57 protein-coding genes, 1 tRNA gene and 1 riboswitch (1 of these 59 cut by a window edge) are annotated in these 57472 nt (G+C 60.9%); of the genes, 25 read left to right on the forward strand and 33 right to left on the reverse strand.

The genetic code is table 11. From position 1 onward, the window contains the following. The first annotated feature begins 308 nt into the window (after positions 1–308). Positions 309–803, forward strand: a complete 495-nt coding sequence (gene azu, locus JF545_RS15350) for an azurin (protein WP_224907462.1) — start codon at positions 309–311, stop codon at positions 801–803. 214 nt (positions 804–1017) lie between these two features. On the opposite strand, the gene JF545_RS15355 is transcribed toward azu, so the two are convergent. Further along, positions 1018–1629, reverse strand: a complete 612-nt coding sequence (locus JF545_RS15355; protein ID WP_206943492.1) for a hypothetical protein — start codon at positions 1627–1629, stop codon at positions 1018–1020. A gap of 290 nt (positions 1630–1919) precedes the next feature. On the opposite strand from JF545_RS15355, the gene JF545_RS15360 reads away from it, so the two are divergent. The 3 genes from JF545_RS15360 to JF545_RS15370 all read left to right on the forward strand — a co-directional run bounded on the left by JF545_RS15360 (position 1920) and on the right by JF545_RS15370 (position 4348). Then, positions 1920–2684, forward strand: a complete 765-nt coding sequence (locus tag JF545_RS15360; RefSeq protein ID WP_206943493.1) for a glycerophosphodiester phosphodiesterase family protein — start codon at positions 1920–1922, stop codon at positions 2682–2684. A gap of 169 nt (positions 2685–2853) precedes the next feature. Beyond that, a complete protein-coding gene (locus JF545_RS15365) occupies positions 2854–3702 on the forward strand; it encodes an alpha/beta fold hydrolase (protein WP_206943494.1) in 849 nt (282 codons plus the stop codon). Positions 3703–3904: 202 nt separating this feature from the next. Next, on the forward strand, positions 3905–4348 hold the full coding sequence (locus tag JF545_RS15370; protein WP_206943495.1) for a hypothetical protein: 444 nt from the start codon (positions 3905–3907) through the stop codon (positions 4346–4348). 16 nt (positions 4349–4364) lie between these two features. On the opposite strand, the gene JF545_RS15375 is transcribed toward JF545_RS15370, so the two are convergent. The 13 genes from JF545_RS15375 to cobT form a co-directional block, all read right to left on the reverse strand. Then, positions 4365–5828 carry a cobyric acid synthase gene (locus JF545_RS15375; protein ID WP_206943496.1) on the reverse strand — a complete coding sequence of 488 codons (1464 nt, stop codon included), beginning with the start codon at positions 5826–5828 and terminating at the stop codon, positions 4365–4367. 111 nt (positions 5829–5939) lie between these two features. After that, on the reverse strand, positions 5940–6566 hold the full coding sequence (cobO, locus tag JF545_RS15380) for a cob(I)yrinic acid a,c-diamide adenosyltransferase (protein ID WP_206943497.1): 627 nt from the start codon (positions 6564–6566) through the stop codon (positions 5940–5942). Next, entirely contained in the window at positions 6532–7455 is a 924-nt protein-coding gene (locus tag JF545_RS15385) for an ABC transporter ATP-binding protein (protein ID WP_206943498.1), read from the reverse strand. The genes cobO and JF545_RS15385 overlap by 35 nt, the downstream gene beginning before the upstream one ends. Positions 7456–7464: 9 nt before the next feature. Next, a complete protein-coding gene (locus JF545_RS15390) occupies positions 7465–8463 on the reverse strand; it encodes an iron chelate uptake ABC transporter family permease subunit (protein WP_206943500.1) in 999 nt (332 codons plus the stop codon). Next, the gene (locus JF545_RS15395) at positions 8450–9292 is read right to left on the reverse strand and encodes a cobalamin-binding protein (protein WP_206943501.1); all 843 of its coding nucleotides are present in this window, start codon (positions 9290–9292) and stop codon (positions 8450–8452) included. The genes JF545_RS15390 and JF545_RS15395 overlap by 14 nt, the downstream gene beginning before the upstream one ends. A gap of 107 nt (positions 9293–9399) precedes the next feature. Next, positions 9400–11352, reverse strand: a complete 1953-nt coding sequence (locus JF545_RS15400) for a TonB-dependent receptor domain-containing protein (RefSeq protein ID WP_242520895.1) — start codon at positions 11350–11352, stop codon at positions 9400–9402. 207 nt (positions 11353–11559) lie between these two features. Next, positions 11560–11776, reverse strand: a riboswitch (cobalamin riboswitch). Positions 11777–11893: 117 nt separating this feature from the next. Then, positions 11894–12313 (reverse strand): bifunctional adenosylcobinamide kinase/adenosylcobinamide-phosphate guanylyltransferase, encoded by a 420-nt coding sequence (locus tag JF545_RS15405; protein ID WP_206943503.1) that lies wholly within the window; start codon positions 12311–12313, stop codon positions 11894–11896. Beyond that, a complete protein-coding gene (locus tag JF545_RS15410; protein WP_206943505.1) occupies positions 12265–12903 on the reverse strand; it encodes a histidine phosphatase family protein in 639 nt (212 codons plus the stop codon). Before JF545_RS15410 ends, JF545_RS15405 begins: the two co-directional genes overlap by 49 nt. Further along, a complete protein-coding gene (locus JF545_RS15415; protein WP_242520909.1) occupies positions 12855–13628 on the reverse strand; it encodes an adenosylcobinamide-GDP ribazoletransferase in 774 nt (257 codons plus the stop codon). Before JF545_RS15415 ends, JF545_RS15410 begins: the two co-directional genes overlap by 49 nt. Before the next feature lie 103 nt (positions 13629–13731). Then, the gene (locus JF545_RS15420; RefSeq protein WP_206943507.1) at positions 13732–14301 is read right to left on the reverse strand and encodes a bifunctional adenosylcobinamide kinase/adenosylcobinamide-phosphate guanylyltransferase; all 570 of its coding nucleotides are present in this window, start codon (positions 14299–14301) and stop codon (positions 13732–13734) included. Next, positions 14298–15443 (reverse strand): threonine-phosphate decarboxylase CobD, encoded by a 1146-nt coding sequence (gene cobD, locus JF545_RS15425; RefSeq protein WP_206943509.1) that lies wholly within the window; start codon positions 15441–15443, stop codon positions 14298–14300. Before cobD ends, JF545_RS15420 begins: the two co-directional genes overlap by 4 nt. After that, complete coding sequence (cbiB, locus tag JF545_RS15430) at positions 15440–16543, reverse strand: adenosylcobinamide-phosphate synthase CbiB (RefSeq protein ID WP_206943511.1); 1104 nt, start codon at positions 16541–16543, stop codon at positions 15440–15442. Before cbiB ends, cobD begins: the two co-directional genes overlap by 4 nt. A gap of 35 nt (positions 16544–16578) precedes the next feature. Next, a complete protein-coding gene (cobT, locus tag JF545_RS15435) occupies positions 16579–17646 on the reverse strand; it encodes a nicotinate-nucleotide--dimethylbenzimidazole phosphoribosyltransferase (protein ID WP_431606266.1) in 1068 nt (355 codons plus the stop codon). Positions 17647–18337: 691 nt separating this feature from the next. Here cobT and JF545_RS15440 point away from each other — a divergent pair. The 4 genes from JF545_RS15440 to JF545_RS15455 all read left to right on the forward strand — a co-directional run bounded on the left by JF545_RS15440 (position 18338) and on the right by JF545_RS15455 (position 23129). Next, positions 18338–19894, forward strand: a complete 1557-nt coding sequence (locus tag JF545_RS15440; protein WP_206943514.1) for an arylsulfatase — start codon at positions 18338–18340, stop codon at positions 19892–19894. Positions 19895–20039: 145 nt separating this feature from the next. After that, a complete protein-coding gene (locus tag JF545_RS15445) occupies positions 20040–21092 on the forward strand; it encodes a PA0069 family radical SAM protein (RefSeq protein WP_206943516.1) in 1053 nt (350 codons plus the stop codon). Positions 21093–21333: 241 nt separating this feature from the next. Then, entirely contained in the window at positions 21334–22650 is a 1317-nt protein-coding gene (locus JF545_RS15450) for a sulfite oxidase (RefSeq protein WP_206943518.1), read from the forward strand. Between the two features lie 14 nt (positions 22651–22664). Beyond that, a complete protein-coding gene (locus tag JF545_RS15455; RefSeq protein ID WP_206943520.1) occupies positions 22665–23129 on the forward strand; it encodes a hypothetical protein in 465 nt (154 codons plus the stop codon). Between the two features lie 80 nt (positions 23130–23209). Here the strand turns inward: JF545_RS15455 and JF545_RS15460 are convergent, their stop codons facing one another. From JF545_RS15460 to JF545_RS15495, 8 genes are all read right to left on the reverse strand, one after another. After that, positions 23210–23890 carry a glutathione S-transferase family protein gene (locus JF545_RS15460; protein WP_206943522.1) on the reverse strand — a complete coding sequence of 227 codons (681 nt, stop codon included), beginning with the start codon at positions 23888–23890 and terminating at the stop codon, positions 23210–23212. A 73-nt stretch (positions 23891–23963) separates the two neighbouring features. After that, a complete protein-coding gene (locus tag JF545_RS15465) occupies positions 23964–24800 on the reverse strand; it encodes a DUF2797 domain-containing protein (RefSeq protein ID WP_409995519.1) in 837 nt (278 codons plus the stop codon). Next, entirely contained in the window at positions 24784–25068 is a 285-nt protein-coding gene (locus tag JF545_RS15470; protein ID WP_206943524.1) for a YeaC family protein, read from the reverse strand. The genes JF545_RS15465 and JF545_RS15470 overlap by 17 nt, the downstream gene beginning before the upstream one ends. Before the next feature lie 9 nt (positions 25069–25077). After that, positions 25078–25923: a rhomboid family intramembrane serine protease gene (locus JF545_RS15475; protein ID WP_206943533.1), complete on the reverse strand. Its 846-nt coding sequence runs from the start codon at positions 25921–25923 to the stop codon at positions 25078–25080. Between the two features lie 201 nt (positions 25924–26124). Next, a complete protein-coding gene (locus JF545_RS15480) occupies positions 26125–27111 on the reverse strand; it encodes a metallophosphoesterase (protein ID WP_206943638.1) in 987 nt (328 codons plus the stop codon). 10 nt (positions 27112–27121) lie between these two features. Next, positions 27122–28003: an NAD(+) kinase gene (locus JF545_RS15485; RefSeq protein WP_206943535.1), complete on the reverse strand. Its 882-nt coding sequence runs from the start codon at positions 28001–28003 to the stop codon at positions 27122–27124. Positions 28004–28074: 71 nt separating this feature from the next. Beyond that, positions 28075–28944: a DMT family transporter gene (locus JF545_RS15490; protein WP_206943538.1), complete on the reverse strand. Its 870-nt coding sequence runs from the start codon at positions 28942–28944 to the stop codon at positions 28075–28077. Between the two features lie 184 nt (positions 28945–29128). Beyond that, positions 29129–29770, reverse strand: a complete 642-nt coding sequence (locus JF545_RS15495) for a YqaE/Pmp3 family membrane protein (protein WP_206943540.1) — start codon at positions 29768–29770, stop codon at positions 29129–29131. Between the two features lie 277 nt (positions 29771–30047). Here JF545_RS15495 and JF545_RS15500 point away from each other — a divergent pair, with 277 nt between their 5' ends. The 8 genes from JF545_RS15500 to JF545_RS15535 all read left to right on the forward strand — a co-directional run bounded on the left by JF545_RS15500 (position 30048) and on the right by JF545_RS15535 (position 37286). Then, the gene (locus JF545_RS15500; RefSeq protein ID WP_206943541.1) at positions 30048–31514 is read left to right on the forward strand and encodes a dihydrolipoyl dehydrogenase; all 1467 of its coding nucleotides are present in this window, start codon (positions 30048–30050) and stop codon (positions 31512–31514) included. Between the two features lie 25 nt (positions 31515–31539). Further along, positions 31540–31962 carry a CBS domain-containing protein gene (locus JF545_RS15505; protein ID WP_206943543.1) on the forward strand — a complete coding sequence of 141 codons (423 nt, stop codon included), beginning with the start codon at positions 31540–31542 and terminating at the stop codon, positions 31960–31962. Positions 31963–32953: 991 nt separating this feature from the next. After that, a complete protein-coding gene (locus tag JF545_RS15510; RefSeq protein ID WP_242520896.1) occupies positions 32954–33520 on the forward strand; it encodes a helix-turn-helix domain-containing protein in 567 nt (188 codons plus the stop codon). Further along, entirely contained in the window at positions 33517–34242 is a 726-nt protein-coding gene (locus JF545_RS15515) for an AzlC family ABC transporter permease (protein ID WP_206943544.1), read from the forward strand. The genes JF545_RS15510 and JF545_RS15515 overlap by 4 nt, the downstream gene beginning before the upstream one ends. Further along, complete coding sequence (locus tag JF545_RS15520; protein ID WP_206943545.1) at positions 34239–34580, forward strand: AzlD domain-containing protein; 342 nt, start codon at positions 34239–34241, stop codon at positions 34578–34580. Before JF545_RS15515 ends, JF545_RS15520 begins: the two co-directional genes overlap by 4 nt. 279 nt (positions 34581–34859) lie before the next feature. Further along, positions 34860–36113 (forward strand): methyl-accepting chemotaxis protein, encoded by a 1254-nt coding sequence (locus JF545_RS20090; RefSeq protein WP_206943546.1) that lies wholly within the window; start codon positions 34860–34862, stop codon positions 36111–36113. A 269-nt stretch (positions 36114–36382) separates the two neighbouring features. Continuing rightward, a tRNA-Gly gene (locus JF545_RS15530) sits at positions 36383–36456 on the forward strand. 434 nt (positions 36457–36890) lie between these two features. Next, the gene (locus JF545_RS15535) at positions 36891–37286 is read left to right on the forward strand and encodes a helix-turn-helix domain-containing protein (protein WP_206943547.1); all 396 of its coding nucleotides are present in this window, start codon (positions 36891–36893) and stop codon (positions 37284–37286) included. A gap of 34 nt (positions 37287–37320) precedes the next feature. On the opposite strand, the gene JF545_RS15540 is transcribed toward JF545_RS15535, so the two are convergent. From JF545_RS15540 to JF545_RS15560, 5 genes are all read right to left on the reverse strand, one after another. Beyond that, positions 37321–37830, reverse strand: coding sequence for a M15 family metallopeptidase (locus JF545_RS15540; RefSeq protein ID WP_224907448.1), 510 nt, complete (start codon positions 37828–37830; stop codon positions 37321–37323). Positions 37831–37999: 169 nt separating this feature from the next. Then, on the reverse strand, positions 38000–38299 hold the full coding sequence (locus JF545_RS15545) for a hypothetical protein (protein WP_206943548.1): 300 nt from the start codon (positions 38297–38299) through the stop codon (positions 38000–38002). Between the two features lie 92 nt (positions 38300–38391). Next, a complete protein-coding gene (locus tag JF545_RS15550) occupies positions 38392–40083 on the reverse strand; it encodes a glycosyl hydrolase family 28-related protein (protein WP_206943549.1) in 1692 nt (563 codons plus the stop codon). A 1057-nt stretch (positions 40084–41140) separates the two neighbouring features. Next, complete coding sequence (locus tag JF545_RS15555; RefSeq protein WP_206943550.1) at positions 41141–41638, reverse strand: phosphate-starvation-inducible PsiE family protein; 498 nt, start codon at positions 41636–41638, stop codon at positions 41141–41143. Between the two features lie 231 nt (positions 41639–41869). Continuing rightward, on the reverse strand, positions 41870–42787 hold the full coding sequence (locus JF545_RS15560; RefSeq protein ID WP_206943551.1) for a YeeE/YedE thiosulfate transporter family protein: 918 nt from the start codon (positions 42785–42787) through the stop codon (positions 41870–41872). A gap of 277 nt (positions 42788–43064) precedes the next feature. Between JF545_RS15560 and JF545_RS15565 the strand changes: the two genes are divergently transcribed. The 4 genes from JF545_RS15565 to putP all read left to right on the forward strand — a co-directional run bounded on the left by JF545_RS15565 (position 43065) and on the right by putP (position 49383). Further along, entirely contained in the window at positions 43065–43436 is a 372-nt protein-coding gene (locus JF545_RS15565; protein WP_206943644.1) for a hypothetical protein, read from the forward strand. Positions 43437–43528: 92 nt separating this feature from the next. Continuing rightward, positions 43529–44377, forward strand: coding sequence for an AraC family transcriptional regulator (locus JF545_RS15570; RefSeq protein ID WP_206943552.1), 849 nt, complete (start codon positions 43529–43531; stop codon positions 44375–44377). A 159-nt stretch (positions 44378–44536) separates the two neighbouring features. Then, the gene (gene putA, locus JF545_RS15575; RefSeq protein ID WP_206943554.1) at positions 44537–47728 is read left to right on the forward strand and encodes a bifunctional proline dehydrogenase/L-glutamate gamma-semialdehyde dehydrogenase PutA; all 3192 of its coding nucleotides are present in this window, start codon (positions 44537–44539) and stop codon (positions 47726–47728) included. Positions 47729–47904: 176 nt separating this feature from the next. Continuing rightward, complete coding sequence (gene putP / locus JF545_RS15580) at positions 47905–49383, forward strand: sodium/proline symporter PutP (protein ID WP_206943556.1); 1479 nt, start codon at positions 47905–47907, stop codon at positions 49381–49383. Positions 49384–49533: 150 nt separating this feature from the next. On the opposite strand, the gene JF545_RS15585 is transcribed toward putP, so the two are convergent. Then, positions 49534–49881 carry a hypothetical protein gene (locus tag JF545_RS15585; protein WP_206943558.1) on the reverse strand — a complete coding sequence of 116 codons (348 nt, stop codon included), beginning with the start codon at positions 49879–49881 and terminating at the stop codon, positions 49534–49536. A 500-nt stretch (positions 49882–50381) separates the two neighbouring features. On the opposite strand from JF545_RS15585, the gene JF545_RS15590 reads away from it, so the two are divergent. Continuing rightward, the gene (locus JF545_RS15590; protein ID WP_206943560.1) at positions 50382–50990 is read left to right on the forward strand and encodes an OmpW/AlkL family protein; all 609 of its coding nucleotides are present in this window, start codon (positions 50382–50384) and stop codon (positions 50988–50990) included. 202 nt (positions 50991–51192) lie between these two features. Beyond that, entirely contained in the window at positions 51193–51834 is a 642-nt protein-coding gene (locus tag JF545_RS15595) for an OmpW/AlkL family protein (protein ID WP_206943562.1), read from the forward strand. 111 nt (positions 51835–51945) lie between these two features. Here the strand turns inward: JF545_RS15595 and JF545_RS15600 are convergent, their stop codons facing one another. The 5 genes from JF545_RS15600 to JF545_RS15620 form a co-directional block, all read right to left on the reverse strand. After that, complete coding sequence (locus tag JF545_RS15600; protein ID WP_206943563.1) at positions 51946–52446, reverse strand: gamma-glutamylcyclotransferase; 501 nt, start codon at positions 52444–52446, stop codon at positions 51946–51948. Between the two features lie 189 nt (positions 52447–52635). Continuing rightward, complete coding sequence (locus JF545_RS15605) at positions 52636–52980, reverse strand: YqcC family protein (protein ID WP_206943564.1); 345 nt, start codon at positions 52978–52980, stop codon at positions 52636–52638. A gap of 63 nt (positions 52981–53043) precedes the next feature. Then, entirely contained in the window at positions 53044–53802 is a 759-nt protein-coding gene (locus tag JF545_RS15610) for an amino acid ABC transporter ATP-binding protein (protein WP_206943565.1), read from the reverse strand. Next, complete coding sequence (locus JF545_RS15615; RefSeq protein WP_206943566.1) at positions 53799–54473, reverse strand: amino acid ABC transporter permease; 675 nt, start codon at positions 54471–54473, stop codon at positions 53799–53801. Before JF545_RS15615 ends, JF545_RS15610 begins: the two co-directional genes overlap by 4 nt. 17 nt (positions 54474–54490) lie before the next feature. Then, positions 54491–55237 carry an amino acid ABC transporter substrate-binding protein gene (locus JF545_RS15620; RefSeq protein WP_206943567.1) on the reverse strand — a complete coding sequence of 249 codons (747 nt, stop codon included), beginning with the start codon at positions 55235–55237 and terminating at the stop codon, positions 54491–54493. Between the two features lie 600 nt (positions 55238–55837). Here JF545_RS15620 and JF545_RS15625 point away from each other — a divergent pair. The 3 genes in view from JF545_RS15625 to rimK are tightly spaced (at most 43 nt apart) and all read left to right on the forward strand, a layout consistent with a single transcriptional unit that may run on beyond the window. Next, positions 55838–56875 carry a DUF3549 family protein gene (locus JF545_RS15625; RefSeq protein ID WP_206943568.1) on the forward strand — a complete coding sequence of 346 codons (1038 nt, stop codon included), beginning with the start codon at positions 55838–55840 and terminating at the stop codon, positions 56873–56875. Between the two features lie 43 nt (positions 56876–56918). Next, positions 56919–57356, forward strand: a complete 438-nt coding sequence (locus JF545_RS15630) for an ATP-dependent zinc protease family protein (RefSeq protein WP_206943569.1) — start codon at positions 56919–56921, stop codon at positions 57354–57356. A gap of 33 nt (positions 57357–57389) precedes the next feature. Then, positions 57390–57472, forward strand: the 5' end (the start) of a protein-coding gene (rimK, locus tag JF545_RS15635) for a 30S ribosomal protein S6--L-glutamate ligase (RefSeq protein WP_206943570.1). The gene runs 832 nt beyond the window's last position; only the first 83 of its 915 coding nucleotides appear in the window; the start codon lies at positions 57390–57392; the stop codon falls past the right edge of the window.

The following is a 57472-nucleotide window of genomic DNA, read 5'->3' on the forward strand; positions in this document are numbered from 1 at the left end:
GTCAAGCCCAATGTCTTCCATCTTCCTCTGCCGGGCGGCATTTGAGGGTACACCCCACACCAGGTTGTGTGGGCAAAGCGAAGCGCCGCTCTCACTTCGCCTTGACAAGACAATAGATGTTATCGACACTCATCAAACTGTATACATTATCGACATTATAATGCATACATGAATAACGCGCTGCACAGAGGCAGAACCACCGCGATGGATCGCCGTTCATGGACCTTAACCTCATGCGACGACCGCCAGGCCCTGTTCAGTCCACTGAGAAAGGCGCACTGACGTCTCCCACTGACGAGATTGCTAACATGAAGAAGAGCCTGATTTCTGCTGCTGCCCTGCTGTCCTGCTCTGCCGCGCTAATGACGGTCGCGGGTGGAGCCTGGGCTGACGACGCCGCCCAGTCGGAGGTGGCCGAGGAGTGCCAGCTGACGATCGACAGTACCGACCAGATGCAGTACGACAAGAGCGAGATGAGCGTACCGGCGAGTTGCGAGACCGTCAGCCTGACGCTGACGCACTCCGGAACCATGGCCAAGAATGTCATGGGCCACAACTGGGTGCTGGCACCTAGCGATGCCTATCAGGAGATTGCCTCCGCGGGGATGCAGGCGGGGCTCGACAACAACTACCTGCCTGACGATGACCGCATTGTGGCTGCCACCGATGTCATCGGCGGCGGAGAGTCCACGCAAATCACCTTCAGCACCGAAGGGCTGGACGACAAGGACCTGACCTTCTTCTGCTCCTTCCCCGGTCACTCTTCGATCATGAAGGGCAGCTTCAGCCTGAGCGAAGGCTAAGCCCGCGCGCCTGCGACATAACGTCGACAGCGGCCTGCCTCCGGCTCCAGGGCCACCCTGGAGCCTCTGCCGGCGCGACCCGGGCTTCCTCCGTTCATGGTGCCAGTGAGCGGATCAACAACCACCTTGCCCGGTGAGCGCCGACCCGCCCGTCAGAGGGTGCAGGACATGATTCCCGCTACAGCGTTCGCTTTAGGGTGAACCGACAAGTTGGCTACAGGGTCTGCGGAAAGCTCTCAAGCCCCCGCACAAAGCGATTCTTGTAGTCTTCGAACAAGGCCTTGTCCTGCTTGAAGTTCGCCACCACAGAAGCGTCGTCCACACTCAAGGTCCGCGGCAGATTATCCAGACTGGTCGCCGGATGCTTCGGTCCCAGTCCGATCTGCAGCTCACCCGGGCCCTGCAACCAACGCTGGATCCCCGCAGCGGTAAATTCCGCCTTCTGTGCGTCGCTGACCACATCCACCCGCAGGGGTGCACGTAGCGCAAGCTCGGCAACCAGGCGCAGCGCCGGATTCAGGGTTTTCTTCTTGGGCGCATCGCCCTTGTCTCCCGCGGTATCTGCGTCCGGGTCCAGCGAGGTCAGCTGTGCCACGTTCATGCTGGTGCCCGCTTCGTCACTGACCAGCAATGCCAGCGCAACCGGGCGAGATTGATCGTCGACCAGCGCGATCAGCCGGGCCGCTTCCTGCTTGAACAAGACCCCGATCACGCCAGCGAAGGTCACCAGCGGTGCGATGCCCGCCTGGTGCCCGTAGGCTTCTGCGCACAGGCGAGCCAGGCAGGCCTCTCGTTGCTGGGGCTGGTTGATTTTGACGACCTTCATCACTGACCTCTGATTGCTGATACCTTGGGCGCCACAACCGTGCAAGACTGGACGGCTGGAGCCTACATCGAAAGCCGCGAGACTAGCATATTCTTGACGCTCTCGCTGGAGTCCTGACCGCGTTCGAGGATCATGGCCGGTGGCTTCCTCAATCGGTCATCTTTATGTGTCACGATGACCTGGCACCAAGCCGACGACGCCGGATGGCAACGCCGTCAGCGGATCATCGGCCCATTGCGTGGCGCTGCCTTTTGCGATGGTCTTGCCGCCACGCCAGACAAGGAGAGCCCATGACTCACCGTAGCTTGCCGCCTCTGGCGCTGCCCCGCCAGATGGCCCACCGTGGACTATCGGCCCACGCTCCGGAGAACACCTTGAGTGCCGTGCAGCTGGCATGGGAGGCTGGCATTACTTGGGTGGAGCTCGACGTGCAGTTGCTCGGCGACGGAACCCCGGTGATCTGGCATGACCCGGGAATGCGTCGCTGCTCGAACGGTCGCGGCAAGCTGGCCAAGCTGAGACTGGAGCAGGCACAGGAGTACGATGTGGGCGCCTGGTACGCAGAGCGCTTTCGCGGTGAACGCATGGCGACACTCGACGACATGCTCAATCTGCTGGATCGCCGTGACATGGCGGTCAACCTGGAGCTCAAGATCACTCGCGGCCGCGACCCCGAAGCGCTGGCCGAATCGGTGATTCCCCGGTTGATGGAAGCCCTGCCCTACGACAGGCGCCTGGTTTCGTCCTTCAGCCCGGCCGCGCTGGATCATGCCCGCAGCATCGCTTCAGCAGAACACCTGGCACTGGGCGTGCTTACCGACAAGGTGGGCAAGGGGTGGCGCCAAGACGTCGAGGCGATAACGGCCTACAGCCTTCACTGCGACTGGAAAAAATTGAAGGAACCCCGCGCCCGTGAGGTGGTAGAAAGCGGCACCGCGCTCCTTTGCTACACCGCCAATGACCCTCTGGCCTTCCAGCGCTACTGGGACTGGGGGGTGACCAGCGTCATCTCCGATGATCCCGGCCGTTTTCTGAGTCCTCCTGTCGCCACCTGAACCGGCGGGAGCGTCGCCTGAGACTCATGAGAGCAAGACGCGAGATCACGTCACGAGAGATCGACGCGAGAGCACGTCACGAGAGCACGACTCAACCAAGCGCTTGCTTGGCAAACCTGGGGCATGCTCGCTATGGTAGGACCAGCCTTCCACCAGCGAGCGCCTCGACATGCTCAACAGCGATGCCCCCGTTAGCCCCCAGACCTTCCACCGCCAACGTATGACAATCCCCTTGCACCAGGGTCTCGATACACTCGCCTCCTCAGCCGAGTCAGCGGGTCTTGAGGTAGCACGTTGGCATCCCGGCAGTGACACCACTGGGGTGCCACTCGTGCTGATGCACGACTCACTGGGCAGTATCGCGCTGTGGCGGGACTTTCCCGAACGGCTATGCCGGCAGACCGGTCGCGAGGTCATCGCCTACGACCGCCTGGGCTTCGGCCAGTCCAGCGCACATCCTGGGCAGTTGCCCCACAGCTTCGTCACCGACGAAGCGCATCAAGGTTTCGCCGCGGTACACCGTGCACTGGGGTTGGAGGGCTTCATCCTTGTCGGGCACAGCGTGGGCGGAGCCATGGCGGCGGCGATAGCGGCTCGCTACCGTGACTGCCATGGGCTGATCACCATGGCCGCGCAAGCCTTTGTGGAACCGCGCACTCTTGCCGGAATTGGCGAGGCCCGCGATGCCTTCGCTCGGCCCGGCCAGATGGAACGACTCGAAAAGTACCATGGCGCCAAGGCCCGCTGGGTGCTGGACGCCTGGGTCGACACCTGGCTGGATCCCGATTTCCGCGGTTGGACGCTGGATGACCGCTTGGCCCAGATCACCTGTCCGGTGCTGGTTCTGCACGGTGATCAAGATGAGTATGGCTCCGAAGCCCAGCCCCGCCGCTACGCCGAACTGCCAGCCGGTCCCTGCCAGATGCAGATTCTGAAGGAATGCGGCCATGTACCCCACCGTGAGCAACCCGACCGGGTGCTGGAGATCATCACATCCTTTGTGAACGAATCACGCTGATATCCGGGCATCGAGCGATAACGGCAGCATCCTTGTCCTGAACCGTACCGGAGTGCCTTCCCCGTATCGCCGAGGCATCGCCGGCAAGTCGCTTGATCGACAGCTGTCTTTTAACCCCGTTCGATAACGCCTTCCATCTACCGCTGATCCAGTGTTCTCCGTCTGTTTAGGATAGGGTCTCCAACAACGAGAACCTGTCACCATGATGATTGTCCTTGAGATCGCCATCACCCTGATGATTGCGATCCCCCTTCTTATCTATCTCTTCAATGTCATTCGAAATGTCATTCAGAAGCGCCGACGCAAGGCCAAGCTGGAGTGGGACGAGCAGGCTTTGAATGTCGATAGCGTCGCAGAACTGAGCTCCGACAGCAGTCCGACAAGCCACGCTCATCATTCACAGCCCCATCCTACATCGCAGACCCAGCCTACATCGCAGACCCAGCCTACATCGCAGACCCACCCCAGCCGCCACGAAGGCTCTGATACTGCCGTTGACACCGCTATCCGCCGGGACGCAGGGGCTTCCTTCTTCGCCAACTGGTTTGGCGGTGATGGCGGAGGCAGCAACGGTGACAGCTGCGCAGGTGGCGGCGGTGACAGTGGCGGAGGTGGCGGTGATAGCGGCGGTGGTGGCTGCGATTAATTCGCCGGGCCCCGCATTACTGCAGCAGTCGCATCAAGGCATCCATGTCCAGGTGCTGTTCGATGGCATCCGCCAGGCGATCGAGCTGCTGTTCCCGGTGGGCATTGAGGTCAACATGCCGCTGGGCCTGCGGGTCAAGTCCGAGCCTGGCGAGCAGCGCCTCGCAGGCATCGGGTCCATCGAACAGTCCGTGCAGATAGGTGCCCATGACCTGGCCATCCTCGCTGACGGCGCCCTCGTCACGGCCTTCCAGCCGCAGCAGGGGCCGGGACAGTGCCGGACCTCGACTCACTCCCTGATGAATCTCGTAGCCGTGGATACTGCGGTGCCCACCGGCGTGTTCAATCCGACCGCTGACCTGTTTCAACTGCTTGCGAGGTAGCATGGTCGTGGTCATGGCAAGCCAGCCGAGTCCTGCGACACCGCCCGGCTCGCCCTCGACTCCGTCGGGGTCGTCGATCCACTCCCCCAGCATCTGAAAGCCTCCGCAGATGCCGAGCACTCGACCACCGTAACGAAGATGCCGGCGAATTCGCGCCTCCCAGCCCTGGCGGCGCAGCCAAGCCAGGTCGGCGCGGGTGTTCTTGCTGCCCGGCAACAGGATGACATCGGCCGGAGGCGGTGGTTGGTCCGGACCCACCAGGCTCAGCTTGATGCCTGGGTGTAGCCGCAGCGGATCCAGGTCCGTGTGATTGCTGATGCGTGGCAGCGCAGGCACCACCACCCTGAGCGCTTCCCCCTCGTGTTCATCGAGTGCCTGTTCCAGGGACAGACTGTCCTCGGCGTCCAGCCACAGCCCCTGAAGATAGGGCAAAACGCCCAGCACCGGCCGTGCTTCACGCTGGGACAGCCAGTCGAGCCCCGGCTCCAGCAGCCCGATATCACCGCGAAAGCGATTGATCACAAACCCCTTGATACGCGCATTCTCAGTATCGCTGACCAGCGCCAGGGTGCCACAGAGCTGAGCGAACACGCCGCCGCGATCGATATCCCCCACCAACAGGACGGGGCAGTCCACGGCTTCAGCGAAGCCCATGTTGGCGATATCTCCCTCGCGCAGATTGACCTCCGCAGGACTGCCCGCCCCCTCGGCAATAATCACATCGAAGCGCTCGGACAGGCGGCGGTGGCAGTCCAGCACGGTCTGGCGCGCAGTGCTCTTGTACGCGTGGTAGTCCAGGGCCGCCATGCTGCCGTGTACCTGGCCGGCCAGAATCACCTGAGCGCCCTTGTCGCTCTCAGGCTTCAGCAATACCGGATTCATGTCCGAGTGGGCGGCCACTCCGGCGGCCTGGGCTTGCAGCGCCGTCGAACGGCCGATTTCGCCGCCATCCACGGTCACGGCGCTGTTCAAGGCCATGTTCTGAGGCTTGAAGGGAGCCACCTTGACGCCACGGCGGGCCAGCGCGCGACATAGTCCCGCCACCACTGTGGTCTTGCCGGCATCCGACGTGGTGCCCTGAATCATCAACGTTGCCATTACACCCTTCCCTCTCCTTTCCCTCTCCTTTCCCTCTCCTTTCCCGCGCACTTTCCCGCGAGCGTTCCCACGCACTCTTCCACAACACCCAGGAACTGCGGTTCGGCCACCCTACAATTCGATGCCCTTCTGCGCCTTGATGCCCTGCTCCTTGAATGCGTGCTTGACGACCTTCATCTCGGTCACGGTATCGGCCAGTTCAATCAGTGGCTGCGGTGCATGTCTGCCCGTGACCACCACATGCTGCATGGGTGGCCTTGCCTGCAGGTCATCGAGTACCCGGTCAAGATCGAGGTATCCGTGGCGCAGCGCGATATTCAGCTCGTCGAGCAGCACCAGCGCGATATCAGGGTCCGCCAGCAATTCCCTGGCCTTGTCCCAGGCGGCTTCGGCAGCGGCCACGTCACGGCGTCGGTCCTGGGTATCCCAGGTATAGCCCTCTCCCATGACGTGAAAGGTGACGCCAGGCTGGCGACGATAGAAGGCCTCTTCGCCGGTAGAGAAGGCGCCCTTGATGAATTGCACCACCGCCACCTTCATGCCGTGGCCCAGGGCCCGACCCAGCATGCCGAAGCCGGAGGAACTCTTGCCCTTGCCAGGCCCGGTCAACACCAGCAGCACGCCCTGCTCCTTGTCGGCACGGGCGATGCGCTCGTTCATGATGCGCTGCTTGGCTTCCATGCGCCGGGCATGGCGCTCGGGATCAACGTGTCGTGATGAAGGTGTCGTCAGACTCATGGGGCCTTCCCTGTGTCGGTTTCAAGGAGCATGGGGCAGAGGCAACGCGAGGCACGAAGACACAGGCGCCGTCGACTTCAACAACGCTGAGTGGCTGCTGGTACAGCCGCTCCAGGGCGGCTGGCACCAGCATGGCGTCACTTGGCCCCCAGCAGGCACTGCCATCGGAATAGAGCAGCAACAGGTGATCACACCAGCGTGCTGCCAGGTTGAGATCATGCAAGCACATCACCACCGTGGCGCCATGGCTTGCCTGCTCGTGCAGCAGTGACATGGTGCCGACCTGATGATGCAGGTCGAGGTGGTTGGTGGGCTCATCCACCAACCAGATATCCGGGTCCTGCGTCAGCACTGTCGCCAGACTGACCCGCTGGCGCTCCCCCCCGGACAGGGACGACAACAGTCGCCCCCCCAAGTGAGCGATGTCCAGGCGCTCCAGCGCCTGCCAGGCGCGTTGGATATCGTCTTCGGACTCGTTGTGCCAGGCGCGCAGGAAGGGATGTCGCCCCATCAAGGCGGTCTCCAGCACCGTAGCGGGAAATTCGTCGTGGCGTTCCTGAAAGACGACGCCCAGGCGCTGGGCCAAGGAGCGGCGGCGCCAACGAGGGAGGGCCTTGTCGGCCAGCGCCACGCTGCCACTTCTCGGCGATTTCAGCCCTGCCAGTGTATGCAGCAGGGTACTCTTGCCGGCCCCGTTGGGCCCGAGGATGCCCCAGCGACTGCCGGGTTCGAACACCATCGACATGGGCTGGCCGCCCGAGCGCCCCGGCACATCGATGACCAGGTCGGAACAGGCCAGGCCTTTGCCGACATCGCTGTCCGCAGACCTCCCTGCCTCATGTCGCGGAGCTGACCTGTGGGCCTGTGCAGATGAGTTCGAGGTGGTCATCAGCGCTCCTCAGCCGCGGCTTCGATGCAGCAGATACAGAAAACTCGGGACCCCGACCAGCGCAGTGATCACCCCGACCGGCAATTGCTGAGGGGCGATCAGGGTGCGCGCCAGGGTGTCTGCCAGCGTCAGCAAGGCGCCACCGGCCAGCAACGAGGCCGGCAGTATCAGCCGCTGGTCGGCGCCTAAGCGCAGCCTCAACATATGGGGCACCATCAAGCCGACAAAGCCGACCGCACCGGCCGTGGTCACCGCCGTGGCGGTGGCCAGGCTAGCGCCCAGATACAGTCCCCATTCCAGAGGTCGCACGGCAACACCCAGCGCCAACGCCTGCTGGCCACCACGCGCCAGTACGTTCAGGGTCCTGCCCAGCGGTACCAGCACGGCTCCGGCCAGCGCGGCCACCACCAGTACCGGCCAGGGACTGCGCGCGTAGGCCATGTCTCCCATCAGCCAATACAGCATGCCGGGTAGTTCCTCTACTGGGCTGACCGCCAGCAGGAAGGTGATAATGGCGCCCCAGCCGGACGCAATCACCACCCCCGTCAACAGCAGCCTTGCCGGCGACCAGCTGCCGCTGCCGTGGGCCAGGCCAAACACCAGCAGAATCGATATCAGGGCACCGCTAAAGGCGGATAGCGACACCAGGGCAGCGCCAAGACCGGCCAGCATGGCGCCAAGGGCAGCCACTGACGCGCCTCCCGACAGACCCAGCACATAGGGGTCTGCCAGCGGATTTCGCAACAACACCTGCATCAAGGCACCCGCCAGCGCCAGCAGCGCGCCAGTCCCGAAGGCCGCCAGGGCACGCGGCAGGCGCAGTTCCCACACCAGCGTGTGGTGCAGGGGGCTACCGTGTCCGAGCAGGGTCTGCCACAACTCCAGCGGCGACAGCGCGACACTGCCCACCGATACGGCCAGCAGCAAAGCCAGCACACCCACCAGCAGCAAAGCCCACAGCGGTCGCCGTCGGGAGGTGCGGGAGCTGAGCGTTCTAGCGCCGTTCACGTGCTGTCTCCAGGTGGTCGCACAGCCTGCGTGTTCCCTCGACCAGCCGCGGCGTGGCCCGCTGCACCAGGTCCGGATTGATGAAGAACAGATTGTCTTGAGCCACCGCGGTCATCTGTGGCCAGGCTCGCCACGCATCCAGCCAGGTGGAATCGGCCTTGCCCATGCCTCCGGTAATGATGACCTCCGGGTCCGCCGCCAACACCGCCTCCCGTGAAAGGCGAGGCACCAATGGCGCCTCGCTGGCAAACAGATTGACGCCGCCACAGAGTGCCAGCGCGCGACTGATCCAGTGTTCGCCGTTGACGGTCATCAGCGGTTTCTCCCATACCTGATAGAAGACCTCGACCGGCGGCGAGTCACTATAGCGCGCGCTGAGCGACGCCACCGAGTCGCGCAGCTTGCGGGCCGCGGCATCTCCGGTGTCCTGGGTACCGGCCAGGCGGCCGAAGCGCTCCAGCGTCGAGGCGATGTGCTCGAAGTCCGAGGCGTCCGAGCGGAACACCGGCAGACCGAATGCCTCCAGGCGATCCACCTGCTGGCCGGGATTACCCCCGGCCCAGGCCACCACCAGGTCCGGCTCCAGCGCCAGCAGGGCCTCCAGATCAAGGCGGTCGTAGCTGCCTACCTGAGGCAGCTCGCGGGCCGCTTCTGGATAGTCGCTGAAGCTGACGACACCCACCACCCGCTCTCCTGCTCCCGCGGCGAACAGAAGCTCCGTCACACTGGGCGACAGCGCGACGATGCGCTGGGCAGGCGACGCCAGACACAGCTCGACCCCGCTATCATCCACCACGCAGCGAGACTGAGCGGCATCGGCAAGCGCCATGGATCCAGGAGCAAGTGCCGTCAACGCCAGGCACAGCGCAGCCGGCACCGATGTCAGTCGAGCTCGGTACCCTCTCAGGCCACGCCATTGACATCGACGGCCAACGCTCACAGGTTAAACCCGACGCTCAGGTAGGCGGCACGGCCCGGGTTCTCGTAGTCCCAGCCACCCTGGAAGGCAGACGCACCGGACGTCGCGTACTCACGGTCGAACACGTTTTCAAGGGTCAGGTTGGCCTTCCAGTCCGGGGCAAAGGCCCAGCCAGCGCGAAGGTCCAGGGTGCCGTAGCCGGCCAGCCGCTGGTCGTTGTTCACATCGTTGTAGCGATGGTCCTGGGCGACAAAGGACGCTCCCAGGTTCCAGTCACCCAGCTGGCGATCGGCGTCCACACGCAGGGTCTGGGAAGCACGGCGAATCAGCTGTTTGCCGGTGTCTCGGTCTTCTGGATCGGTATAGGCCGCGCTGGCCGCCAGGCTCCATTGATCGAGCTCGACACCGGCGGCCAGCTCGACCCCGCGGATACGCGCTTCGTTGACGTTAAAGGGGGCAAAGCGGGTACCACGCTGCTCGCTGGCGATCAGGTCATCAACGTTGGTCTGGTAGACGGCCAGGTCCCAGAACCACAGGTCGTACTGGCCGCGCAGTCCGAGCTCATAGGTCTCGGAGTCTTCGGGGTCCAGATCACTGTTGCCGTAACCGGGAAAGTACAGCTCGTTGAAGGTGGGCGCGCGGAAGGCGGTGCCATAGCTGGCACGCAGGGTGTGCGAAGGGTCCAGTTCGTAGCCCAGCGCCAGGTGACCGGTGACTTCTTCACCGAAGGCCTCATTGTCATCGTGACGAAGCCCCGCCTGCACCGAGAATGGCTGAAAGTCCATCAGCGCCTGGGCAAACACCGCCACATTATCGCGACTGGTCTCTTCGTAATCCGTGGTGCTGTCGACCTTGTCTTCCAGGTACTCGGCCCCCGCGACCACTTCATGGGCGCCCAGGCGCACACTGTTGTCCCATCGCAGCGTGCGGGTCTCGGTGTCGAACATGGTCGTCGTGGCCGGGCCGAAGGCGGTCGGCTCTGCGTGATCTTCCAGTTCGTCCCGCGCTTCACTCAGGGTCAGCCTGGACGACCAGTCCTCGGTCACGGGCACCTCGGCATAGACTCCGGCCACCTGCTGAACGTAGTCCAAATCGCCGCCCTCGTATTCACTGTTGCCGCTGGCCCGCAGGCCAAGAAACCCGAGGCGTGTGCCGCTATCGAAGGTGTGCGACAGACTGACCAGGCCCGAGGTGTTGTCATAGCCCTTGTCGTCGCCGCCGTCGCGGATCTCGGTGCCGTCACTGTCGAGGCGGGTGGCGCTGAGCTGATAGGAAGTGCCACCGTCACGGCCCGACAGGCTGGCCGAGGCCCGCTGCGTATTGAAGGAGCCACCGCCGACCTCGATGCTGGGCGTTGGCCCTTGCTCATCGGGGCTGTCGGTAAACAGCTGAACCACTCCACCTACCGCGTCGGCGCCATAAAGCGTGCCCCGGGGGCCACGCACGACCTCGATACGCTCGAACATGCGCGGCTCGAGATACTGCCAGCCTGGCCCCCCGTTGGTGGCCGAACGCAGGCGAATGCCGTCGATCATCATTACGGTGGAAGAGGAACCGGTACCGCGCAGATAGACGCTGGCCTGCTTGCCAAAGCTTCCGTTGGTGGAAATGTCGACCCCGGGCTGGCCACGCAGCGCCTCGACGATGCTGACCGGATCTCGCCGCTCGAGGGCCTGCTGATCGATGACGCTTACCGAGGACAGCGACTGACTGGCCGTGCGCGGCGCCAGCGTCGCAGATACGACCACAGGATCAAGCTCGGCTGTGACAGCTTCAGCAGAGGCAGATTCGGCAGAAACAGCGGGGAACGCAGACGCTGTGGAGACGGTAGACGTGGACGATTGCGCGTTGGCCTGCCCCACCAGCAACCAGGGGGCGGCGGCAAGTCCAGCGACCATCACGGCATGGCGAGCGGTCAAACGTTGACGACACTGGACTGACGGAACAGCAGAAGAGCAAGAAGACGACATCGGTGTATCCCTTGGTGCCGCGCGTCCCCGCACGGCATGAACCCTTGAAGGCCGAGGAGCGGGAGGGAAACCTGACGTGGCGCTGGCACGCCTGTCGTCGAATCATCGCCGGTCGCTGACGACGATGACCCGGCAGCTCGTCAAGGCATGAGGTCAGCCGAGACGCGCCAGCAACAAGAGATGCCGTGCACCGGGACCCCACCGCCCCTTGGCATGGCTCTTCAGGCCGGTCTCCGGGCTTACGAGCAGAACCCTTGTGGCTCTGGCGCGCTTGCCTTCCCGTGGCCTGTCTAGAGGCAGCACAGTGGCATGATGAAGCACGCTTGACTCGATCACCGTTGCGGGGGCAGCGCCGGGTTCACACCGACTTCCCGTTTCACCCCACGTGTCTATTGACGTTCGTGACCCGCGCGCCTTGCGAAGTAAGAAGGCTGACGCCGGGGCCGTCCTGCACGTTGGTTGGGGCACCTGAGAGTGGACGTAAGCTAGCAACCCGGGTGACGGGCGTCAACGACACAGATCAAGCGGCATGCCCCCAGCATCAAGGAAGGGCACCGGACAGCGGCATCATTAGACCATGGCGCACCAACGTGACCGAGTCAGCCTGTTGGCAGGCATCCTGGCCAAGCCAGCCCATCAGGTCACGCAGCCGACGCTGTTCGGGGTCGACGGGCACGATGCCACGCCCGACCTCCTGCACGATCGCGATACGCGGACCAGCCCCCGAGCGCAGCCGCGTGAAGGCGTCGCGCCACTGGCCTTGCAACTCCTGATCGGAAGCCCTGGGCAACGCCCAGGTCAGCCAGTCCAACCAGTCGCAGACGACCAGCGACTCCGCTGAACCCAGCGCGTCGACGCTGCCGCTCAACCACTCATGCGCCTTACACCAGCGGGCGCCAGGGTACTGCTCTGCTACTCGCTGGTGCTTGCCACTGTGGGCACCGCCGAGGAAGACGTGCATGTGATCTCCCCTGCCTGTCGGGTCAGTGTCCAGCGTCGCCCGGCCGCCTGGCCAACGACGCCCTGCCAGAACGGGACGCCCTCGAACTCACGTCTCAGTTCACGGATCACGCCGCCATGGGTGACCACCAGCACTCGCCGGTGCCCCGCCTCGACGGCGGCATCAAAGATCGCATCAAGCGCCAGCGCCAGTCGCTCGCGCAGATCCTGGGCGGATTCGCCCCCCGGCGGGGCCAGCTCGCCGGCGCTTTCGATCCAGTCGCGGTACACCGGATCATCCTTGAGCTCTTCCCACTGGCGGCCTTCGAATTCACCAAAGTCATTCTCGCGCAGGCGCCGGTCCAACCGTGGAGCGGGCCAGCCTCGCCCCTCGGCAATATGGGCGAGCGTCTGACAGCAGCGCGTCAGGTCGCTGGCCACCACCGCGTCAAAGACCTCATCGGCGAGTTCGTCCCGCAGGCGGTCCATATCGCCAAGCGCGTCGGGCATCAGCAGCGGAATATCCCGCTGACCTTGATACCGCTTGTCGAGATTCCATTGCGTCAGCCCGTGGCGAACCACCACCAGCTCGAGACGACTATCAGAAGCCATACTTCTCCTCCTTCGATGGCGCTGCCCAGCATATCGCCGTTGATACCGCGAAAGGCCTGGATCATCCCGCGACCAAAGCACCAGGTAAAGGCCCCCATGGCCAGCGCCATGCCCAGCAGCCCGAACAACGGAGCCACCAGCACCAAGGCCAGGCAGGGCAGCAAGGCAAGCGCGAGGTCGCCCCAGTAGAGCCCCTGTTGCCACTGATAGGCCAGCCCCTGGGGCCGGGCAGCGGGTACGCTGATCAGAAGCGCTACCGCCGCCCCCCGGGACAGGGCGGGCAGTACCACAAGCCCCCACAGTGGTGCCTCCAGCGCCAGCCAGCACCACAGCAGTGCTCCCTTCCATGCCAGCAGAAACACCAGTGCCAGGATGCCGAAACTGCCCACCTGGGGATCCTTCATGATCTCCCAGCGACGTTCCAGCGAGGTGTTGCTGCCAAGGGCGTCGGCCAGGTCCATGACACCATCCAGATGCAGCCCGCCGGTCGCGCCGACCCACAGGGTCAGCAGCAACAGCGCTCTCAGCGGGTCCGGCAAGGCACTGGAGGCAGCCGCCAGCGACGCCATTAGCCCGCCTATGGCGAGCCCCACCAGCGGGTAGCAACGTGCCGCCCAGCGCCGATTGGCGTCATTCCAGTCGATCGCGATCGGCAGCGGTATCCGGGTCAAAAACTGGATCGCCAGCCCCAGACCCGCCAGCATCGGCGCACAGCGTGTTGTCATGTCTTTCACCAGATTCTCCTGCCGCATCTTCCTTGCACGCTGTCCTGTCAGAGGTGCGGGCCCAGCCGTCAGGGAGCCACTGTCGCATCACTGGTCTTGGCCACTACCTGCCACTACCTGCCACTGCCGGCCACTCAATCATCTGCCCTGCCACCACTTCGATCACCCGGTCGGCCCGACGTGCCAACAGCCGATGTAGCCGCTGCAGTTCTCGCACATACCAGCGCACCAGCGCATCCTGGGCAGGTAGCTCCTCATTGAGGTCGTTGGACACCACGACCAAGTGGATATCCCGCTGACGCGCATCGGCCAGTACGGCCGCCAGCTCCGCCTGAGCAAGCCGTGCTGCCTGGCGCCTTGGGCCGGGATCGATGCCGTCGGCAAACAGGCGTTGGCTTGTCCATAGGGTCAGGCAATCCAGCAGGACGCTATCGCCAGGAGCCACGGTACGCCAGGGGTCGAGCAGCTGCAGCGGTGCTTCCAGGGTGCGCCAGTGGCGATCACGGCGGGCCCGGTGACGGGCCACTCGAGCCGCCATTTCGCGGTCACTGGAGCGAGCCGTCGCCAGATACCAGAGCTGGCTACTGGGCCTGTCAGCGTGCAGCGCAAGAGCCGCCTGTTCAGCGATACGACTCTTTCCGGAGCGAACGCCTCCCGCGATAAAGACGATCATGCGCCGCTGCCCCACCGCTCTGCCTGTGGCGAATCGCGCCACTCTTCCAGCCGCCGTATCAGCAGCTGATTCCCCTGTCGTTGCTGCAATGCCACACGCACCCAGGCACCGTCGAGGCCAGCGAAGGTGTGGGTGTGACGAACCAAGACGCCATCACGCGCCAGGTGTCTGACGAGGCCTTCACCTTTTGCTCGGGATGGCGCCCCTGGCGGGCGAAACAGGACAAAGTTGGCTTGGGTCGGCAGGGCGACCAGGCCAAGCCTGCCCAGCGCCGGTGGCAGATAGGCACGCTCGGCCATGACCCAGTCCCGCGTCCTGCTGGCAAAGTCGGTATCCGCCAGAAGGGCCGGCACCAGAGCACTGGCCAGTCCATTGACGCTCCACGCTGGCTGATGACGCTGCAGGCGTCGACAGCAGCTCGCTGACGCCACCAGGTAGCCAAGGCGCAGGCCAGCCAGGGCGTAAAATTTGGTCAATGAGCGCAGCAATATCAGCGGCAGCCCCTGGTCCACCAGCGCCGTCAATGACATTCCAGGGTCGGCAAAGTCGACAAAGGCCTCGTCCACCACCACCAGAGCCCCACGGCGTCTTGCCGCCTCTAGCAATGTCACCACGTCCTCGCGGGCCATGCAGGCACCGGTGGGATTGTTGGGCCGACAGAGGAATATCAGATCGACCTTGTCGGCGGAGGCGTCCAGGCGAGACGTCAACCGTTCGATATCCAGCGGCGCACCCTCGGGATTCAGCTCATATCGCTCGACGGCGATCCCGTTGAGCGCGCAAGCTCGCGCATACTCTCCAAAGGTGGGTTCGACGATCAGCGCGCGCCCGCCTCGGTATGCACTGGCCACAAGATGGATGGCTTCGGCGCCGCCATTGGTCAACAGCAACCGATCAGCGCCGAGACCCAACGCGGCTGCCAAGGCCGCATAGGCCGCGGGGTGGCCAGGATCAGGGTAGTGCCGGACGCTCTCCAGGCTGTCCTTCAGCCAATCGGCCAGCCAATCGGGAGGCCCCAGGGGGTTGAGACTGGCACTGAGGTCGAGCCGCGGTTCGGTCCCCGCCAGGCCGAGCCGCTGCAGCAACGCCACGCCCTGCCCGCCGTGTTCGGGCCAGTCCGCCTTCGTCCCTCGCTGATTCACGCCACACTCCCCAGAGCCAGTATCGCCAACGACATCACTATCAGGCTGCCCAGAGTGCCGGCGTAAAGACAGTGAATCGCCGCCGCAATGTGTGCAGGCCTCAGTGGCTGCAACGGTGTGCCGAGTACGGCGCGCCGGCTGACCTGCTCGCCATACCGATTGGTCCCTCCCAGCTGCACGCCCAGCAGGTTTGCCACCATGGCTTCAGGCCAGCCCGCATTGGGACTGGGGTGAGACGGTGCCTGGCGGCGGGTCGCACCAAGCGCGCCCTGTACATTGCCATGCACCTGATAGTCGCCGCGCAGAGGCGCTGGCACTATCCACCGGACTAGCCACATGAACAGCCACATGACCAGCCACATGGCCAGCGCCGTCAGCCGTGCCGGCACCAGGTTGACCAGGTCATCGAGTCGCGCCGCTGCCCAGCCAAACGCCAGGTAGCGCTCACTGCGGTGGCCGACCATGGAATCCAGGGTATTGATCGCCTTGTAAGCCAGCGCCAGCGGCGCTCCGCCTACCAGCGCCCAGAACAGGGGGGCGGTGATACCGTCGACGGTGTTCTCGGCCACGCTCTCCACGCAGGCGCGGGTCACACCGGTCTCATCGAGCTCGCGAGTATCGCGCCCCACGATCGCCGACACCGCCAGGCGTGCGCTCGCCAGGTCGCCGGCCATCAGAGGAACCGCCACCTGCCGCGCTGCCAGCACCAATCCTCGGCAGGCCAGGCACGTCCATATCAACAGCAGTTCCAGCGCCAGGCCCCACCAGGGGCTGACGGAGGCTGCCAGGCCAAGGGCGAACGCCGATGCGGCCCACACCAGCCCCACCACGATCAGCACCAGCGCTATGCCATTGAGGCGACGCCCTATCTGGCTGCCACGATTGAGGACGCTCTCCAGCTTGGCAATCAAGCGTCCCATCCCCACCACCGGGTGTGGCAGCCAGCGAGGATCACCCAGCCACAGGTCCAGGATCAGCGCCAGCACCACCACGATGAGCCCAACACTGCTGAAGGGGGCCAGGCCCAGCGGCTCAAACCAGGACAAGCCCTCCGGCGCCTTATCGGCAAGGACCGCCTGCCACTCGCTTGCTGCATTCATCGAGGCCCACCGACTCCCTTCGCTGCCATCGACACTCATTGGCCAGCATCGACGCCGGCATCATCGAAGGTCGCCATTTCTGCGAGCATGTCGCAGGCGCTTTGCAGCAGCGGATAGGCCAAGGCAGCCCCACTGCCCTCGCCCAGTCTGAGGCCGAGCGCCAGCAGTGGCTCCCCGCCGAGGGCGGCCAGGGCCTCGCCATGCCCCGCTTCATCGCTGCGATGACCAAACACCAGGTAGTCGCGCACACCGGGGGCCAGGCGCGTCGCGGCGAGCGCCGCCACCGTGGCGATAAAACCATCTACCAGCACCGGGGTGCGACTGGCCGCAGCGGACACGCAGGCTCCCGCCATGGCCACAATCTCAAGCCCACCGAACCGCGCCAGGGTATCCAGTGCAGTGCGCCCGGTTCCACGGGCCAGCGCCCTGCCGATGACCTCACGCTTATGGCGTAGACGTTGATCGTCGATACCCGTGCCGCGTCCGGTCACGGCATCCACCGAGAGCCCGGTAAAGGCGGCCAGCAAGGCACTGCTCGCGGTGGTATTGGCGATCCCCATTTCCCCCAAGATCAGGCACCCGGCACCCTGATCGGTGGCACGCCGCGCGGCGCGGACACCGACGTTCAGGGCAGCCTGCACGTCATCCTGGCTCATGGCATCTTCCCTGGCGATATTGCCGGTGCCGCTTCTGACTCGATCAACGACAACGCCTGCCACTCCCGCGCAGGATGTGGACACACCTACATCGACCACTTCCAGGCGAGCCTTGAGGCGTCTGGCGAAAACATTGATGGCGGCCCCACCCTGGGCAAAGTTGGCCACCATCTGCGCCGTGACGGAGGCAGGAAACGCCGACACGCCCTCCGCCGCTACCCCGTGATCGGCAGCGAAGACAATGACGGCAGGAGGGTCGACACGCGGCAATGCCTGCCCGGTCATTGCCGCCAGGTCCGCCACAAGGTGTTCCAACTTGCCCAGGCTACCCGGCGGCTTGGTCAGACGGTCAAGACGAGCGCAGGCGCGCTGCCGTGCCAGAGGATCCAGAGGAGGAATGCTGTCAAGCAGCTCGGTGAGAGTCGGGGGCGGGTTCAGCTCGGGCACGTCAGATCATCCGGTGGGCTGGAGCGCTGCATACAGCGGCGTTTCAAGTGGTCCGCTCGCCGGACGACAGCGGCGGAGTCGAAAGGGCGAGCTTAGCAGATCGCCTCAATGGCTTCTGCATCACCTGAGTGGCGTGTACAACGCCCTGAGTCGACCTCCCTCCTGTGCTCCGCCCAGCCAGCCCCTCTTGAGGGAGCGCATCCCTTAGACGCTGCCACCAGACTCCAGCTGCAGGCCTCGGAAATCCTTGGAAGCGCACGTTCAAACGGCCAGCTGACCACCGAACGGCTGCTGACGGCAGTAACGCCATCTGGAAGACATGCGAACCCACGGCGATCACGCACGAGTGGATGCTGGCGCCTGCGGAATGCCGCTCTGCCCGGCATAAATGTCTCATAACATTGATAATGATCAGGGAGTTGCCGAAATGTCATATCGACACAGGATATTCAGCAACTATGCTGATCTGCAGTCGCCTTACGCACTGAGGCATGCCTTACGCATGCTTCAGTGCGTCGCGTTTAAGGAAAACGCGACCCCCTCTCCCATGGCAAACAAGGACCCTACCCTCACGCTTCAAGACGCCAGACCCGGCGAGGCGTCGCAAGACCCGGAAATACCGCAGCACCACCGCGGTAACCAAGCCGTTTTCGCATCATGCACTGAAACACGCTAACGAAAAGGAGTGATCATGAGATTGCATTCGTCGGTATCCAGTACGCCCTGGAAGGGCATCGTGGTGGCATCGCTGGCAGCTGTCAGCCTTGCCGCAAGCATCCAGCCTGCCGCGGCTACCGAAGAGGACGACTCATCGGACAAGCCAAACATCCTGGTCATCATGGGTGACGATATCGGCTGGTTCAACACCAGTGCCTATAACAACGGCATGATGGGCTATACCACACCCAATATCGATAGCATCGCTGAGGAAGGCATTCGCTTTACCGACGCCTACGGCCAGCAGAGCTGTACCGCCGGTCGCTCTGCCTTTATCACCGGCCAGTCACCCAAGCGAACCGGTCTTCTCAAGATTGGCATGCCAGGGGACCCCCTCGGCCTGCAGCCGGAAGACCCCACCATCGCCGAAATCCTCAAGCCGATGGGCTACGCCACCGGCCAGTTCGGCAAGAACCACCTGGGTGACCGCGACGAGTACCTGCCGACCAATCATGGCTTCGACGAGTTCTTCGGCAACCTCTACCACCTGAATGCGGAAGAAGAACCGGAAAACCCCGACTACCCGGGTGACCCAGAATTCCGTGAGCAGTTCGGCCCACGTGGCGTCATTCGCTCCACCGCCGATGGCCAGATCGAGGATACCGGCCCGCTGACCAAGCAGCGTATGGAAACCATCGATGAGGAATTCCTGGCCGCGACAGAGGACTTCATCGAGCGCCAGGAAGCCTCGGATACGCCCTGGTTCGTGTGGTACAACACCACCCGCATGCACATCTTCACCCACCTGAAGGATGAGAGCGAAGGCCGCACCGGACTGGGTGTCTACGCCGACGGTATGGTCGAACATGACGCTCTCGTGGGTCGCCTGCTCGACAAGCTCGAAGAGCTGGGCGCTGATGACAACACCATCATCGTCTACACCACCGACAATGGTGCCGAGAAGTTTACCTGGCCGGATGGCGGGACCACGCCCTTCCGCGGCGAAAAGGCGACCACCTGGGAAGGGGGTATTCGCGTTCCATTCATGATGAGCTGGCCGGGCCATATCGCACCGGGACAGGTCTCCAACGAGATCTTGTCACTGGAGGACATGTTCCCGACGCTGATCGCCGCCGCGGGTGAGCCCGACATCAAGCAGAAGCTGCTCGACGGCTACAGCGCCGGTGACAAGGACTTCAACGTCCACCTCGATGGCTACAACCTGCTGCCTAACCTTACCGGTGCCGAAGATGCCGGCGAATGGCCGCGCAACACCTTCTTCGCCTTCGTCGATGACGGTTCGCTGGGTGCCGTGCGCTTCGATCGCTTCAAGGCCCACTTCAGCATCCAGGAGCACGAGGGGATGGACGCATGGCGGCGTCCGCAGACCCAGCTCAAGGCCCCGCTCTTGATCGACCTGCAGGCGGACCCCTTCGAGGCAGCCCCGCTGGATTCTTCCTACTATGACGACTGGCAGCTGCGTCGCATGTATGCCTTTGGTCCGGTAGGCAAGATCGTGGCGGACTTCATGGCCACCTTTGAAGAATACCCCCAGCGCCAGGAAGCCGGCTCCTTTACGCCGAAGCAATAACGCTTCCCTGGTAAACCAACAAGAGGCCGCCCTTGGGCGGCCTCTTGCGGTTGCACCCCCTTCCCTCGCGAGCGCCAAAACACTGGATATAAAAACAGTTATCTACTAACCTATGACCATCGAAAACGGCCGAGGATCAGACCCGATGGATCCGATCAAGGGACGCGGTGCCACCTTCTCACCGGCCAACCGCTTTGCCCCGACCCGCAGCGAAGCGGAGCATGATGGCTGGTGGCAGGAGGCGATGCCCGAGCGCATCGCTACGGTAACGGCAACAGAATCCGCCAAGAGCGCCCTGTCGTGGAATCGCTCACCCGATCTGCCCTTTGACCGTTCCATCAATCCTTACCGAGGCTGCGAGCATGGCTGCATCTACTGCTATGCGCGGCCAAGTCATGCCTATTGGGACATGTCCCCCGGGATCGATTTCGAAACACGCCTGATCGCCCGAACCGGGCTGGTGGAGCGGCTTCGTGAAGAGCTGTGCAAACCACAGTACGTCTGCCGCCCCATCAACCTGTCCGGCAATACCGATGCCTATCAACCCATCGAAGCCGAGTACCGCTCTACGCGGGCGTTACTTGAGCTGCTGCTGGAATGCCGACACCCGGTCACCTTGATCACCAAGAGCACGCTGATCCTGCGCGACAAGGAGGTGTTACAGGCCTTGGCGCGACGGCGGCTGGTCAAGGTCATGATCAGCCTCACTAGCCTGGATGACGATCTCAAACGGCGCTTGGAGCCCAGGGCTGCCTCGCCCAAGGCAAGGCTGAAAACCTTGCACGAGCTGGCGGCTCTCGGCATCCCCACCGGCGCCCTGATATCGCCGGTCATTCCCGGATTGACCGATCATGAGCTTGAAACCTTGCTGACCGCTGCGAAAGACGCGGGGGCCAGCAGTGCAGGTTGGATGCTGCTGCGTCTACCCCATGAAGTCGCCCCACTGTTTGCAGAGTGGCTCGAGCATCATTACCCACAACGCGCAGCAAAGGTGATGAGCCTGATTCGCCAGTGTCGCAACGGACAGGACTACGACAGCCGTTTTGGTCACCGCATGCGCGGCCAAGGAGTCTTCGCCGACCTGCTCGATCAGCGCTACCGTAAGGCCTGCCGTCGCCTTGGCCTGCCACAGCGCGATGAAACGACGCTGGATACCTCCAGCTTCAGGCCTCCCCAGCGGCAGGGGTCACTGTTCTGACTGTCGTACCTTCTGCGATGTCACCCTTGCTGGCGGCGTTCGCGGCCCATCTCGCCTGACCTCACTTAAGAACCGCTTCTAGCTGCACAAACGCCTCGTGCTGCAGAACCGCTTCGTCTGACGCTTCGTCCTATGCTGGTTCCATCATCGATACGCCACTGGCCTGGCCGGTCACTACGGGACTGCCTACTCTGACAACACCCTGGCATAACGAAAGACCAAATAACGATAAGGAGCCCCCATGCGCCGGCGCACCAAGGGCCTGCACGCCCTGTACCGAGAAGACCCCATCCAAGCCGACCGACTTCTGTGGGGCCGTGAAACGGACCCTGTCAGTCGACGAGGTTTCTTGCGAAGGTCCAGCCTGTTGGCCATGAGCGCTGCACTAGGCGCCAGCATCCCCTTCGCCAGGCATATGCCAAGCGGGCTGATTCCCGCCGCCCTGGCCCAGAGCGAAGAAGCCTTCGAGATTGAAGGCAAGGAGGGGCTGATCGTTCTCAACGACAGACCGATCAACGCCGAGACACCGGCCCACCTGCTTGACGACGACATCACCCCGGCCCGCTACATGTTCGTGCGTAACAACGGTCTGCCCCCGGAACGAGCCGAGATCGATCCCGCCACCTGGACGCTGGAAATCAGCGGTGAGTCATGCCTCAACCCCACCACCTTTACCATCGCCGAGTTGCAAGAGCGTTTCTCCGCACACACCTACCAACTGCAGGTAGAGTGCGGCGGCAACGGTCGCAGCGAGTTCGTCCCTGGGGCCAGCGGCAATCAGTGGACCACTGGTGCGGTGGCCTGCCCGACCTTTACCGGCGTCCGTCTGCGTGACGTATTGGAAACCTGCGGCGTGGCCGAGGACGCCGTCTATATCGGCTACTACGGCGCCGACCGCCATGCCAGCGGAGCCGCCGACAAGGAGGCGATCTCTCGCGGCGTGCCGATGAAAAAAGCCCTGGAGGACGAGTCGCTGATTGCCTGGGCCATGAACGGTGAAGATATCCCCTACCAGAATGGCTACCCGCTACGTTTGGTGTGCGGTGGCTGGCCGGGCTCGGTATCGGGCAAGTGGCTCAAGCAGATCGTCGTGCGCAATCAGAAGCACGATGGGGCCAAGATGGCACCACCTTCCTACAGCATACCGGCCAACCCAGTGGCCCCGGGCACCGAGGTGGCCAAGGAGGACTTTGTCACCATCCAGTCGATGCCGGTGAAGTCATTGATCACCTATCCCCGCTCTGGCATCGAACATGCACAGGGCCAGCCGCTGGAGGTGCGCGGCCACGCTTGGGCCGGTGACCTGTCCGTCTCGGAGGTCTACACCTCGATTGACTTCGGCGCCACCTGGCACAAGGCCAGCTTGAGAGACGCGCCCAACCGCCTGGCCTGGCAGCGCTTTAGCACCCAGGTTGCGTTCCCCGAACCCGGCTACTACGAGGTCTGGGCCAGGGCCGTTGACCAGCACGGCGCGTCGCAGCCCATGGTGGTCCCTGGATGGAATCCCAAGGGCTATCTCAACAACGCCTGCCATCGCATCGCGGTTCACGTCGGCTGAGGGAGGGAACAGGCATGGGGTTACGTATCACGTTAGCGAGCAGGGAGGCCAGACCACTGCTGGTCAGCCTGCTGGTCGGCCCGGTACTGTTTAGCCCGTTGGGCCTGGCTCCGGCAGCCGCCCAGGACGATGGACCGGCGACGTCGGCGGTGGCTTCTGCCGATGAGGGACCTGGTATCGATCCTGACAGCGGCTTCGTGATGGGCGAAGGCTGGCAAACGGTCAAGGGCAACTGCACCATCTGTCACTCGGCCGCCCTGGTGACCCAGAATCGCGGCTCACGCGACCACTGGGCCTACCTGATCGACTGGATGCAGGAGACCCAGGGCCTTTGGCAATTCAACCCGGAAATGGAAGACACCATTCTCGACTACCTGTCGACCTACTATGGACCGAGGACAGATGCCAGACGCCAGAACCTGCCCAAGCACCTGATGCCACCAAGAGCGCAGGCCAGCGAACCCGATTCAAAAGACTGACGCATCCGTCCGGCCAGCACAGGTGAGTAAGCATAGGTTGGTTTATACAATCCGGTCAGCACAGGCACGCTAGCTGTCCTTTAGCGCAGATCTGTCAGTACGGTTCCACTGGCGTGGATCTGCGCTTCAAGCTCCGGCTCGCGACAGGGCTCTTCCAGCGCCTCGCTTTGCCATTGTTGCATCGCAGGTAGCGCGCGCAGGCGCTCAAGATAGTCTCGCGCCTGACCCTCCATGGGAAGATCGTAGGTCTGCTGCCTGAAGGCTATCGGGGCGAAAAAGGCATCCACGGCAGAAAACGCCCCGCCGCCGAGGTAAGGGCCGCCAAAGCGCGCCAAGCCATCCTCAAACAGCTCATTGAGACGTTCGATATCTCGCAACACTTCGGGGCTCAGCTGATGGAGCCTGACGCGCAAGGCACAGTGCATTGGGCACTGCTCGCGCAGTGCGAGAAACCCTGAGTGCATCTCGGCGCAGGCACTTCTGGCCCAGGCCCGAGCCCCGGGGTCAGCGGGCCAGACGCCAGGATGGCGCTCAGCCAGATACTCGACAATGGACAAAGAATCCCACACGACCTGATGGCCATCGTGCAGACAAGGGACCCTGCCGCTGGGTGAGAAGCGACGAAAGGCGTCAAAGCTGTCGCCCTGCTCATCAAACGGGTGAAAGGCCAGCTCGAAGGGGATATCCCCCTGGCGCAGGGTCATCCAGGCCCGCAGTGACCAGGATGACATCTGACGATTGGCAATATGCAGCACGTACATGGCACCTCTCCTTGGCTCTTACCATCCACCGCGTCATTGACTGGGGCGATCCTGGCAAGGCGGCAGAGGAACCTCAAGCAGCGAGGGAAATCTCGTACCCGGTGTACTTGCGCAGGTTGATCACTCCGCTATCGAACATCAGGTACTGCCCCTTGATGCCTATCAAGGTACCTTCCACCACCGGATGTTTATCCAAGTTATGCGACGTCACCTTGGTGGGATGTTCCAGTACAGGGTAGGCAAAATGCCGAACGCTATCATCCAGCACCCGGATGGCATCAGCACTGAAACGCTCACGCAGGCTCGATAGCCCGCTCGATAGCCGCTCCAGCAAAAGATCACGCTCGGCCACCAGGTCCAGCTCCTCGACCTGGCCCTTGAGCATGGCTCGCCAGTTGGTGCGATCAGAGACTTCCTCCTTGAACAGCACTTCGACGAAGCCCGACTGCTGGCGCGTATCGACCTCGAGAATGGGCAGTGCCTGAATGGCACCCTGGTCCAGCCAGCGAGTAGGTACCTGAGTACCGCGGGTGATACCGACCTTGAGCCCGGAAGCATTGGACAGGTACACCACATGGGGCTGAAAACAGAAGCGTTCACCCCACTGTGGGTCACGACAGGTCCCCGCGAAGAAGTGACACAGCTCAGGCTTCATGATGCAGCTGTCACACTGGGCGAGGCGCTTGAAGCAGGGATAGCAGTGCCCCTGGCCAAAACTTTTCTTGGTGGCTCGCCCACAGTGGGTGCAGGCGATGGCGCCACTCCACTCGAGGCGCAGGGTGTGGCCCAGGTAGTCGTTGAGCGGCAGACGGTTCTCGCCAGCCTTGAGGGTATAGCGCGCGGGGGAGTCGGGTTCGACCCCCATCTTGGACAGACAACCGTGGGCAAGCACTTCAGTCACGACTGGCATCCCGGGCAAGCCCCGCCATCTCCGCGGATACCCCCGCACCACTGGCAGCCGCACCGCAGGTACGCTGCTCGAGATAGCCAATACGGCTGTCCTCGGGCACGTTATTTTCATGCTCGTAGCGCATCACGGCTTCCATGCAAAGCTCGGTCTGCTCGGGGGTCAGCATCCGCCCGTCTGGCCACTTGCGCAGCGATACCGCCTGTTTCAGGCTCTGATAGATCGCCGGCGTCATTTGGGAAATCATTCGCTCGAAGGTCATGTCGCTCATGGGATCGCTCTAGTGTCGGCGTGATGTGCGTGAATGATACCAGCCCAGCAGCAGCCCCACGAGCAATCCGCCCAGGTGAGCCTCGTTGGCCACATTGCCAAAGCCGACGAAACCCGCCAGATCGGTCATGGTGAAGATCATCCAGCCCAGCATGAACACCACCAGCATCTGGGGCACGAAGAAGCCGCTGCTGGGAGCCCGCCGAGACATCAACCAGACATACCCCAGCAGGCCAAAGTCGACGCCGGACATGCCACCAAACAGCACCGTGCCGGTGGCATACTGGGCTAGGTTGCCCGCCAGCCCCGCCAGCACGACGATGATCAGCATTCTTCCTGGCCCATTCAGGCGCTCTACCTGGCGTCCGAAGTACCACAACCACATCATGTTGAAGACCAGGTGCATCCAGCCAAAATGCAGGAAGATCGGCGACAAGGGCCGCCACACCTGCCCCGATGCCAGGGCGTCAGGAATGGTACCGACAGCAAGGGCGCCCTGACTGATGCCCAGCGGCACGATCGCCAACCAGGCAAGCACCATGTCTCCCCACACGGCGATCGCTGCAAATACCACAACGCACAGCGCCAGCGTCGCGAGCGTCACCGGATGCTGACGCAACAGCAACGCCCAATCTACCTGGCCACGCGACCTCGAGGCTGTCGGCGGAGGCATCGCCTCACCCTGTTGCCAGCGCCTGACCAGCTCGGCCGTGGCATCACGTTGCTTGAGATCGGCCAGCCACAGGGTTTGTCCCTCTTCGTCTTGCGTGATGCGATGGCTGATGCGCTGCGCCCACAGCGCCTGACGCAGTTCGCGGGTGTCGATCTCATGTGGTATCAGCAAGACCCGATACATGGCGTCTCCATGGAGTGGCGATAAACGCGCTGCACGTCATGCCTGTGTACGGGTTTCCCCATACAAATGCTGCGCATACAAAAAGTCCGGCGGAGGGGGCCGCCGGACAAGAGCAAGGGATCATTCAAGGGAACACCTATTCAGACGTCCACTTGCCCAAAGGGTTCAACTCGTCGGCAAAATTTAATGTAACGCTTTGTATCAGTCGAAAGTAATCTCCCTCGGCAGGGGTCGCTGACTGACATCTCGAGGCACTGGCACCCACACAAAATGGTTGGCATCGAGTCGCGACTCGAAGCTGTAGCGATAGGCGACCAGGCGTCCGTACTTCACCGCACTGTAGTCCAGGCAGGCCACGTTGGGGGCTGGCAGCGCCGGTATTCCTTCGCACCAGTAGTGGCCAATGAACAGCGGTGGCTCATCGGGCCCATAGTAGCCGAGGGAGGCACGCTCGGCATCGCTGAGTGGACGACTCTCGAGATCGCCGGGCAGGTTGTCCGGCTGAAACACCACATCCCCCCAGGTGACGGGGCTGTTTGCCCAGAAATGGGTGCGAAAACTGCGTCGAGTAAAGCCGTCTCCAGAATGAATCGCAATGCCCTCAGGCAATGGAATGGAACCGCCACGCGTCAGGCGCTCAAGGATACGCGACTCGAGGGTGCCATGCTGGGAGGCGCGAAGCAGAAATTCCTGATCCACACGCCCGTCAGGCCGTAGCTGCTGAAAGGCCTGGACCAGAGCCGTATCCCAGCAGGCATGCACGACACGAATGCCATCCATCTCCAGATACAGCGGAATCTCTCGGAACCAGGCAAGAGCATCGTCCCACTCCTGGGGATGATCGCGATATTGCTCAAGCGTCTCCCGAATGATGCGGTTATGACGAGGCGTATGCGGACGCAGCCATTCACGGCCATGGCCTGGCGGCGCCTTCTGGGTGTAGGTCAAGGCGCTGATTTCGTGATTGCCAAGCACAATGTAGGCTTCGCCCTCCTCCACCATGCGTCGCGCAATGGTGACCGCCAGGCGAATACGCGGTCCGCGATCGATAAGATCGCCAAGGAAGATGACCTTGCGATGGGGGTGGCGATAGACGCCATTGCGCAGGTGATAGCCAAGACGCTCGAGCAGCGTTGCCAGGGTCGCCCCGCAGCCGTGCACATCGCCGATCAGATCGTAACCGTCCAGTCGACTCACCTCAGTCTCCCAACCTGTTGCTCCAGCCCAGCTTACTGCGCAGGACGTCGTAAAAATTGTGCCCGAGGGGGTGTACGAGCTGAACGTTCTGAGGCTTGCGGCGAATCACCAGGACATCGTCGGGCTTGGCGACGGCACGGGTCTGCCCATCGCAGCTGATGTGCGGGTAGGTCTGGTTGGTCTCACCGATATGACAGCGGATCTCGCAATCGGCATCGATGACGATGGGGCGACTCGACAGGGTATGGGGAAACATGGGGACCAGGGTCACCACGTCGAGCTTGGGATGCATGATCGGGCCGCCACCGGACATCGCATAGGCGGTAGATCCAGTGGGTGTCGCGACAATCAGACCGTCGCTACGCTGGCTGTAAACGAACTGACCATCAATGAACAGTTCGAACTCGATCATGCGCACCGCCTTGCCCGGGTGCAGCACGATCTCGTTCAGCGCATCGCCGCTGCCGACCAACGCATCACCACGATACAGCTCGGCGTCCAGCAAAAAGCGCTGCTCGACCTCGTAATGGCCCGCCAGCACCTCCCCTACCCGGGCTTCCAGCTCGTCTGGCGAGATATCGGTCAGAAAGCCCAGCCTGCCTCGATTGACCCCTAGCACCAAGGTTCCGCTGCGACACAGGGTGCGCGCGGCTCCCAGCAAACTGCCATCGCCACCGACGACAATCACCAGGTCGCACAGCTCGCCAAGCATGCGTCTACTGGCCTCGGCATGGCCTCTTTCCAACAGCGCTGACGCCGTGCGATCTTCAATGATGACGTGGTACCCGCCATCATCCAGAAACCGAATCAGGCGTTTCAGGGTCTCGACCACCTTGGCGCTGCCCAGGCGCCCGATCAGCCCGATGTTCTTGAACGATTGCATCCACGCATCCTTCCCTTGACGACCGCTCATTATGGCGAGGGGGACGCGGCGGGGCAAACGAGGCCTGACGCTTACACCAACGCTTGGCCTCGACGCCGCTGCCACCAACCATTCAGCCACAGCGAGGCGGCGATGATCGCGCCACCCAGCAGCAAGCGCGGCAGGTCAGCGTCGCGATTCCAGATCACCAGGTTCACGACCAGGCCCGCGGGGATCAGCATGTTGTTCATGATGGCCAAGGCTCCGGCGTCCACCCTGACGGCGCCCAGGTTCCACAGGAAAAAGCCGAGCCCTGAGGCAACCAGCCCCAGCCACAGCAGTACGCCCCATTGGGTCAAGGTCGTGGGCAGGCTGCTGCTGTCGCCCAACAGGGCAAAGGCCGGCAGCGCCACACAGGCAGCGCCAAGGTAGAACCAGGCGAACACGCTGTGACGCGGCAGTTCCTCCGGAAGCGCCGCGGACAGCCGCCGGTAACCGACCTGGCCCAGCGCAAAACAGAGGTTCGCCCCCTGGACGACAAGAAAGCCCAACCAGAAGTCCTCGTTGACGCCGTGGTAGCGAATGACCGCCGCCCCCAACACCGCCAAGCCCGCCGTGACCAGGTGAAAAGGGGTGAATCGGGAAAACGCCAGGTCGTCCAGAACAGCGATGTAAAGCGGAGTGAAGATGGTGAACAGCAGGACTTCAGGTACCGACAGCAGCAAGAACGATTGATAGAAGAAGATGTACATCACGCCCAATTGGACGGCACCCAGCGCCATCAGGATCAGGCGCTGCTGACCTGCCAGCAGGCGTGGCTTGAGCAGGGGCAGAAAGACCAGTGCCGCCAGGCTGACGCGCAGCATCACGGCAAAATAGCTGTCTACCTGGCCGGCGAGATAGACACCGATCAGCGAAAACGAAAATGCCCAAAGGACAGTGACCACGACCAGATAGCCCACCGTAAACTCCTTCCGCCTAAAAAGTTTACGGGAGTATACGCGATACCCAGCAAGCGCTGAACAGATCCGACGAACGCGATGAAGTCCACAACACCTCCAGCGCAGCGCCGCAGCGCCCACGCTGTCAGTTTAGAACGTCATCGCCTGTCGCCTTAGCCTCAGCGGGTGTGGCGGTGAGCTGGCATCAGTGATTGATGCGCTTCAGCCACCAGGCGCCATACAACACGCCGGGCAACCAACCCAGCAAGGTCAGCAGAAAGGCAATGGAGACGCGGCGCGCCCCACCCTCAGTGACAGCGACGGCCAGTGGAGGGACCAACAGCACCAGCAGCATCAGCGCGAGCCTGGCTGCCGGAGACGCCATCAAGGCCGATGCCACTTGGGACTCACTATTGGTCGCCTTACCCGAGGCCTTGCTGTCCGTATCACTTACCCCATGCTGGTTGGCCTCTGCGGTGGGTGTGTTCGAGGCCGCGTCATCTGTGGCTGGCTCACTCGACGTCTTTTCCTCGGCCCCCCCGTCTTGCTTTATCGGGGGAAGGTATTGCTCCACCCCCGACGCCTGTGACGATGGCTTATCGGCTTCGGTCGGTGACGCCTGACGATGGGCATCAACGTCGATCTTCTGTTCCAGCCGATCCGCGCCCTCAGCCAGCACCTCGTGATAGCGCTCCCAGTCCTCCCAGTCATGGGGCGTGCCCGCCTTGGGACGGTGGTCGTTGGACTCACGAGCACGATCCCAGGCCTTTTCTTCCAGGGTGTTGGGGCGCTCTCGATCTCGTTCGCCATCAAGCCCTTTACGGGCTAGATATTCACGCGCATCCACGGATCCGTTTCCTCCTCATTCTGTCATGGTCATCGGCACGGGAGCCCAATGATCGACGCGGCAAGGCGCCTGTGTCGCCGCCCTTTGTCACGCCAGCACCCTCAACCTCATCGAGGGCCGTCACGGGTCTGATCGTGCAAGTGTGCCAATGCAGGCTTTGATGTAACAGTGACGCCTGATCTATGGGGCAATGAGTACCTCCTGTCCTACCTTTTTGATAGAGGCTGTGCCTATGGGTTCCCTTACCCCAGGCTGCCATCGCTCAAGGAGACATATCATGCAGGAAAGACAGGTCGATATCGCAATTATCGGTGCAGGAAGCGCCGGACTCGGCGCCTGGCACGCAGCCCGCCAGCACACCGACAAGCTGGTGCTGATCGAGTCGGGGGCATTCGGCACGACATGTGCGCGGGTGGGATGCATGCCGTCGAAACTGCTGATATCGGCAGCCGATGTGGCGCACCAAGCCAACGACGCCGAAGGCTTCGGTATCAAGGTCAGCGGTGTCAGCGTCGATGGCCGGGCAGTGATGGAACGCTTGAGACGTGAGCGCGACCGCTTCGTAGGCAGCGTGATGTCGTCAATGTCCCGCATCGAGGACGAAGATCGCATCCTGGGAGCGGCCCGCTTTGAAGATGCCACCACGCTGGTGGTGGGCGAGCACACGCGCATCAAGGCCAAGCGCATTGTCATTGCCACCGGCTCTCGCCCTTCCTGGCCCGATTTCCTCAATGGTGCAGGTGACCGACTGATCATCAATGACGACCTGTTCGAGTGGCAGGATCTACCGGAGTCGGTGGTGGTCTTTGGTCCCGGCGTCATCGGGCTTGAGCTGGGCCAGGCGCTCAGTCATCTGGGCGTCAGGGTGCGCATGTTCGGCGTGGGTGGGGCGATTGGTCCGCTGGGTGACCCTGAGCTCAAGCAGGTAGCCGACAGGACTTTCAATGACGACTTCCCGCTGGATCCGGACGCCACGGTCAAACGCGTAGCGCGTGAGGGAGACCAGGTGGTGGTGACCTTCCACTGCCGCGACAGCGACACCGAAAAGAGCGAACGTTTCGACTACCTGCTGGCCGCCACGGGACGCAGACCGAATGTGGATCGCCTGGACCTTCACAAGACGGGGCTCGAGCTTAACGAGCGCGGTGTACCGCTGTTTGACCGGCTTACCATGCAGTGTCGCTTTGATGACGGCCAAGCGGCTCCCATCTTTATCGCCGGCGATGCCAATCAGGACCTGCCCTTGCTGCACGAGGCCTCCGATGAAGGACGTATCGCTGGAGACAATGCTGGTCGCTACCCGGAGATCCGAGCCGGGCGGCGACGCACACCGTTGGCAGTTGTCTTTACCGATCCACAGATGGCAAGCGCGGGGATGGGCTACGCTGAATTGAAGCGTCGGGATGAACACCTGAGCAACGTGGCCATCGGAGAGGTCTCCTTTGAGGATCAGGGACGCTCCACAGTGATGCGTCAGAACCGGGGCAAGCTGCGGCTCTACGCTGAACACGGCACAGGAATTCTCCTCGGCGCGGAAATGTTCGGCCCTCGGGCGGAACACCTGGGCCACCTGCTGGCCTGGTCCATCGACCAACGACTGACCGTTGACCGTCTGCTGGAAATGCCTTTCTACCATCCGGTGGTGGAGGAAGGCCTGAGAACTGCGCTGAGGGATCTGAATGTCAGCCTGCGCAGAGGTCCAGCCATCACCGAGCGCTGCCTGGAATGCGGCCCCGGGGCTTGACGGTCAAGCACACAGGAGAGCGGCTATGCCACACAAGGCACCTCCATCTATCGTCCGCGACATCATGTCGAAGGACTGCTACCGCGTCAGCGGCCAGACGTCCATCTCTACCCTCGCGGAAGGACTGGCGCTGCATCGATTGCCAGGTGCACCGGTCGTGGATAGCGGCGACCACCTTGTCGGCTTCATTTCGGAGCAGGACGTACTCGGCAAGGTGATAGAAAGCCTGTATCTGGACCATGAAGCCCCGCTGGTCAGTGAACTGATGCGCAACGAAGTCCTTTCAGTGTCACCCACCAAGAGCATCGTCGACCTGGCCCAGGAAATGCTCGGTGCTAAGCCCAAGGTCTACCCGGTGACCGAACAGGGCCGGCTCGTCGGCATCGTGACACGTCGCGACGTGCTTAACGCGGTGCTATCGATGCGTCGTCATCAACGTAGCGCCTGACGCACTTGCTGACTGTCCTCTTCCCCTGCTGGGTCGCCCCTGTGGGGGGAGAGGGTTTCAGTCCCCCATCGCAGCCCCACGAAAGATGGCGTGCTGCTTGCTCGGCCCTTCGTTTCTCGCCCTTCCTTTCTCCCCCCAGACCTTCTCGCCCAGACCTTGGCGCCAAACCAGCCCCTGATGCCTTGAGCAACGTCTTATGGCAGGACTCATACCAGTCTATTATCCTGTCGTCCGGCTGTGCGCAGAAGGCTGCTCGCCCCTCGTCTCCCGCCATTCGCGCCAGGCCCTTGGTTATAAGCCCTTGGCCAGCCAACCTTGGTGTCTGTCGACCTGCCGTCGGCGCACGCCCGTAGCTCAGCTGGCGCAAAAAAAACGCCCCATGGAAGCCATGGGGCGCAACGATCGATTTAGCAAACCAGATCAACACTGCTAACGACTGCCATCGCGCATGCTGTCTGTACCACATATGACAGTCGTCACCAGAAAAGTTCTCCTTTCACCAGAATTTTTTTTTCCTGCTTTCTGGCAAAACCAGCACAGAAACGCACGAACGGACCTCACCCTCCCCTCCCACTGCGTACTCAGACCATGGTAGATGGCGACATCAACGCCGCTATAAAGGGCTTACCCGCCGACGCTCCTGGGGGGTGATCTCCACCGCTGCGACGGGCGGTTACCCATCGTTCGTATCGCGAGACGCCAACACCAGCGCAGGTGGGCACTAACACAGGTGGGTATCAACGCAGGCGGGCAGAGACGCCCCCTGCGCCGTTTCGTTGCCGGCGCCCAGAGCGGAGCGCACAGCGGCAGAACACGGCTCAGCGCCCAGGGTTGACGACACGGCACAAAGACGGCTATGTTCCATTTATCGAACGTTCTATTTATCGAACGCTCTAGCCTTCGAGCGCCCAGGTGACGAACGCTTCGTTGAGCGAACACTGTAACGTCACAGTGAACCATCCATCGAGCGATCGCCTAATGGAACGCGCCCATGATTGACGACCACCTCCGCCTGGACCCCATGCCGGAAGCCTCTATCGACGCTGAGGCCCTGGGTCGCCACCTTCAGCAGTTGCGGGAAACCCGAGGCTGGTCCTTGTCACGTCTCGCTAACGACGCAGGGATTGCTAAATCGAATCTGTGCCGTCTGGAGCAGGGAAACGGTAATCCCACGCTGGATACCCTCTGGCGACTGGCGGCACAGTTGGAGGTGCCTTTCGGCACGCTGATCAAGCCCGTCACTGCTGTACTCGACGACCAAGGCGTGCAGATCCAATTGATCGACCAGGGACACGACCGCCCCAGTGTCGATGTCTACTGGATGCACCTGGACGCTCAGGTAGAACGCTGGAGTCTCGGTCACCCCAAAGGCGTTAGAGAGACCATCACCGTGATCTCGGGCAGCCTCTGCACCGGCGCAGAGGCACTGACAAGGACGCTAGCACCCGGCGACAGCCACAGCTTTGCTGCAGACGGCCCTCACCTGTACGCCACCGAGGATCAAGCCTCTTCGGCAATCGTCACCATCGTCTACCCATCAAGGACTGTACCGACATGACGACCACCTCTCCCCCGTTGACCGCGAGCGCCTGGCTGGTCGGGGTACGCGAAGCCATTCCGCTGCTGGGTGGTTACATTCCCATCGCTATCTCCTTTGGGCTGGTGGCCGTACAGGCTGGCTTCACTACATGGGAAGCCGTCGCCATCTCGACGCTGATCTACGCCGGAGCGTCCCAGTTTGTCTTTGTCGGCATGGCAGCAGCAGGAGCTCCGCTGTGGCTGGTGGTCGGGATGACACTGCTGATCAACCTGCGCCACGTGGTCTACGCACCCAATCTGGCGGCTCATATGTCTTCCAGCCGATGGTGGCCTGCGCTGATGCATGGCCTGACCGATCAAGTCTTTGCATTGGCATTGACACGCTTGCCACAGTTGCCCAGCGAGCAGAGGCTGGGCTGGTACAGCGGTGCGGCGCTGCTCGCCTGGTTCGCCTGGATTGCCGGAACTGCCGCTGGCGCGATAGGAGGAGAGTGGGTCGTCCAGCGCTGGCCATTGCTCGGTGAGGTAATGCCGTTCGCCTTGCCGGCTCTGTTTCTGGTTCTGGTAGCGCCCCGCATGAGCAACTTTCGCTGGGCCTGCGCCACCATTGTTACCGTGCTTGCCGGTCTTGCCCTCGCCCTTGGCGGGATTGCCAATGCGGGTATCCCCTTGGCCGCCTTGACTGGCGCGCTGTGCTTCTACACCGTCAAGCATGCCCCCACCCGGAGACGCTGCGCATGAGCATGGAACTCTGGCTGGCCGTCGCCGCCACCACCGTCGGTACCCTGCTGATGCGCATGCTGCCGCTCATCTGGATGCGCAAACGTCTGTCGCGTTCAAGCGCTGAAGCGGGCGTCGATACGTTGCCACAGTGGCTGTCTGTACTGGGGCCTCTGATGATCGCTGCCGTGCTGGGTGTGTCGCTTGCACCGAGCCAGAACACCCTGGCTGGCTGGACCGCTACCCTGCTGGGAGTCCTGGCGACCTTGATCACCTGGCGTCGGACTCGATCCCTTGGCTGGCCAGTCGCCGTGGGCGTCGCGGCCTATGGCGCAACGTTACTGTTGTCGGGGCTGTAACGCGGTCGGCCAAGCAGCGCACTGCCTTGACGCCAACCCTATATCTTCTTCCTAACCATGACTAATGCTTAAGCATGAATCACTTCATTTATCTAATACTTTAGCAGCACAGCCAAAGCGTGAGTCACAGCATCGCCACCGATGACGTTTGCAACGTTTACGCGTGATTTTTCCCTGATATGCCCTAAATAACTGACATATCGAGAGAAAAGTCCTTCAGACCTGCGCCCTGCCGCCGATACCTCGGAAGCATCCCCTTTTCGCTTCCGAGGCTTTCCCATGGTTCTGGCAAGAAGAACAAGCGCGCTGCGATATGCGCTCAACAGCCACACCGCCTGCATCACCTTCCTCCCGAACGGCACCATCCTTGACGCCAGCGCCCACTTTCTCAGCACGGTTGGCTATCGGCTCGAGCAGGTCAAAGGGCAGCATCACCGCATGTTATGTCCTGACAGTGTGGTGTCATCGCCTTCCTATCAGGCGTTCTGGCAAGCACTGGCCAACGGCAAGCCTGCCAGCGGTACCTTCGAGCGCATCGATGCCGACGGTAATACGCTCTGGCTAGAGGCAAGCTACCTGCCCATCAAGAACCGCCGGGGTAAGGTGAAGCGCATTCTCAAGATCGCCAGCAACGTCACTCGGCAACGGCTTTCAGCGGCCGGCCAAAGTGCCATTCTCGACGCCCTGGATGGCTCCATGGCGATGATCGAATTCACTCCCGATGGCTATATCACCAACGCCAACACCAACTTCCTGTCGGCAATGGGTTACACGCTCGAGGAGATTCAGGGCCAGCATCACCGCATGTTCTGTGACGACGCCTTTTACCTTGAGTACCCACACTTCTGGCAGGAGCTAAGCAGCAACCACTACAAACAGGGAAGGTTCCAGCGGTTCACTGCCACGGGGCAGCCCATCTGGCTGGAGGCCACCTACAACCCTGTGACCGATGCAGCAGGCAGGGTATGTCGCATCATCAAATTCGCCACCGATATTACCCGAGCGGTGGCAACCGAGGATGCTGCGAGAGCTGCTGCACAAGCGGCTCGCGTCACGGCGAAGCAGACCGAGTCGATTGCCGCAGGAGGGCTTGAGCAGCTCCAGCAAGCGGTAGCCGCTGCCCGGCAGGCCAGCTCGGATATCAAGGCAACCCAGGCCATCGTGATCGCTTTAGAGGAACAGACGCGAGCGATCAACGCCATTACGGCATCTATTTCCTCCATCGCACATCAAACCAACCTGCTGGCCCTTAACGCCGCCGTGGAAGCCGCAAGAGCAGGCGACCACGGTAAGGGGTTTGCCGTGGTCGCCCAGGAAGTTCGCTCACTCTCCCAGGGGTCTACCCAGGCGGCATCGAGAATCGCCGACGTACTCCACGAAAACAACGAGCGGATACGCCTCGCCAGCAAGAAGATGACCGAGATCGTCAGTGTAAGTGAATCGAGTCAAGCGAGCGTCAGCGACGCCCAGCAGGTCATTGAGGAGATCATGGAGGGTGCTCGTCGCATTTCCACTGCGGTAAGTGCGCTCTAACCATCATAGAACCTGGCGAAGCGGCCTTGAGCCCTTTGCCAGGCATTCTGTCAGCCATCCCATCAGTAAAAGGGACCCTCAGGGGCCACATCCTGCATGCTGGAACAGGACCGCATATCGGCAACATCGGCGGCAAGATCGACGACAAAGGCGACTCTCGCGTCAGCCATATAGCGACCAGGCGGTCGCGGTGATGATAGGCCGGAGCCGGCATGCCCCGTCTTTTTCTTGCAGGCTTAAGCAACTGAGTTTACTATCGAAACCGCCTTGCGGGTGTAGCTCAATGGTAGAGCAGAAGCTTCCCAAGCTTAAGACGAGGGTTCGATTCCCTTCACCCGCTCCAGCGCCCTCGTCCTCCCGGTCCTCTCGCACCACCTCTTACCTTGTTTAACCAACACCTCGCTATTGGCAAAAAGCAGCGCTTCGTTTGCACGACTCCGCAGTGTCTACCGAACGCCTTTCCGGCATTATTGAGTCATCAATGTCCCCTCGCCCAGGCAGCTGTGATGTCGCCAATCTTCCTGGCATGCATCATCTTTCCCTGCAACACCTCGCAACGAATGGCAGTTCCTTGAACCAAATAATAGTGAAGGCCCCATCATTCCTACCGTACCGATGCCTGCCACTCGACTAGCATATTCAAGAAATGTGCTGGCCGCCCCCTTCCGTTATATGCTTGTTCTCCCAAAATCCGTCTCTTAATATCCAATAACACCAATGTTTGACAACACCTTTTCTCGGCAACGTTGAATGACGACCTATCGGAAGGGGAAAGATATGAGTGATCAAAACATAAAAGACGCCAGATCACATCTTCGTGAACGCGTACAGGCTCTCGTGCTTGATGCGATGCATCGCCATGGCTGGAGTCAGGCAGAGCTGGCTCGCAAGGCAAATATGCCAAGAAATTGCATCAGCCTTTATGCCAGAGGAAAGTCTATACCCAGTAGTGAGTATGCAACACGTCTGGCAAAGGTTCTTGCAGTAACACCGGGCGAACTCACCGGCATTACACAGGCTGATGAAAAAGCGCCGCACGCCGAGTGGATTGATATACGAAACACAGAGAATGGCTATTACTTGCTATCCTTTCAGAAAGAGCTGACCGCCTCACAGCTGACTCAGTTTCTGGAGCTGATCGACAAGATTGATCAGAGAAAAGGGGCGACATGACACATGTAGCCCCTGGCGCGTTATCGTGTAACGACTATAAGGGATAGTACTCCCATGGAAGCTGAAAATGCGGCCCATCCTTGAGACTCTTCCAGTCCCCTCCCCACTCAACGGGTACGCCCAGCCGCGAGGAAGAGGCTTTCATTGCGTCAGCAATCGCCCGATAGTCGGGCCACTCCCAAGAGGCGCGGCCATCCTTGAGTGCCACAAGATCTACAGCATGCCCGGTAAGATGCCGGCTATTGAGCGTCTTCGTCACCCCCAATGCCAATAACGCCCGCTGTCTCTCCAGCGTTCGAACGCCTTCATTCACAAAGAAATCAATCTGACTTAGCGTAATGCAGCGGTACACCAACGCTTGCAGGTCAGGATGAACACCGGCAAGGTTGTCGACACTCCGCTTCCCAAGCGAAAAACCGGAAGGCCTGTCGTGCTGCCCAGCGTTGTAGTCACTACTTCCTTTGGTATTTCTGCTATTTCTCTCTAATGTCGTCATCATGACACCACCTGCTATCACCGTATCACTTACATACAAAAAACTCATTCAAGATCACTTTTTAGCATTACCGTACCACTCGAACATTATCACCTCATCAATCACTGCGCTGTGTGCCGTCGGCTTCAAACATGTAACCAGGAAGTCCTCGATCACACGACACCAGTACGTTAGCCCTAGATTGGCTGTCGACGGTTATCATGGCTAACCATGCAAACTACTTGACGACCATACGCTCGATCAGATGAATCGCCCACCGGCCGATAAAGGATGGACCGACTCTTCCTAACATCACCGCCACAGCGATTTCTGTCCAATTCTTGAGATAGAAGTAATCACTTAATCCTATACTTACGACCACTAACAGGATCCCACCGCAGACTTCCGTTGCAACAAGAGGCACATTTAACTTGGTAATGTCTCTTTTGCGAAAGCTATCCAACCATCTGACGATGGAACCAAGCGCTACCGCGCCGCTGGTATAAAGCAGCATCACCGCATCATGAGTTCCATCCATTTTTGATATTCCTGAGGTTCGTCCAACCCAGATGCCTCAGACGTGCAGCGGGCAGCCATCACCTGTCAGGTGGCGACTGCCCCTCCGTCTAGTCAATGAACATCCTCTACGACCGCCAGTTTCCTGACCCTTCCCGACATATCCTTGATCTCGATGGATCCTGTGATAGCCGCCGAGGTAGTTGGCGAAAAGCGCCCGAACCTGACATGCCCTGCTCCCGATGATAGGAGCGCGATATCCTGGTCTGGATAGGCATCATCTGTGCTCGTTGCCCTGATACCCACCCAGCGCTTATCAGCCCCCGTAGAAAACGCCTCAAGCTGATTGACTGCCTGCCCTTTTCCAGCACCATTTATTAGCTTAAGCACTGGCCCTGCTTCGACTGAGAATAGAATATTACGGGAAGACAACGACCACCCGTTTACCTCTGAGCGTGTCAGCGAGACATCCCCGGGCCCCTGCTCCAGAGCATTTCCCTGGACAGCTGAGTCCACAACGCCTTCCGTTACCACGTTGGTAATGACATTATCTCTAGACGCCATCGTGTCCACCGATATACCCGATCGAACACACACGATGTTCGACAGGACATTACATTCCCCGCCCTGCAGCTGAATGCCGCGATTTTGGTCGAGATCAGGCCGAAAGTCATCGCCAAGGCTACTCAACACCACCACATCAGATAGAGTACTGTAACTTGTCGTCATTAACAGTGCACAATACTCCTTCATTGCCTTGCCATTGGTGCTGTTAGCCCTGCTACCATCACACCTCCGCTGAAGAAAAAAGCAGTTAGAGATATTATTGTATTTGCTCATATGGTGTAGACCTGCTTGAGAGGCCTCCATCCAAATGCCATACTGCTCACAGGAATAATGCCCACCACGTATACTAAAGTTATTCGATGGCGTTATCAGGTCATGGAAGTGAATTCCCACATTAGCTGCAACCACTACTCCATCGACCCAATTATCTCCTTCACTCTGTCCGGATATTGAAAACCCAGTCTTCATCCGATAGACATCGACTTTAGAGAATACTACTCCTGTACTACTGCAGACATCTACGCCAATAGTGTTGGTATCATAGTTGTCAATACTGGAGCGCTCTTTACCATATATAAAGACAGAACTAAGAATAGACTTGTCGGCATTCTCCATCCGTATTGCCGTCTTCCATTCGTAATTATTCACACCCACTGAAGACGTATCAAACCCATGAAACTTCAGGTTTTGGAGGAAGAAGGCTGGGGGTTTCGGACCAGATTGGTCATGTGACACTAGCGTTAAGCCAGTATGAATGCCTCTCGACTTGGCAAGAAACCCTAGCTCCGAGATAACAGCAGTATCCCTTCCCGTATCTGTCGTTGTGCCTAGGGTAATCCCACCCTGCAAGAAAACGAGTTCGGTTGAACGTGACCCATCTCCTTTAAGAGAGACCACCTTGTTGATCAGCAGCGGCGCACTGACAAGGTAAACGCCACTGGGAAAGTACACCGTTTGCCCGATGCCCGCGGCCTCAATGGCCGCTGCAATGGCGGGACCATCATCGGTCACACCGTCAGCCACGGCTCCGTAGTCCCTCACATTGATGTACTCGTGAAATCTCTCGGCCAAGGTCCTTGGCACGCCGCCGGCAGGTGTCGTGACAGATACGCTACCGATATCTCCTACCTCGACAGTCCCGGCGTGAACCGCCCGCGCCGACGCTGGCGCCCTGACGGTATCACGAACAATAATCGGAGATCCTTCAGACAACAGTTTATCAATATGGTGTGTAGCCATTTCCGTACGCTCCCGACATTCTCGCTAGCGCGAATGTCGTTTTCTCGCCGGTGCCAGGCGAGTTATTGCCAGGCCAGTTCAACCAGCACCACACCTTTCCATTGCCCGTTAGCTTCATAGGCCATGGTTAACATTAAACTGGCAAGGTCGTGCTTCAGAGATATGCCCTCCAATGCTCAATAACACTCTTCCCAACTGACAATGGCATACCGACTTCTTCACGGTGATGATGTCGCATTGATAACGCGACACTCTGAAATGTATTATGCGAAATACACACTGTAAACCTCACCACCACTAACAGGGTAGCTACATCTATCCTTTACTTACCCAGGTGGCAGCACGCCAGTTAGCGAACAATCCATAAGTGCGATACCAAGACGCAGATATACAAGCCTCTGAAAGGCAAAGGATATATTCATTCCACCTTGGCCATCATGATGACGTAAAGCCCTGAAGGTAAAGCACGCTGTACTTTTCAATGAGATAACACTCACCTACCACTGGGCTCGGCCAGGAGACAGCCACGTCAAGGCGATAAGTTGCTGAAAGTCCATGCATCTAAGATGACTTGTTGACGGGATGTGTTACATAGGAATTCGAACCATCGCCCATCAGAGCGATGTATGACGCGCAAGATGGTAGGCTGACTAGCCCACGTTGATAGCGCCACGTTACCTCACTTGGCCACCGCTTTTAGACTCCTTCCACCAAACGATATGTGCAGCTTGATGCGAACTTGTATGCGACTGCAATGCTGACCCACAGCGCAGCGGGCCAGCGACAAGCTTGCTCCCTCCCCACACCTCTGGCCCGCTCTCACCGACAAGAATAGGGATTCATGACACTCTCACGCCCAGCCAATAGCTGTATTATACAAAATACAACTTCCACATATTTCCACGTGACCACCTCACCGATACTTCAACAATGGAGCGAATTTTACTGACATGGCGGCGAAGGTCTGCAGGACATTTGTCAGCCTATGGCCCCTTAGAAGAACTTGTGTGCACCAAGAGTTAGCGGCGGCGAATGCTGTCATGGAAGTTGGACGGACTTACCTAGACTTTCGAGACACTAGCCAGTGTGTCACTCCCAACGCAAGCACGACGGCAGCGGTTGCCAACACATACTGGGGAGTGACCGCATCGAAATCCATGACAATCACCTTTCTTGCAATTGCCATTAGCGCTGTCGCAATAACAAGCTGAATGGGAAGTACATCCGTACCCAGATAGAGGCGAATATTAATAAATATTTCTATCGCGATAAGCACTACCATAAAAGCGCCAAAAAGCCGAAAGATATCTCCGACCTCCAGCAGCAGTATCGGAGGAGACGATAGCTGTTGGTAGAGTACATAGACAACATCAATAATGCCCCAGAGGATGACAAACACCATTAGCACAGCGAGGATCTTGACACCGAAGCGAATGATACGATGCAGCGCACTGATGAGGGGGTCCTCATGCTCCTTAGGCAGCTCATCATGAATCAATTGTTGGCGCTTATCCGCAACATCCTTCTGGGAGGTATCGCCTGGCGTCGTGGTCATAGTTCACCTCTGAACCGCATTGCGGGGCTTGGGGAAACGGTGGCGATGATAGTGCCGATAGCGCTGGCGCTGGCGATGTCGGTGGCCGTTTATCGTGGCGGTAGCGCGGCGCACGTATGATCAATAGGAACGTAGTCTGTTTGGCCTGGGCCTACCGTCAAAGGTATCAACGTGACTGCCTGAGACGTTTCCCCATACCCGCCACTGGCAAGAGGTTTGCTGTATGCCGCCTCAACGGGAGCGCTGGGCGAAACGCTCTTCCAGCACCAATCCGAGCCATATCCCCAAAATCATGAACAAGAGGGCGACGACCGCACCGGGTGAACCGGCAGGTAGTGCGATCAGTAGCTGCAGGTCATTTCCTCCCAACGCCAGCGCAGCGCCGACCCCCATCCCCATCCCGGCGACAAGGTGTTTCATCCAGCGCGCCACCATGAAGGGCTCAGTCTCCTTGCGTCCACGACGCGGCGCTGCAGCCATCATTCCCGCCACGATCAACAGGCTGATCAATACTCGCGAGACGCTTGGCCAGTCGATGGGCATGTGTTCCATCAATGGCCTCTGGGCGATATCGCGAATCAGTTGACTTGGTGACCAGTGGGGTTCGAGCGCGCCGAGTACGCCACCAATAGCGCCAAACACCACCACGCCAGCATAGATACGACGATGACCAGGAGAAAGGCGCCAGATCGCAAGCAGTGATAGCGCGACGCCCCCCATCACCGCCCACCAGGCAGGCGCGAAGGTCATGTTCAGAGTGGTATAGGAGATGTCGGGGGATAGCCAATACAACAGCCACCATCCCAGGATCCAGCCGGCAATAGTGGCCAGCATATGCCACTGGCCTCTGGCCAGCGCCGACAGGGTCGAGATGGAGCAGCCATGATTGACCGCTGCTGCCAGGCCGAACAAGCCTCCTCCCAGGACGAAGGGCCAACCGGCGGCATGCCGCATCAACACGTCACCCAGGGGAAAATGCACCAACCATGGACTGATCATCCAGAACCAGGCGCCACAGCCCAGAATGGTCAGTAGCAGTCCAGGGCGCCACATCCGCAGGCCTTGTACCGCTCGGACCATACATAGCCCAGTTCGCTGGGCCAGCCAACCGAGCAGCACTGCCAGTACCAGCGTTACCCCTAAGACCATCAGCACCCCTCGTTGTCTCGGTATCCCCACCACGGATGCGACAGAGGCAACCTTGAGTCATCCATCGGGCAGGCCGTCTCCCGTGATGCCGCCGCTCTGAGCCAACGCATGTGCCCTGCGTAGGATCATTCATTCATCATGTAACAATATGCAATCCACGATGGGTGTACCACAGTCCTCCAGCGCGTAGGCGCGTCACGGGACATTCACGCCAAGATATGAGAGGCTGTCCCGGCGTCGCTCGCTTCCACCACTCTTGCGCAGCTCCACCATGACCTTGTCCTTGTTTCTCCTCGTTTTTGCCGTCTGCTTGGTTATCTTTCTGGCGGTGCTTGCGGTGCTGATGTTATCGGGTACACCGCGATATCGGACGGAACCCCGCCACTTGCTGGACCTGTTCGACCGTGCCCTAGACAGCACAGTCAGCGAAGATGAGTGGAACGCGGTCATCCTCTATCCGATTCGCCACGACGAGTATCTGGAAGGCATCCGACGGCGGGCCCGCCACCTGGTAGAAGAGCACGGTCGGTTTGGGCGCGTCAGTCGAGGCAAGTCGCTGCTGGACCCTGCTGGGCATGAGGACCTGCGGGCATTGCGGGACCACCTGGCCGCTCACACACGTCTGCAGGAACGCCGCCAGCAGCCGTAAGCCAGGATCGTAGCGAAAGTCGGGTGTGCGATGAGAATTGTGCACCGATGAGTTATGATAGCCCCTTCATGAGCCTAGGCGGGAGGCATGGGATGAGCAGCGCCATCAGGCGAATTCCCCTGGACACCGCGACGCAACACCATTCTCACGACTACCACCAGATCGTTATCGCCCTGGCCGGTCGTGCTGACTTCGATATCGAGGGCCTTGGCGGCACCATAGAGCCCTTCTGTGGCTGCATCGTTCCTGCCAACCACCTGCACTACTACGCTGGCACTGGCAACAACCGCCAACTGATCGTCGACCTCCCCCATGACGCCCTCGCCTTGACCGGCCATCATCACGAGCTATCGCGCCTATTCGACGCTCCGCGCTTCTTTACGCTGGACGCACCGCTGAGACGCTACCTGGATTTCCTGGTGGCAGAGCTTGACCATCTGGCCGAAGAAGGCCCGGTGCCAGCGCTCCACCAGGAGCGCCTCGCCACGACCTTTCTCGGCTCTCTTCATGCGCGCTTAGCGGCTGACTGCGGAACCAATGCCCAGCACCGACGCATCGACCTGCGCGCCCTCGACCGCTACATCGATGATCACCTGGCGAGGCGCTTCAAGGTCGCTGATCTGGCGGCCTTCGCCTGTCTCAGCGAAACCCACTTCACCGAGCGTTTCCGCGCCCAGACAGGGTTATCTCCCTGGCAATATGTCATGCGCCGACGCCTTCAGGCCTCACAGCGGCTGTTGCTGCGAAGCCGCCTGCCTCTTTCCGAGATTGCAGCCCTCACGGGTTTTGCCCATCAAAGCGCCCTGTCACGTGCCTACCGCAAGCACTTTGGTCACCCGCCCAGTCAAGCACGACGCCACCTGAGCGGCGCTGCCGCGTTGAATCACGCTCACCTCTCTGCCAACACGGCTCAGCCTGCCAAAACTGCACAACAAGGCTAGGGTTAAGACACAAGGACCGGGGATTTAGCAAATCCTTCGGTGGATATGGCAAGCATGAAAGATGTCTGCCACCTAGGCTTGCCACCATGCCCAAGTTTCGCGACTCGGATCGCGATTCGCTCTTCCCGCCCCCTGGCGGTTCACTCTTTGGGGACTGACATGCTCAACGCCAACAACATGCTCGACAACGCCACCTGGCAGCAGGATCTGGACACCCTCTTTACCCGTATCAGCGACCATTACGTGGTCGCGGAAGACGCTTATGTGGGTGAACTGATCGCGCTGATCGATGGCAAGGACGAGCACATCGAGCGCGTCGCACAGAAGACAGCGTCACTCGTCCGCGAGGTCCGCGAGATGGACACCGCGGTAGATACCATCGACGAGCTGCTGCAGCAGTACAGCCTGGACACCCATGAAGGCCTCATGCTGATGTGTCTGGCTGAAGCCATGCTGCGCATCCCCGACAAGGAAACGGCGGACGCGCTGATCGAAGATCGTCTGGGTCCCGCGGACTGGAAAGCGCACCTCGGCAAGAGCGAGTCGTGGATGGTCAACGCCTCTACCTGGGGGCTTCTGATGACCGGGCGCGTGGTCAGCCTGGACAAGCCCAAGGATGGCAAGCCCAGCGGCTTTATCAACAAGATGGTCAATCGCATGGGTGAGCCGGTGATTCGCCGGGCCATGGTTGAGGCGATGAAGGTCATGGGCAAGCAGTTTGTCCTCGGCCGCGACATCGACGAAGCGCTCAAGCGCTCCAAGCCGCTGTTCGACAAGGGCTACACCTATTCCTATGACATGCTGGGTGAGGCCGCTCGTACTCGCCGTGATGCCGGCCGCTACTACGAAGACTACGCCACCGCCATCCGTCAGGTCGGCAAGACCAGCCGCCAGCTGGCTGACAAGACCCCAGCACCGTCTGTGTCCATCAAGCTTTCGGCGCTGCACCCCCGCTACGAATTCGGCCGTCGCGAGCAAGTGCTGAACGAGCTCGTCGGCACCGTCAAGGAACTCGCGGCACTTGCCCGCGAGAACGACGTCGCCGTTACCATCGATGCCGAGGAAGTCGACCGCCTGGAGCTCTCCCTGGAGGTCTTCCGCGCCGTCTACGAAAGCGACGTTTGCAAGGGCTGGGGCCATTTCGGACTGGTCGTACAGGCATACTCCAAGCGCGCCTTGCCGGTCCTTCACTACCTCAACCGTCTGGCCGACTTCCAGGGCGACGAAATCCCCCTGCGTCTGGTCAAGGGCGCCTACTGGGATACTGAAATCAAGGAATCCCAGCAGCTGGGAGTCGACGGCTACCCGGTCTATACGCGCAAGGCCTCCACTGACGTGGCCTATCTCGCCTGCGCCCGCTTCCTGCTGTCGGACGCCACCAAGGGCCGCATCTTTCCCCAGTTCGCGACCCACAATGCCCACACCATCTCCACCATTCTGGAGCAGGCCAACCACACGCGCAGACCGTTTGAATTCCAGCGCCTGCATGGCATGGGTGAAGCGCTATACGATGCCGCACTTCAGCGCGCGCCCGAAGGCACCTACTGCCGCATCTATGCGCCGGTAGGGGCACACAAGGACCTGCTGCCCTACCTGGTCCGCCGGCTGCTGGAAAACGGTGCCAACTCATCCTTCGTGCACCAGCTCGTCGACCCGAAGGTGCCGGTGGAGTCTCTTTGCGTACACCCCATCGAGACCCTGCGCCAGTACAAGACCATCGCCAACCCGCAGATCCCTCTGCCGCGTGACATCTACGGTGCCCATCGCCCCAACTCCAAGGGCGTCAACCTGACCATCAACAGTCAGTACCAGCCGCTGATGGAGGCCATGTCCGCGCACATGGACACCACCTACAAGGCCCAGCCCCTGCTGGCCTTCGACATTGCCGAGGACGCCGCACAGACGCATCAGGTCACCAGCCCCTATGACCGCAGCAAGACCGTCGGCAGCGTGCAGTGGACCACCCGCGAACAAGCTGAGAAAGCCATTGATGCTGCCTGGGCAGCCTTCCCCGACTGGGAAGCCACCCCCGTCAAGCAGCGCGCCGATATCCTGCGTCGCTTCGCCGACCTGATGGAAGAGCACCTGGCGGAACTGATGGCGCTATGTTCTCGCGAAGGGGGCAAGCTGCTGACCGATGGCGTGGATGAAATCCGCGAGGCCGTCGACTTCTGTCGTTACTACGCCGTTCGCGCCGAAGAGCTGTTTGCCGAGCCTACTGATCTGCCCGGCCCAACCGGCGAGTCCAACCGCCTGCACATGGGTGGCAAGGGGGTATTCGCCGCCATCAGCCCCTGGAACTTCCCTGTCGCCATCTTCTGTGGGCAGCTGGTGGCTACCGCCGTTGCGGGCAATACGGTACTGGCCAAGCCAGCGGAGCAGACGTCGATCGTGGCCCATCGCGTGGTCGAGCTGCTCTATCAGGCCGGCATGCCCCGCCACGTCGTCCAGCTATTGCCGGGTGATGGACCTACCGTGGGTAGCGTGCTGACCAGTGATCCTCGCATCACCGGGGTAGTGTTCACCGGTGGAACAGACACAGCACAGATCATTAATCGTGCCCTGGCCGAGCGTGAGAACGCTGCACTGCCTACCCTGGTGGCAGAGACCGGGGGAATGAATGCCATGATCGTGGACTCTACCGCCCTGCCAGAGCAGGTCGTTGCGGACGTGATTCACTCTGCCTTCCAGAGTGCCGGTCAGCGCTGCTCGGCACTGCGCGTTCTCTACCTGCAGGACGATGTTGCCGACCGCGTGCTGGAAATCCTTGATGGCGCCATGGCAGAGCTGCACGTCGGCGACCCCCGTGACCTGGGTACTGACGTAGGCCCGGTGATCGACGAGGATGCGTCTCGCAACCTTCAGGCACACATCGACAAGCTCAAGGGCGAGGGACGCCTGATCAGTGAGACGCCGCTGAAGCCTGAGCACACCCGCAATGGGACCTTTATCGCCCCCGCCGCCTTCAACATCGACAGCATCGATGCCCTGGAGCGCGAGCAGTTCGGGCCGGTATTGCACGTAGTGCGCTGGAAGTCCAAGGACCTCGACAAGGTCATTGCCTCCATCAATGGCCGTGGCTACGGGCTGACCTTTGGTGTTCACAGCCGCAACGAATCCTTTGCCGCTGAAATAGCGCGGAAAATGCGAGTTGGTAACGTCTACATCAATCGCAATATCATTGGCGCAGTCGTAGGCGTTCAGCCCTTCGGCGGGCAAGGTCTGTCCGGCACAGGCCCCAAGGCCGGTGGGCCGCACTACCTGCTGCGCTTCGCGACCGAAAAGACGGTAACGAACAACACTGCAGCGCTGGGAGGCAATGCGTCGCTGCTGGCACTGGGAGACGAATGACCGGTCGGCCACGGCCGCTGGCATCGGTGGTCTTCTCCGTTACCCCGGGGAAGGCCACCACACCGCAGGGACGCGAACGACCACCGCGCCCACTGAAGGGGTCATCGGTCTTGCTATAAAGACGGTGACGAGAGAACGCCATTCACCCACGACAAAAACCACAAGGAACGCACCCCATGGTCGAAAATAACGCCACGATTGGCATTACGTTCGCGCTCTACCTGATACTGATGCTGGTCATCGGCATCATCGCCTACAAGCGCACCACCAACCTGTCAGACTACATTCTTGGCGGCCGCTCCCTGGGTCCCTGGACATCGGCCATCTCGGCGGGTGCCTCGGACATGTCGGGCTGGCTGTTGCTGGGTCTTCCCGGCGCCGCTTACGTCAGCGGATTGTCTGCAGCCTGGATTGCCGTCGGCCTGCTGATCGGCACCTGGCTGAATTGGCTCATCGTCGCACGCCGCATGCGCATCTATACCTTCAAGGCCAGTGATGCGCTGACCCTGCCGGACTTCTTCGCCAAACGCTTCCGCGAGAAGGCGCCTCTGCTGCGGGTCATCTCGGCAGTGTTCATCCTGCTGTTCTTCCTGTTCTATACCAGTTCTGGTCTGGTGGCAGGCGGCAAGCTGTTCGAGACCGTATTTGGTTTCGACTACACCATCGCGGTCACCGTCGGCACCCTCGCGATCATCTCCTACACCTTCTTTGGTGGCTTCCTGGCGGTATCCTGGACGGACCTTATCCAGGGCCTGATGATGGCCGCCGCGCTGCTGATCGTTCCGGTCATCGCCTTGACTGAGCTGGGCGGGCTCGGTGCCAGCGGCCAGCAGATCCTGGCAGAGAACCCCGACATGCTGAGCTGGTTCGTCGATGCCTCCACCGGCGAAACTCTCAGTGCCATCGGCATCATCAGCTCCTTGGCCTGGGGCCTTGGCTACTTCGGTCAGCCCCACATTCTGGCGCGCTTTGCCGCCATTCGCTCCGAAGCGGACATTCCCACTGCACGCCGCATCGCCGTCACCTGGTCAGGACTGTGCCTGGTCTGCGCCATGGCCGTGGGCCTGCTGGGCCTGGTCTACATGACCCGTGACCTGGGTGACGGTGAGACCATCTTCATGGTGATGGTCAACGCCATCTTCCACCCTCTGGTCGCAGGCGTTCTGCTGGCAGCCATTCTGGCGGCGGTGATGTCCACCGCGGACTCGCAGCTGCTGGTGTCCTCATCTGCCCTGACCGACGACTTCTACAAGGCGCTGTTCCGCCCCGATGCCAGCCAGTCAGAGCTGGTCTGGGTGGGACGCCTGGCTGTCGTGGGTATCGCCATCGTCGCCTACCTGCTGGCCATGAACCCTGACTCCACCGTGCTGGGTCTGGTGTCTTATGCCTGGGCAGGTTTCGGTGCCGCCTTCGGTCCTGCCCTGATCATGTCGCTGTACTGGCGCCGCATGAACCAGTGGGGCGCCCTGGCCGGCATCGTGGTCGGCGGCGTCACCGTCGTGGCCTGGGCTGAACTGTCAGGTGGCCTGTTTGATCTGTATGAAATCGTACCGGGCGTGATCTTTGCCTACATCGCCATCGTGGTGGTGAGTCTTGCCACTCAGGAACCTAGCCGCGAGATCACCGAAGAGTTCGATACACTGGAAGATGCATAAGCGCTGAATGACAGCCGTGACGCAGAAGGCCGCCCAGATGGGCGGCCTTCTGCATATGGGACGGCCTTCTCATATGGGGCGGTATTTGGCCTGTCACTGGTCACTGCTCACAGGTCACTGCGCCTCAGCCGTTGCATCACTCGGTTGCCGTTATATCACGCCAATGGAGCGGGCCAACAACAAGGTGACGAAGATCGCCAGGGCCAAGGGGTACCAGGGCGCGGCGCTCGCTCTTCGCAGCCACATGAGCATGCGAGACGCGCCGACAGTGGGCGCTGTGACCAACGGGTAGCACAATGGCAGTGCCAGGCCGACGCCGACTACCCAAAGCCCTAGCCCCACCATCAACACACGAGCAGGCAGTGTCAGACCACTGATCAGCCAGGGCTCCAGCAGCAGCCACACCGCTAGCAAGGCGGAGGCGCCCAGCGCCAAGGCTGCCATCCCCCAAGGCACGTTGGAGACGCCCAGCAACCGGCTTCGGTTACGTCTGATCACAATACCGCCCCCGCCATTGGTAGATGATTACCTCACAGTGAAGACGATTTCCGTCCGTTCAGCGAGGTTTAGCGTGGGCCACCCGTTGCCATTGCCCAGGTGTCCCCTGCTAGCCTGAGGCGTCGTCCACGGCAATTGACCGCCCCGTGTTGGCTTTCTCACTGCTGTCCCCTGGCCTTCCAGTCCTTGGCCTTCTGGCACCTGGACTTCTGGCCTCTAGCGTTTGCCCCTCGGGCCGTCGCTCCTGCGCCGTGGACTCAGCTTTTGTCTCGTGGCACTCCGCTGTTTGGCCCGTCACACACCCCAAATGTGCAAAAAAGTTGTACAGATTTGATTCAGTGACACGGTACCAGCTCGTTAGTTCCATAGTTTTTCGCTAGTTACCCCTATCGACTCGATTGTTTATTTCTACAAGACATTTAGAAACACTGTTCGTAAACTATGCCCTGTACAACATAGCTTCACCTTTCGAAGCCATAGGATCATCAAGGAGGTCCACCATGAAAATGACACGACTGATGGGAACCGCTGCTCTTCTCGCCACCACTGCTTTTGCTGCGCAGTCCGCCATGGCCTACCAGGCTGGTGACTTCTATGTGCGCGGTGGCTTCGAGAAGGCCGATCCCACTTCAGACAATGGTGACATCGCTGGTCAGGACATTGATGTCTCCGAAGAGAATGGATTTGCCTATGGCGCAGGTTACCTGTTCCACGACAAGTTCGGCGTCGAGCTGAACGGCTCCGAAGCCATGGAGCATGATATTGCTGTCGGCGGCGGCAACATTGGTAGCGTGGACCGCACCCCGGTCAACCTGATGCTCAACTACTACCCGCTGGGTGGCGTCGAAAACGCCCGTGTTCACCCCTACGTTGGCGTGGGCATGAACTACACCCACTTCTCGGACGAGAGCTTCAACGCCGAATTGGATAGCTCCTATGGCGCAGCCGCACAGGTTGGTCTTGACCTGAGCGTCACTGACAACCTGCTGGTGGGCACCTACGCACGCTACGCTGACGTCGACTCCGATATCGAAGTGAATGGCAGCGACGTCGGCGAAGCCGAAATCGATCCGATGACCATCGGTGCAGGCGTCACCTACCGCTTCTAACCAGAAGTAATTGAAAGACAGCGTCTGATTTCCATCGATCGCTGACACGACGGCGCCTGGCTTTCCAGGCGCCGTTTTCGTTGGCCAATCCATTGGCATGAACCGAAAGAGGTATTGAGGCAGGTCAATAACTGCATTCTCACTACAGCATAGACTGGCTTACATCGGGTCCGCCCATTCGCCAGTACGCAAGGAGAACTGCATGCGCCATCCCCTGGTCACTACCGCACTGATTGCCACCCTTGGCTCCGCTGCCCTCGTCAGCACACAAGCGCTTGCCGACTATGGCAAGGGCGACTTCTATACACGCGTCGGTGTGGCCAAGGTCAAGCCTGACTCCGACAACGGTTCCTTGATGGGCGGCACCATGGACACCGATGTCCATGACGACAACGGTTTTGCCTTCACCCTCGGCTACCGCTTCCACGACAAGTTTGGCGTCGAACTGCTGGCCGCCGAGCCCTTCGAACACGACGTGGACCTGAACGTGGGTGGCAACGATATTGGCGCGAGCGTCGAGCATCTGCCGCCGACTCTGACCGTGCAATACTATCCCTTCGGTGGCACCGCTTCCCGTGTCCAGCCCTATGCCGGCATCGGCGTCAACTACACCCACTTCTCTGATGAAGACATCGACCTTCAGGGTGCTGACCTGGACCTGGAAGAGTCTTGGGGCTGGGCTGGCCAGGCGGGCCTGGACCTGCTGATCGACGATCACTGGGCGGCCAACATGGCGGTGTGGTACCTGGATATCGACAGCGACGTCGATCTCAACGGCGAGGACATCGGCGAAATCGAGGTGGACCCCTACGTGATCATGGCCGGTATCAGCTACCGCTTCTGATCCAGAGCACGTCCGCATACATGCAGCGCCCGCTCCTGCCAGGCAGGCGCGGGCGCTGTGCTGTCAATGCCAGTGGCTGAGCCTGCGTGAGGCTCGAGCGAGGCAGCGGCTCTAGCGGGGATGGTGGCGAGAAAGTCCCAACCTCCCCAGGGTGGCATCATCGAGGTGCTCGACGGCCTCCACCGCTGCCAGCGCCTGGTGGTAGCCCTCGCTCAGGAAGTCACGACCGGCCAGCAGGTGCTCGAGGTACTCGCGGGCGGGCTTGAGCCCCTCCCCCTGGCGCTCGGTGCTGGCGATATACACCCAGGCATCGATCACCCCCTCGGCGGTCTGCAGTGGCAAGCGCTGGCGCGTGTATTCATGGGGATAGCCTTCGAAGGGATCCATGGACGCGATCTGCTCAGGCACCATCAGCTCGAACAGGGCCCCTTCAACGCGCTTGCCAGCGGCGGGCACCACATTGGCGTGGGCGATCCCCGGTACTTTCGAGGCCTTGTTGAAACGCAGTGCGTATTCCTCAAGGGTCGCAGGCAGCACGCGTCGCGTTTCTCCGATACGGGCCTCGACCCGTGCAAGGTTCATGTTACTGCCGTAAGCAAAGTACCAGGGCACGTTACGCTCCTCATCATCTTCGCGTGAGTGTTCATGACAGCGTCGGCTGACCTACTGCACACTCTCTAGACCACTACCTAAAACACTATCTAGAACACTATCTAGAACACTATCTAGAACACTATCTAGAACAGTATCCGCATCACGGTGCGCACCGGCGATACGCGCTCTGCCGAGGCTGGTGCGGTCTCAGTTGTCGGTGATCAAACGGTCAATGTCTTCCACCACCTTGCGCAGCAACACGCGATCCTGAGCGCTGGCCCCTTCCTGAATCAGATAGGCATCTACCGCAGGAGCGACATCACAGCTGGCGGGCAGCGCTGCCTGTTGATCTACCAGCACCTCAAGGCGTGCAATGAATACAAAGCGCAGCCATTGGGGCAGGGACATGGTGTCGATACAAAACGGCTGCTGACTGTTGAATGCCGCCGGCTCAGGCTTGTCCATGCGCCACATGTTGGCGGCCTTCATGGTGGCCTGAAGCTCTCTCAGGGCTGCGGCAAGATCATCATGTACAGTGGGTTCGGTCGGCATGCAGCCTCCCTGTCGTGAAAAATGAATAAGGATGGGGCTCTGAAGCCAACGGACCGACCCGCCCTAGCCGGGGGAGAGTGCGTCATCCGCAGGCAGCACCTTACGTAGAAAATCGCGGGTCCGCGGATCCTGGGGCGATGTAAACAGCACCGAGGGTGGCCCCTGCTCGATAATGCGCCCACCTTCCATGAACACCACACGATCGGCCACGTCCCTCGCGAATGCCATCTCGTGGGTCACCACCAGCATGGTCTGTCGCTCCTGGGCCAGCTGCTTCATCAGTGCGAGCACTTCATCTACCCATTCAGGATCCAGCGACGAGGTCGGTTCATCGAACAGAATGACCTCTGCCTGGGCGGCCATGGCACGACCAATACCCACGCGCTGCTGCTGCCCTCCAGAGAGCGATGCCGGATAGGCATCCGCCTTGTCCGCCATGCCGATGCGCTCGAGAATCTCGCGGGCACGGGCGTGGGCCTTGGCCTTGGGCCAGCGGTTGACGACAATCAAGCCCTCCGCGATGTTCTCCAGGGCAGTCTTGTTGGCGAACAGCGCGTAGTTCTGAAAGACGAAGGCAGTCCTGCGGCGAACTTCCAGGATGGAGGACTTGCTGGCAGATGCCAGGTCCAGGCTCAGCGAGCCCAGGGTAAGGCGTCCGCCGTCAGGCCGCTCAAGAAAGTTGAGGCATCGCAGCAAGGTCGACTTGCCGGTACCGGACGGCCCGATGACCACGATAATCTCGCCCTGCTCGATGTTCAGGTCGATGCCATCAAGCACTCGCGTATCACCGAAGCGCTTGCTTAGCTGTTCTATCTTGATCATCGCCGATAGGCCTCATTGAGTCGGTATTCGAGACGTCGCTGCAACCACGCCAACGCCTCCACGATGGCCCAATAAATCAGCGCGACGGTGATAAAGGCTTCGAAGTAGAGAAAACTGCCCGCCGCCTCTTTCTGGGTGGCTCCCATCAGCTCGGTAACGCCGAGGGTAAACGCCAGCGAGGTCGCCTTGATCATGTCGATGAAATAGTTCATCAACGTCGGCACGGCGATGCGAGTTGCCTGGGGCAACACGATCCGACGCATCAGCTGTCCATTGGTCATGCCTATCGACAGCGCGGCTTCGGTCTGGCTGCGGTCGACGCCGACAATGGCGGCACGTATGGACTCTGCCATATACGCGGAAAAATGCAGTGTCAGCCCCATGATGGTCGCGGTAATGCCATCAATAGCGGTCAGAAAGGACAGCGCTTGGGGCAGCCCGTAATAGAACAGGAAAAGCTGCACCAGCAGCGGTGTACCTCGAAAGAACGAGATAAACCACAGCGTCAATCCATTGAGCACCGGTATCTTGAGGACCCGAACCACCGCCAGCAGACTGGCAAGGGCCAGGGCCAGCACCATTCCAGCCAATGCCATGCCTAGCGTCAGCGGCAGATAGCTCAACAGAATGGGCACCAGCCCAAGCATGTAATCGAGATCGAGGAGCTTCATGTGCTGGCCACCCTCACTCAGGGCGTGGTGATGTCGGCATCAAACCAGCGCTGTGAAATCTCGCCGAGGGTGCCATTGTCACGCAGGGTCTCGAGCGCCTGATCCACCTGATCCCGCAGTGCCTCGTCTTCCTGGCGGAAGGGAAGCGCATTGCGAATCTCGGAAAACGGCTTGCCGGCGAGGGCCAACGGCAGCGGTTTCTCCTTGATCACCTGGGTCGCACTGACGCGGTCCATGACAAAGGCATCGACACGCCCGAGCGCGGTGTCCTGCTCGATATTGCTTTCGTAGGTGCGAATGTCCACCTCGTCAGCGAAAGGGAGCTCACGCAACAGCTGCTCGTAATTGGACCCCAGGTTGACGGCGACCGTCTTGCCTGCCAGGTCCTCGACACCGGTCACCTCGTCATTACCTTCCCGGGTAACCACCTGGGCGCCATCGTAGACATAGGGCGACGTGAACAGATACTTCTGTTCGCGCTCCTCAGTGATGGTGATCTGGTTGGCGATGGTGTCGATACGGCCCGACTCCAGCATGCCAAAGAGGCCTGAGAAATTGGCAGTGACAAACTCAACCTCAACGCCCATTTCGTCGGCCACCGCCTCCATGACGTCGACCTCGAATCCCTTCAGGGTGTCCTGTTCGACAAAGGTGAAGGGGAAATAACCACCCGACATGCCCACCTTGAGCGGATCAGCGTAGGCATTGCTGGCGAGACCGAGAGCACCAGCGATAGCGAGAGATGCGGCCAGTTGGCGAACCATGGACGACTCCTTCAAGACAGTAATGGACAGCAAAGGGAGAGACAGTTGGAGGCAACCTGAACAATTTCAACCAACGGCCCACCCTCGCCTCAGCATAATTTGGAATAAACGACCCCCATTATATTCCATTTAGATAGCAGACGCAGTGGAAAAGCTGCCTAGCAGCCATAGCTCGCGGCTATGACCAGGAGACGACAGCCCTCCTGGCAACGCCTATCGCCTGGTCGGTCCTGCCCACAGCATGGATCTGGGACATCACAGCGGCGGAGCTAAACGTGAAGAGACACCTGATGGGGCCTCGGGCAGCAGTGGTTAGGCGGCAAGAGCAGCCCCATCGCTATCACGATCAACAGCGACAGCAACAGGCATGACACCCACAGGGACCAGCGACGCTTTCATGCACAGAAGCCCTGCATGTCCCTGTGGATAACCGCTGAACAGACTGGCACAGCGCGCTACTGGCGGCCTTTAGCGGCACCTGGTCAAAAAATCGCCGGCGAATCGTGCCACCATGTATTCCATAGCGGTAAATTTAGCGGTCAGACGGCTGACAGACCTGCCGCTGCACGATAGAGTGCACGCTGATCTTCCGGAGCGACCATGCAAGCGATCCACTCTCTTCACGACTTCTTCCGCCTCACCGGTGCCGACGTGCATCTTTACCATATGGGGCGTCGCGTACATCCTTGCTCACTGGACACCCTGGCTGACTTCGAGGCCGGCGATGTGCCCTGGCCAGAACCCTGGCAAGGCAAGGCCAGGCTGGCCATGGTCTTCCGCCTTGGCGACATGCAGGACCCACTGATCTGGTTTCTGGCCCTTCCGCTGGATGAGCAAGGCTTGTTGGATGCGGCTCAACGGGATGCTTTTCTGGAGCGCCTGCTATCGACCCTGGGGCGAAGCGCCGAGCAGCTAGAGGCATCGGCCGAGGACGAGATTGACAACCTGATGAAGGACAATCCGCTGGCCTTCACGCCGTCACTGGCTTTCCAGGCAGTCTTGCACGCCCGCGCCAGCGCCGAGCTCGAGCGCCCCGCCAGCGAACACCTCGAGCCCGTCGAGGCCTTCTTCGCCGGACAGGCCGGCCATGATTGGCAGGCACTGGGACTGCAAGGCCTTGCCGACTACGTGGTGCGACTGTCCACCGACACCGAGCGTCAACTGCGCCATGCAATCCCGCAGCTGCACAGCGAAGTACTGACATCGCTATGCTACTGTCTGGAACATGTCGCCATTGATGAGGCCGTGGCAGACAGCCTGCGGCAACGGGGCGAGCAAGCTGCCCGTGACGGCGATATCGAGACCTACTGCGCCTGCATTAGGGCCGTCGGTGGAGGTTCCCGTCGCGTTGCTGCCGACTGGTTCGATCAACTACTGGCCGACCGCCATGCCTGCGGTCCCGATGCGCTGGCGGCCATGGCCGCGCGCGGATGGCAACATCTAGAGGACGCCGAACGCCTGCCCCGCTTTCTCGAGCGACTGGCAGCCAACGAGGAAGCTGACTTTATGGCACTCGCCAGGGACCTGGCACAGATCCCGCGGCTACGCCTGCCGGTGCTGATGACCCTGCGCCAGGCACCTGAGGGCTCAGCGACTGCCAGCCGCCTGGCAATCGTCAAGGGACGCCAGGGTCATTGAGCTGCCCACTGGTGTGTTCGGGTTACCCCTACAAGGAGACGATATGAAGGACCTGCCCTTTCAGGCACAAGCGGTTGTCGGTCGTCGCGAGATGGTGATCCTGCCGGACCTGCACCTGCATCTGTGTGCCAAGGTGGATACCGGCGCACGCACATCAGCCTTGCATGCCGAGGACATCGAGTCCTTCGAGGAAGACGATATTCTGTGGGTCAGCTTCGTCAGTCGCGCGGGCGGGCCTGATAGCCCGGCGCATCAATACCGCATGCACTTGCATGACAGGCGCAAGGTCACCAGCTCCAATGGTCACGCTGAGTGGCGCTACTTCGTGCGCACACGCATGCAGATGGGGGACCTGGAGTTTCCCGTCGAGCTGTCGCTGACCGACAGGCGCAATATGCGCCACCCCATGCTTCTGGGACGCCGTGCCCTTCGCCGCCTGCTGGTGGCACCGGGTGCCACTTTCCTTCACGGCGAACCCTGACGGTTCCACCGCCCCAGCTCTGGAGACTCGCACATGCACATCGCACTGCTGTCCCGCAATCGCAATCTCTACTCCACCCGTCGTCTGGTGGAAGCCGCCGAACAGCGCGGCCACAC

The sequence above is a fragment of the Halomonas litopenaei genome (genome assembly GCF_017303055.1).
Lineage (GTDB): Bacteria > Pseudomonadota > Gammaproteobacteria > Pseudomonadales > Halomonadaceae > Halomonas > Halomonas litopenaei_A.

Excerpts from the sequence above, each read along its gene's own strand:
- JF545_RS15385 (WP_206943498.1), bottom strand. The coding sequence starts at position 7,455 with ATGACCACCTCGAACTCATCTGCACAGGCCCACAGGTCAGCTCCGCGA.
- JF545_RS15535 (WP_206943547.1), top strand. The coding sequence starts at position 36,891 with ATGAGTGATCAAAACATAAAAGACGCCAGATCACATCTTCGTGAACGC.
- JF545_RS15415 (WP_242520909.1), bottom strand. The coding sequence starts at position 13,628 with ATGACAACACGCTGTGCGCCGATGCTGGCGGGTCTGGGGCTGGCGATC.
- JF545_RS15610 (WP_206943565.1), bottom strand. The coding sequence starts at position 53,802 with ATGATCAAGATAGAACAGCTAAGCAAGCGCTTCGGTGATACGCGAGTG.
- JF545_RS15460 (WP_206943522.1), bottom strand. The coding sequence starts at position 23,890 with ATGTACGTGCTGCATATTGCCAATCGTCAGATGTCATCCTGGTCACTG.
- JF545_RS15630 (WP_206943569.1), top strand. The coding sequence starts at position 56,919 with ATGAAGGACCTGCCCTTTCAGGCACAAGCGGTTGTCGGTCGTCGCGAG.
- JF545_RS15465 (WP_409995519.1), bottom strand. The coding sequence starts at position 24,800 with ATGCCAGTCGTGACTGAAGTGCTTGCCCACGGTTGTCTGTCCAAGATG.
- cbiB (WP_206943511.1), bottom strand. The coding sequence starts at position 16,543 with ATGAATGCAGCAAGCGAGTGGCAGGCGGTCCTTGCCGATAAGGCGCCG.
- JF545_RS15545 (WP_206943548.1), bottom strand. The coding sequence starts at position 38,299 with ATGGATGGAACTCATGATGCGGTGATGCTGCTTTATACCAGCGGCGCG.
- JF545_RS15555 (WP_206943550.1), bottom strand. The coding sequence starts at position 41,638 with ATGACCACGACGCCAGGCGATACCTCCCAGAAGGATGTTGCGGATAAG.
- JF545_RS15605 (WP_206943564.1), bottom strand. The coding sequence starts at position 52,980 with ATGCCGACCGAACCCACTGTACATGATGATCTTGCCGCAGCCCTGAGA.
- cobO (WP_206943497.1), bottom strand. The coding sequence starts at position 6,566 with ATGAGTCTGACGACACCTTCATCACGACACGTTGATCCCGAGCGCCAT.
- JF545_RS15520 (WP_206943545.1), top strand. The coding sequence starts at position 34,239 with ATGAGCATGGAACTCTGGCTGGCCGTCGCCGCCACCACCGTCGGTACC.
- JF545_RS15500 (WP_206943541.1), top strand. The coding sequence starts at position 30,048 with ATGCAGGAAAGACAGGTCGATATCGCAATTATCGGTGCAGGAAGCGCC.
- JF545_RS15455 (WP_206943520.1), top strand. The coding sequence starts at position 22,665 with ATGGGGTTACGTATCACGTTAGCGAGCAGGGAGGCCAGACCACTGCTG.
- JF545_RS15365 (WP_206943494.1), top strand. The coding sequence starts at position 2,854 with ATGCTCAACAGCGATGCCCCCGTTAGCCCCCAGACCTTCCACCGCCAA.
- azu (WP_224907462.1), top strand. The coding sequence starts at position 309 with ATGAAGAAGAGCCTGATTTCTGCTGCTGCCCTGCTGTCCTGCTCTGCC.
- JF545_RS15540 (WP_224907448.1), bottom strand. The coding sequence starts at position 37,830 with ATGAGTTTTTTGTATGTAAGTGATACGGTGATAGCAGGTGGTGTCATG.
- JF545_RS15625 (WP_206943568.1), top strand. The coding sequence starts at position 55,838 with ATGCAAGCGATCCACTCTCTTCACGACTTCTTCCGCCTCACCGGTGCC.
- JF545_RS15470 (WP_206943524.1), bottom strand. The coding sequence starts at position 25,068 with ATGAGCGACATGACCTTCGAGCGAATGATTTCCCAAATGACGCCGGCG.
- JF545_RS15410 (WP_206943505.1), bottom strand. The coding sequence starts at position 12,903 with ATGGCTTCTGATAGTCGTCTCGAGCTGGTGGTGGTTCGCCACGGGCTG.
- JF545_RS15420 (WP_206943507.1), bottom strand. The coding sequence starts at position 14,301 with ATGATCGTCTTTATCGCGGGAGGCGTTCGCTCCGGAAAGAGTCGTATC.
- JF545_RS15550 (WP_206943549.1), bottom strand. The coding sequence starts at position 40,083 with ATGGCTACACACCATATTGATAAACTGTTGTCTGAAGGATCTCCGATT.
- putP (WP_206943556.1), top strand. The coding sequence starts at position 47,905 with ATGGTCGAAAATAACGCCACGATTGGCATTACGTTCGCGCTCTACCTG.
- JF545_RS15400 (WP_242520895.1), bottom strand. The coding sequence starts at position 11,352 with ATGTCGTCTTCTTGCTCTTCTGCTGTTCCGTCAGTCCAGTGTCGTCAA.
- JF545_RS15485 (WP_206943535.1), bottom strand. The coding sequence starts at position 28,003 with ATGCAATCGTTCAAGAACATCGGGCTGATCGGGCGCCTGGGCAGCGCC.
- JF545_RS15570 (WP_206943552.1), top strand. The coding sequence starts at position 43,529 with ATGAGCAGCGCCATCAGGCGAATTCCCCTGGACACCGCGACGCAACAC.
- JF545_RS15440 (WP_206943514.1), top strand. The coding sequence starts at position 18,338 with ATGAGATTGCATTCGTCGGTATCCAGTACGCCCTGGAAGGGCATCGTG.
- JF545_RS15560 (WP_206943551.1), bottom strand. The coding sequence starts at position 42,787 with ATGGTCTTAGGGGTAACGCTGGTACTGGCAGTGCTGCTCGGTTGGCTG.
- JF545_RS15615 (WP_206943566.1), bottom strand. The coding sequence starts at position 54,473 with ATGAAGCTCCTCGATCTCGATTACATGCTTGGGCTGGTGCCCATTCTG.
- putA (WP_206943554.1), top strand. The coding sequence starts at position 44,537 with ATGCTCAACGCCAACAACATGCTCGACAACGCCACCTGGCAGCAGGAT.
- JF545_RS15355 (WP_206943492.1), bottom strand. The coding sequence starts at position 1,629 with ATGAAGGTCGTCAAAATCAACCAGCCCCAGCAACGAGAGGCCTGCCTG.
- JF545_RS15620 (WP_206943567.1), bottom strand. The coding sequence starts at position 55,237 with ATGGTTCGCCAACTGGCCGCATCTCTCGCTATCGCTGGTGCTCTCGGT.
- JF545_RS15445 (WP_206943516.1), top strand. The coding sequence starts at position 20,040 with ATGGATCCGATCAAGGGACGCGGTGCCACCTTCTCACCGGCCAACCGC.
- JF545_RS15515 (WP_206943544.1), top strand. The coding sequence starts at position 33,517 with ATGACGACCACCTCTCCCCCGTTGACCGCGAGCGCCTGGCTGGTCGGG.
- JF545_RS15405 (WP_206943503.1), bottom strand. The coding sequence starts at position 12,313 with ATGCACGTCTTCCTCGGCGGTGCCCACAGTGGCAAGCACCAGCGAGTA.
- JF545_RS15595 (WP_206943562.1), top strand. The coding sequence starts at position 51,193 with ATGCGCCATCCCCTGGTCACTACCGCACTGATTGCCACCCTTGGCTCC.
- JF545_RS20090 (WP_206943546.1), top strand. The coding sequence starts at position 34,860 with ATGGTTCTGGCAAGAAGAACAAGCGCGCTGCGATATGCGCTCAACAGC.
- JF545_RS15370 (WP_206943495.1), top strand. The coding sequence starts at position 3,905 with ATGATGATTGTCCTTGAGATCGCCATCACCCTGATGATTGCGATCCCC.
- JF545_RS15510 (WP_242520896.1), top strand. The coding sequence starts at position 32,954 with ATGATTGACGACCACCTCCGCCTGGACCCCATGCCGGAAGCCTCTATC.
- JF545_RS15450 (WP_206943518.1), top strand. The coding sequence starts at position 21,334 with ATGCGCCGGCGCACCAAGGGCCTGCACGCCCTGTACCGAGAAGACCCC.
- JF545_RS15475 (WP_206943533.1), bottom strand. The coding sequence starts at position 25,923 with ATGTATCGGGTCTTGCTGATACCACATGAGATCGACACCCGCGAACTG.
- JF545_RS15360 (WP_206943493.1), top strand. The coding sequence starts at position 1,920 with ATGACTCACCGTAGCTTGCCGCCTCTGGCGCTGCCCCGCCAGATGGCC.
- JF545_RS15375 (WP_206943496.1), bottom strand. The coding sequence starts at position 5,828 with ATGGCAACGTTGATGATTCAGGGCACCACGTCGGATGCCGGCAAGACC.
- JF545_RS15590 (WP_206943560.1), top strand. The coding sequence starts at position 50,382 with ATGAAAATGACACGACTGATGGGAACCGCTGCTCTTCTCGCCACCACT.
- JF545_RS15505 (WP_206943543.1), top strand. The coding sequence starts at position 31,540 with ATGCCACACAAGGCACCTCCATCTATCGTCCGCGACATCATGTCGAAG.
- JF545_RS15395 (WP_206943501.1), bottom strand. The coding sequence starts at position 9,292 with ATGGCGCTTGCCGATGCCGCTCAGTCTCGCTGCGTGGTGGATGATAGC.